At 47.1% G+C, this 57,671-nt stretch carries 50 protein-coding genes and 3 pseudogenes (2 of these 53 cut by a window edge); 34 read left to right on the top strand and 19 right to left on the bottom strand.

Annotated features, from left to right (window positions below; all coding sequences use genetic code 11):
• Positions 1–84, bottom strand: the 5' portion of a protein-coding gene (locus tag ABV298_RS24685; protein WP_353718799.1) for a hypothetical protein. It extends 954 nt beyond the left edge of the window; the window shows 84 of its 1,038 coding nt (coding positions 1–84); it begins with the start codon at positions 82–84; its stop codon lies beyond the left edge, outside the window.
• 963 nt (positions 85–1,047) lie between these two features.
• Here ABV298_RS24685 and istA point away from each other — a divergent pair.
• The 3 genes from istA (at position 1,048) to ABV298_RS24670 (ending at position 4,183) form a co-directional block, all read left to right on the top strand.
• Positions 1,048–2,577 carry an IS21 family transposase gene (gene istA / locus ABV298_RS24680; RefSeq protein ID WP_353718798.1) on the top strand — a complete coding sequence of 510 codons (1,530 nt, stop codon included), beginning with the start codon at positions 1,048–1,050 and terminating at the stop codon, positions 2,575–2,577.
• Positions 2,578–2,597: 20 nt separating this feature from the next.
• Complete coding sequence (istB, locus tag ABV298_RS24675) at positions 2,598–3,347, top strand: IS21-like element helper ATPase IstB (protein ID WP_353718797.1); 750 nt, start codon at positions 2,598–2,600, stop codon at positions 3,345–3,347.
• Between the two features lie 353 nt (positions 3,348–3,700).
• Positions 3,701–4,183, top strand: a complete 483-nt coding sequence (locus ABV298_RS24670) for a hypothetical protein (protein ID WP_353718796.1) — start codon at positions 3,701–3,703, stop codon at positions 4,181–4,183.
• A 12-nt stretch (positions 4,184–4,195) separates the two neighbouring features.
• Here ABV298_RS24670 and ABV298_RS24665 read toward each other — a convergent pair whose 3' ends face one another.
• Both ABV298_RS24665 and ABV298_RS24660 read right to left on the bottom strand, forming a co-directional pair.
• Positions 4,196–5,032 (bottom strand): IS3 family transposase, encoded by an 837-nt coding sequence (locus ABV298_RS24665; protein ID WP_353723250.1) that lies wholly within the window; start codon positions 5,030–5,032, stop codon positions 4,196–4,198.
• 5 nt (positions 5,033–5,037) lie between these two features.
• Positions 5,038–5,325 carry a transposase gene (locus ABV298_RS24660; protein ID WP_353718731.1) on the bottom strand — a complete coding sequence of 96 codons (288 nt, stop codon included), beginning with the start codon at positions 5,323–5,325 and terminating at the stop codon, positions 5,038–5,040.
• Positions 5,326–5,385: 60 nt separating this feature from the next.
• Here ABV298_RS24660 and ABV298_RS24655 point away from each other — a divergent pair, with 60 nt between their 5' ends.
• Positions 5,386–5,778 carry an Arm DNA-binding domain-containing protein gene (locus ABV298_RS24655; RefSeq protein WP_353723249.1) on the top strand — a complete coding sequence of 131 codons (393 nt, stop codon included), beginning with the start codon at positions 5,386–5,388 and terminating at the stop codon, positions 5,776–5,778.
• Between the two features lie 591 nt (positions 5,779–6,369).
• Here the strand turns inward: ABV298_RS24655 and ABV298_RS24650 are convergent.
• Entirely contained in the window at positions 6,370–8,736 is a 2,367-nt protein-coding gene (locus ABV298_RS24650) for an ABC transporter permease (RefSeq protein WP_353718795.1), read from the bottom strand.
• 17 nt (positions 8,737–8,753) lie between these two features.
• Positions 8,754–10,124 (bottom strand): RNA polymerase sigma factor, encoded by a 1,371-nt coding sequence (locus ABV298_RS24645; RefSeq protein ID WP_353718794.1) that lies wholly within the window; start codon positions 10,122–10,124, stop codon positions 8,754–8,756.
• 523 nt (positions 10,125–10,647) lie between these two features.
• On the opposite strand from ABV298_RS24645, the gene ABV298_RS24640 reads away from it, so the two are divergent.
• The 4 genes from ABV298_RS24640 to ABV298_RS24625 are packed head-to-tail and all read left to right on the top strand — an operon-like array spanning position 10,648 to position 13,637.
• Entirely contained in the window at positions 10,648–11,622 is a 975-nt protein-coding gene (locus tag ABV298_RS24640) for a helix-turn-helix domain-containing protein (RefSeq protein ID WP_353718793.1), read from the top strand.
• Positions 11,586–12,584 (top strand): PIG-L family deacetylase, encoded by a 999-nt coding sequence (locus tag ABV298_RS24635; RefSeq protein WP_353718792.1) that lies wholly within the window; start codon positions 11,586–11,588, stop codon positions 12,582–12,584. Before ABV298_RS24640 ends, ABV298_RS24635 begins: the two co-directional genes overlap by 37 nt.
• 20 nt (positions 12,585–12,604) lie before the next feature.
• Entirely contained in the window at positions 12,605–13,057 is a 453-nt protein-coding gene (locus tag ABV298_RS24630; RefSeq protein ID WP_353718791.1) for a serine hydrolase domain-containing protein, read from the top strand.
• The gene (locus tag ABV298_RS24625; protein ID WP_353723248.1) at positions 13,011–13,637 is read left to right on the top strand and encodes a serine hydrolase domain-containing protein; all 627 of its coding nucleotides are present in this window, start codon (positions 13,011–13,013) and stop codon (positions 13,635–13,637) included. Before ABV298_RS24630 ends, ABV298_RS24625 begins: the two co-directional genes overlap by 47 nt.
• A 291-nt stretch (positions 13,638–13,928) precedes the next feature.
• Here the strand turns inward: ABV298_RS24625 and ABV298_RS24620 are convergent, their stop codons facing one another.
• The 5 genes from ABV298_RS24620 to ABV298_RS24600 all read right to left on the bottom strand — a co-directional run bounded on the left by ABV298_RS24620 (position 13,929) and on the right by ABV298_RS24600 (position 18,114).
• Positions 13,929–15,455 (bottom strand): serine hydrolase, encoded by a 1,527-nt coding sequence (locus ABV298_RS24620; RefSeq protein WP_353718790.1) that lies wholly within the window; start codon positions 15,453–15,455, stop codon positions 13,929–13,931.
• Positions 15,456–15,753: 298 nt separating this feature from the next.
• On the bottom strand, positions 15,754–15,849 hold the full coding sequence (locus ABV298_RS24615) for a hypothetical protein (RefSeq protein ID WP_353723247.1): 96 nt from the start codon (positions 15,847–15,849) through the stop codon (positions 15,754–15,756).
• Positions 15,833–16,606: a DUF6882 domain-containing protein gene (locus tag ABV298_RS24610; RefSeq protein ID WP_353718789.1), complete on the bottom strand. Its 774-nt coding sequence runs from the start codon at positions 16,604–16,606 to the stop codon at positions 15,833–15,835. The genes ABV298_RS24615 and ABV298_RS24610 overlap by 17 nt, the downstream gene beginning before the upstream one ends.
• A 378-nt stretch (positions 16,607–16,984) precedes the next feature.
• Positions 16,985–17,821 carry an IS3 family transposase gene (locus ABV298_RS24605; RefSeq protein WP_353723174.1) on the bottom strand — a complete coding sequence of 279 codons (837 nt, stop codon included), beginning with the start codon at positions 17,819–17,821 and terminating at the stop codon, positions 16,985–16,987.
• 5 nt (positions 17,822–17,826) lie between these two features.
• Positions 17,827–18,114 (bottom strand): transposase, encoded by a 288-nt coding sequence (locus ABV298_RS24600; RefSeq protein WP_353718731.1) that lies wholly within the window; start codon positions 18,112–18,114, stop codon positions 17,827–17,829.
• Between the two features lie 829 nt (positions 18,115–18,943).
• Here ABV298_RS24600 and ABV298_RS24595 point away from each other — a divergent pair.
• The 14 genes and pseudogenes from ABV298_RS24595 (at position 18,944) to ABV298_RS24530 (ending at position 27,994) form a co-directional block, all read left to right on the top strand.
• Positions 18,944–20,145, top strand: a pseudogene (locus ABV298_RS24595) (IS3 family transposase).
• Entirely contained in the window at positions 20,094–20,663 is a 570-nt protein-coding gene (locus tag ABV298_RS24590) for a site-specific integrase (RefSeq protein ID WP_353718788.1), read from the top strand. The pseudogene ABV298_RS24595 and the gene ABV298_RS24590 overlap by 52 nt, the downstream one beginning before the upstream one ends.
• A gap of 28 nt (positions 20,664–20,691) precedes the next feature.
• Positions 20,692–21,090, top strand: coding sequence for a hypothetical protein (locus tag ABV298_RS24585; RefSeq protein ID WP_353718787.1), 399 nt, complete (start codon positions 20,692–20,694; stop codon positions 21,088–21,090).
• Positions 21,091–21,163: 73 nt separating this feature from the next.
• Positions 21,164–21,451: a hypothetical protein gene (locus ABV298_RS24580; protein ID WP_353718786.1), complete on the top strand. Its 288-nt coding sequence runs from the start codon at positions 21,164–21,166 to the stop codon at positions 21,449–21,451.
• A 594-nt stretch (positions 21,452–22,045) separates the two neighbouring features.
• Positions 22,046–22,267, top strand: a complete 222-nt coding sequence (locus ABV298_RS24575) for a PaaI family thioesterase (RefSeq protein ID WP_353723246.1) — start codon at positions 22,046–22,048, stop codon at positions 22,265–22,267.
• 726 nt (positions 22,268–22,993) lie between these two features.
• On the top strand, positions 22,994–23,284 hold the full coding sequence (locus tag ABV298_RS24570) for an aspartate/glutamate racemase family protein (protein WP_353723245.1): 291 nt from the start codon (positions 22,994–22,996) through the stop codon (positions 23,282–23,284).
• Positions 23,173–23,487: pseudogene (locus ABV298_RS24565) on the top strand (aspartate/glutamate racemase family protein); the annotation flags it as partial. The gene ABV298_RS24570 and the pseudogene ABV298_RS24565, both read left to right, overlap by 112 nt.
• A gap of 232 nt (positions 23,488–23,719) precedes the next feature.
• Positions 23,720–24,247, top strand: a complete 528-nt coding sequence (locus ABV298_RS24560; RefSeq protein ID WP_353718785.1) for a hypothetical protein — start codon at positions 23,720–23,722, stop codon at positions 24,245–24,247.
• A gap of 4 nt (positions 24,248–24,251) precedes the next feature.
• Positions 24,252–24,959, top strand: coding sequence for a hypothetical protein (locus ABV298_RS24555; protein WP_353718784.1), 708 nt, complete (start codon positions 24,252–24,254; stop codon positions 24,957–24,959).
• Positions 24,960–24,970: 11 nt separating this feature from the next.
• Entirely contained in the window at positions 24,971–25,600 is a 630-nt protein-coding gene (locus tag ABV298_RS24550) for a Crp/Fnr family transcriptional regulator (protein WP_353718783.1), read from the top strand.
• A gap of 65 nt (positions 25,601–25,665) precedes the next feature.
• The gene (locus ABV298_RS24545; protein WP_353718782.1) at positions 25,666–26,259 is read left to right on the top strand and encodes a sugar O-acetyltransferase; all 594 of its coding nucleotides are present in this window, start codon (positions 25,666–25,668) and stop codon (positions 26,257–26,259) included.
• A 128-nt stretch (positions 26,260–26,387) separates the two neighbouring features.
• Positions 26,388–27,101, top strand: coding sequence for a hypothetical protein (locus ABV298_RS24540; protein ID WP_353718781.1), 714 nt, complete (start codon positions 26,388–26,390; stop codon positions 27,099–27,101).
• Between the two features lie 385 nt (positions 27,102–27,486).
• Positions 27,487–27,699, top strand: coding sequence for a DUF1330 domain-containing protein (locus ABV298_RS24535; protein ID WP_353723244.1), 213 nt, complete (start codon positions 27,487–27,489; stop codon positions 27,697–27,699).
• A gap of 13 nt (positions 27,700–27,712) precedes the next feature.
• Positions 27,713–27,994: a hypothetical protein gene (locus ABV298_RS24530; RefSeq protein ID WP_353718780.1), complete on the top strand. Its 282-nt coding sequence runs from the start codon at positions 27,713–27,715 to the stop codon at positions 27,992–27,994.
• A gap of 59 nt (positions 27,995–28,053) precedes the next feature.
• On the opposite strand, the gene ABV298_RS24525 is transcribed toward ABV298_RS24530, so the two are convergent.
• Positions 28,054–28,260, bottom strand: coding sequence for a hypothetical protein (locus tag ABV298_RS24525; RefSeq protein ID WP_353718779.1), 207 nt, complete (start codon positions 28,258–28,260; stop codon positions 28,054–28,056).
• A 50-nt stretch (positions 28,261–28,310) separates the two neighbouring features.
• Here ABV298_RS24525 and ABV298_RS24520 point away from each other — a divergent pair, with 50 nt between their 5' ends.
• The 3 genes from ABV298_RS24520 (at position 28,311) to ABV298_RS24510 (ending at position 29,326) form a co-directional block, all read left to right on the top strand.
• Entirely contained in the window at positions 28,311–28,577 is a 267-nt protein-coding gene (locus tag ABV298_RS24520) for a hypothetical protein (protein WP_353718778.1), read from the top strand.
• A 234-nt stretch (positions 28,578–28,811) separates the two neighbouring features.
• Complete coding sequence (locus ABV298_RS24515) at positions 28,812–29,111, top strand: hypothetical protein (protein WP_353718777.1); 300 nt, start codon at positions 28,812–28,814, stop codon at positions 29,109–29,111.
• The gene (locus ABV298_RS24510; protein WP_353718776.1) at positions 29,108–29,326 is read left to right on the top strand and encodes a proline dehydrogenase family protein; all 219 of its coding nucleotides are present in this window, start codon (positions 29,108–29,110) and stop codon (positions 29,324–29,326) included. The genes ABV298_RS24515 and ABV298_RS24510 overlap by 4 nt, the downstream gene beginning before the upstream one ends.
• A 16-nt stretch (positions 29,327–29,342) precedes the next feature.
• Here ABV298_RS24510 and ABV298_RS24505 read toward each other — a convergent pair whose 3' ends face one another.
• Together ABV298_RS24505 and ABV298_RS24500 are read right to left on the bottom strand one after the other, a co-directional pair.
• Positions 29,343–29,879, bottom strand: a complete 537-nt coding sequence (locus ABV298_RS24505) for a DinB family protein (RefSeq protein WP_353718775.1) — start codon at positions 29,877–29,879, stop codon at positions 29,343–29,345.
• A gap of 233 nt (positions 29,880–30,112) precedes the next feature.
• Positions 30,113–30,807 (bottom strand): annotated as a pseudogene (locus tag ABV298_RS24500) (SDR family oxidoreductase).
• Between the two features lie 167 nt (positions 30,808–30,974).
• Between ABV298_RS24500 and ABV298_RS24495 the strand changes: the two are divergent.
• Positions 30,975–31,556 (top strand): TetR/AcrR family transcriptional regulator, encoded by a 582-nt coding sequence (locus tag ABV298_RS24495; RefSeq protein WP_353718774.1) that lies wholly within the window; start codon positions 30,975–30,977, stop codon positions 31,554–31,556.
• Between the two features lie 45 nt (positions 31,557–31,601).
• On the opposite strand, the gene ABV298_RS24490 is transcribed toward ABV298_RS24495, so the two are convergent.
• Positions 31,602–31,961 (bottom strand): helix-turn-helix domain-containing protein, encoded by a 360-nt coding sequence (locus tag ABV298_RS24490; protein ID WP_353718773.1) that lies wholly within the window; start codon positions 31,959–31,961, stop codon positions 31,602–31,604.
• A gap of 134 nt (positions 31,962–32,095) precedes the next feature.
• Between ABV298_RS24490 and ABV298_RS24485 the strand changes: the two genes are divergently transcribed.
• On the top strand, positions 32,096–33,040 hold the full coding sequence (locus ABV298_RS24485; protein WP_353718772.1) for an NADP-dependent oxidoreductase: 945 nt from the start codon (positions 32,096–32,098) through the stop codon (positions 33,038–33,040).
• Between the two features lie 219 nt (positions 33,041–33,259).
• Complete coding sequence (locus ABV298_RS24480) at positions 33,260–34,771, top strand: serine hydrolase (RefSeq protein ID WP_353718771.1); 1,512 nt, start codon at positions 33,260–33,262, stop codon at positions 34,769–34,771.
• 361 nt (positions 34,772–35,132) lie between these two features.
• Here the strand turns inward: ABV298_RS24480 and ABV298_RS24475 are convergent, their stop codons facing one another.
• Positions 35,133–37,325, bottom strand: a complete 2,193-nt coding sequence (locus tag ABV298_RS24475) for a T9SS type A sorting domain-containing protein (RefSeq protein WP_353718770.1) — start codon at positions 37,323–37,325, stop codon at positions 35,133–35,135.
• 1,737 nt (positions 37,326–39,062) lie between these two features.
• On the opposite strand from ABV298_RS24475, the gene ABV298_RS24470 reads away from it, so the two are divergent.
• Complete coding sequence (locus ABV298_RS24470) at positions 39,063–43,361, top strand: T9SS type A sorting domain-containing protein (RefSeq protein ID WP_353718769.1); 4,299 nt, start codon at positions 39,063–39,065, stop codon at positions 43,359–43,361.
• Between the two features lie 63 nt (positions 43,362–43,424).
• Here ABV298_RS24470 and ABV298_RS24465 read toward each other — a convergent pair whose 3' ends face one another.
• The 4 genes from ABV298_RS24465 to ABV298_RS24450 all read right to left on the bottom strand — a co-directional run bounded on the left by ABV298_RS24465 (position 43,425) and on the right by ABV298_RS24450 (position 47,215).
• Entirely contained in the window at positions 43,425–44,198 is a 774-nt protein-coding gene (locus ABV298_RS24465) for an AraC family transcriptional regulator (protein ID WP_353718768.1), read from the bottom strand.
• Between the two features lie 110 nt (positions 44,199–44,308).
• Positions 44,309–44,944 carry a response regulator transcription factor gene (locus ABV298_RS24460; protein WP_353718767.1) on the bottom strand — a complete coding sequence of 212 codons (636 nt, stop codon included), beginning with the start codon at positions 44,942–44,944 and terminating at the stop codon, positions 44,309–44,311.
• A gap of 204 nt (positions 44,945–45,148) precedes the next feature.
• Entirely contained in the window at positions 45,149–45,790 is a 642-nt protein-coding gene (locus ABV298_RS24455; RefSeq protein ID WP_353718766.1) for a LuxR C-terminal-related transcriptional regulator, read from the bottom strand.
• 633 nt (positions 45,791–46,423) lie between these two features.
• Entirely contained in the window at positions 46,424–47,215 is a 792-nt protein-coding gene (locus ABV298_RS24450; protein WP_353718765.1) for an AraC family transcriptional regulator, read from the bottom strand.
• 1,026 nt (positions 47,216–48,241) lie between these two features.
• Between ABV298_RS24450 and ABV298_RS24445 the strand changes: the two genes are divergently transcribed.
• The 5 genes from ABV298_RS24445 to ABV298_RS24425 form a co-directional block, all read left to right on the top strand.
• Complete coding sequence (locus ABV298_RS24445; protein ID WP_353718764.1) at positions 48,242–50,083, top strand: tail fiber domain-containing protein; 1,842 nt, start codon at positions 48,242–48,244, stop codon at positions 50,081–50,083.
• Between the two features lie 59 nt (positions 50,084–50,142).
• Positions 50,143–51,465: a T9SS type A sorting domain-containing protein gene (locus ABV298_RS24440; protein ID WP_353718763.1), complete on the top strand. Its 1,323-nt coding sequence runs from the start codon at positions 50,143–50,145 to the stop codon at positions 51,463–51,465.
• A gap of 60 nt (positions 51,466–51,525) precedes the next feature.
• Entirely contained in the window at positions 51,526–52,254 is a 729-nt protein-coding gene (locus ABV298_RS24435; RefSeq protein WP_353718762.1) for a hypothetical protein, read from the top strand.
• Positions 52,255–52,301: 47 nt separating this feature from the next.
• Positions 52,302–54,701, top strand: coding sequence for a T9SS type A sorting domain-containing protein (locus ABV298_RS24430; protein WP_353718761.1), 2,400 nt, complete (start codon positions 52,302–52,304; stop codon positions 54,699–54,701).
• A 647-nt stretch (positions 54,702–55,348) separates the two neighbouring features.
• Positions 55,349–57,671, top strand: the 5' portion of a protein-coding gene (locus ABV298_RS24425) for a hypothetical protein (RefSeq protein WP_353718760.1). The gene runs 41 nt beyond the window's last position; the window shows 2,323 of its 2,364 coding nt (coding positions 1–2,323); the start codon lies at positions 55,349–55,351; the stop codon falls past the right edge of the window.

Below are 57,671 nucleotides of genomic sequence, written 5' to 3'. Positions count from 1 at the left end.
TTGCGCCTGTGCTCCATGTGTTCCGGCAAAGAATAAGACTACTAATAGAAAGAACCCGATTTTATTTATAAAATTTCGTTTCATACCTTTTTGAGTTTAATAGTGTATGTATAGATAATGGTCACCAAGTGCCTGTTTTAACGGCGGATTTATGTTTCCTAATGATTGCAGACCATACGATAAGTTCATGCCTCTGCGTAGCGTTCTAGCCAAAATTGCCGCAACCGGAGCGGTCCTGCCAAGAATAGCGACGCCATCGGGCAGGTGGTCAGTCTCTCCTGCATGCTGGCAATTAACCATGCCAGCTTGTTCTAAAAATCGTCTCATTTTATTTTTAATTTATTGTTAAAGTGATGCGAAATTTTCAATTGAATACTAGGGACTCTGAATGAATCTAATCTCTGACAAGAGAATAACTACGGCATTTTTCGATCAAAAATTGATATCAGAGTTGTGAAAATGATGCCCAAATTCGATTCCTGTTTATAGCAAACCTCACGACACATACGAACCGGCGTTGATTCAATTAAATATACCCTCTGAACTTTAATTCAAGTATGTGATTGCTTATCTGATCTGCGTGATTTACTAGTCTTTGTCTGCGTCGGATATACGAACCTCGCTCTGATTTGCACGATGCGATGACCTGGAAATAGGCCGGGATATCCGACCTTAGTTTGCAATTGTGAATGCCTCCGAGCAATACCTTCCTGATAATGCCAGGTTGCTAATTGCACAGCGGGTACTTATACAATTAAATTTGCGAAAAGCATCTCTTTATGTTTCAGTTTTCTAACGTGTTTGTGTACGATCATCTCAAATTATGACTACAATATGTATTTGTGGAAAATTCGGTGAAATTGACCACCCCATTTCAGTTTAAACTGACCACCTGTTCCGGCTGAAATTGACCACCCCGTTTCGGAGCAAACTGACCACCTGTTTCGGAGGAAACTGACCACCCTGTCAAGCAGAAAAATGCTGTAGAATCACCCATATTTTTGGCGGATACCAACCGTGGAAAGTATGGCTAATTCGACTATCAGCATGAATAAGATAAGACAGATCCTAAGGATGTACAGTCAAGGGCGCAGCAAGCTTTTTATTGCTGAGCAAACGGGCGTTTCCCGCAATACGGCCAAGAAGTACATGGCTACTTTTGAAGCGAGCGGTCTGACTTTCGAGCAGATCAACGGCCTGAACGATAAAGAGCTGGACGAGTTTTTCGGTGCAGTTAGACAGATGCCGCCGCAGGATAGGCTGTTGAACTTACAGCGCTGTTTTCCCCGGATAGATAAAGAGCTCAAAAAAACCGGCGAGACACGTTATTCGCTCTGGGAGAGCTACAAAAAGGAATTCCCTGACGGTTTTGGCTATACCCAGTTCTGCTTCCACCTGGCTCAGTGGAAGGCCCGGGTAAATCCTGTTATGCACCAGGACCATAAAGCGGGCGATAAATTCTATATCGATTTTGCCGGTGTAAAGCTGAGCTTCGTAAACAGGGAGACTGGCGAAGTAATTGAGGTTGAAGTCTTTATTGCCATCCTGGGCGCCAGCCAGCTCACCTATGTGGAAGCGGTCATGAGCCAGCAAAAAGAAGATCTGATCCTGGCTTGTGAGAATGCTTTTCGTTACATCGGTGGCGTTCCGGCAGCCGTAGTCCCGGATAATCTCAAGGCGGCCGTCACCAAAAGCAACCGGTATGAACCTACCCTGAACGAGACTTTTGAGGACTTTGCCAACCATTACGGGACCACCATATTACCCACCAGGGCTTACCGGCCACGCGATAAGGCGTTGGTCGAAGGGGCTGTTAAAATCGTTTACAGCCGGATCTATGCGCCTTTAAGAAAGCAGGTTTTTAACTCACTATCCGAGCTAAACGCAGCCATATGGGCGGCCCTGGAAGTCCATAATAATCAGCTCCTACGCGGTCGCAATTACAGCCGCAGGCTTCAGTTCGAAGAGATCGAGCGAGGCGCACTCTCTCCGCTGCCGCTGCTCCGCTACGAGTTCAAAAAGCAGTCACATGCGACCGTGATGAAAAACGGGCACGTGAACCTGAGCATCGACAAGCACTATTACAGCGTCCCGTACCGGTTCATCGGCAAGAAGGTCAAATTGCTGTTCTCGGGCACGTTGGTCGAGATTTACTACCGTTATGAGCGCATAGCCCTGCATCAGCGTGTCAAAAGCCCCTACAATTACTCGACCGATAAAGAGCACCTGGCCAGCACGCACCGCTTTTTGACCGAATGGACCCCGGATAAGTTCGTCGAATGGGCTTCTTCGATCCACGATGACGTAAGGCTTTATATCCTTAAAATACTGGACCGTAAGCAGCATCCCGAGCAGGCCTACCGCTCTTGCATCGGCATCTTGTCCTTCGCAAAAAAGGCCGGCGAACAACGGCTGATCAGCGCATGCCAGCGCGCGTTGAGCTATGGTATTTATAACTACAAAATCATCCAGATGATATTGGAAAAGAAGATGGACCAGTACGAGGACAGCCTGTTCGCCGACGAGCTGCCGATGCCTAACCACGACAATATCAGGGGTGAAGAATATTATCAGTAACCTTTTAAACAATCTATACAATGAACAATGACACCTTGGAGAAGCTGCGCAAGCTTAAATTTTATGGCATGTTCCATGCCTTCAAAACCAGCCTGGAAAGCGGAAAAACCAATGATTATACGGCAGATGAGCTATTAGGGTACCTTGTGGACGCCGAGTGGGACGATCGCAACAACCGCCGCGTAGAGCGGCAGATCTACCAGGCCCGGTTCCGTTATAAGGCCGTCGTCGAAAATATCCATTACCATGCCGATCGCAGTCTGGACCGTAACCAGGTCATGCGCCTGGCTGATTGCTCTTTTATCACCCGCAATGAGAACCTGCTGATCACCGGCAGCACCGGGATCGGCAAAAGCTATGTGGCAACTGCCATCGGCCATCAAGCCTGCATCCAGGGGTACCGCGTACTTTACGCGAGTACCCCAAAACTGTTCGCCCGCTTGAAAATGGCCAAGGCTGACGGCTCTTATATCAAGGAAATCGCCAGGATCGAACGGCAGCACCTGTTGGTGCTCGATGACTTCGGTATCCAGCCCTTCGATGCACAGAGCAGGGCCGCCCTGATGGAGATCATCGAAGACCGGCACGGAAAAGCATCGTTGATTATTACTTCGCAGTTGCCCGTCAGCAAATGGCATGAAGTGATCGGAGAAAAAACCATTGCCGACGCTATCCTGGACCGCATTGTTCACGACGCGCACCGCATAGAACTGAGAGGGGAATCGATGAGAAGAAAGAAAAAAATAGAGCCCGAAAACAGCTACCAATAATACGACCTTAATTAACTAATTTTGAAACTGCTTCTGCAGCTTTTTTCTGCTACCGGCCGCCAGACAATTAGGTGGTCAATTTGCCACGGAATCAGGTGGTCAACTTCTCCGAAATACCCAATTTGAGCCCTTCAATCGCGAACAAATCACTTTGTCCTATCTGAATTTTTGATTGCATGCCAACTCTGCTATTGATAATCATTTGGCGGACCAACCACATGCACAATAGCTTATCCTAAACTGAGGATAAAACCCACTCGACATTAGAAATTCCGTGCTTGAATTTGTTAAACACCTCAACACACAAATTAGCGCAGTTTCATCCACAGTGATAGGGTGAAAACTTGTCAATTATGTATGTAAAACTTATCCAATTCCCGTTTTTGATAACATTTATGTCGTACAGCAGCATTACTAGTCTTCAGAATGGCTGGCTAAAAGGTCTACGGTCATACAAGGAAATGTGGACCGCCGGGGTGGTTACTGCTGAAATGCTCAAAACCGCATATGAAGCCAACTTTTGCGAATCCGACGAGGGCCTTAGTAAGAGAGAAAAACTACTGAGGTTAAAGGAACGGTTATTAAACGATTTTGAAACGTCGGTCCAGAGAAAGCCTATGCGAGCACAAGACAAAGTGTCCGCCTTTGAAAGAATGATCGCTGAGGTAAATGAAAAACTTGAATTGATGAAGACCATCGATGAGATAGACAAGGAAGTGTTCAACAATCGCGTGCTCGTTCGAAAAAGGCGAAATCGACCTTCTGAAATATTTAACCGTGTAGTCACGCATCGGATAACTGAAATACTCCCGGTTTGCTGGACAGCCGACGGATGAAATTAAGTTTAATTAGGATGCTTTTGCATTGATCTGGAAAAACAATTCATCGGGAATGTACCCGGTTCCTGTGTGTTTGCGTCGACGGTTGTAAAATTCCACATATGCTTTTACTCCCCGATACAAATCCATCCCGCCATTTGGAGGATTTAAGTATATGTACTCTTGTTTGAGCGACCTCCAAAATCTTTCGATGAAAACATTGTCTAGGGCCCGTCCTTTTCCGTCCATAGAAATTTGTATCCCTTTCTCTAAGAGCGGCTTAATAAAACCCTGACTTGTGAATTGGCTACCCTGGTCGGTATTGAATATTTCGGGCTTTCCCTGTGTACGGATCGTATCCAAAAGCGTTTCCCGGCACCATTCCATACTCATTGTATTGGAGATACTCCATCCCACAATTCGACGGCTGTAAACGTCAATAATGGCGAACATGTACATAAATCCTCTGAACATTGGAATATAAGATATATCGGCTTGCCAGACCTGATTGGGGCGCTCAATCTTCAACCCCTTCAGCAAATATGGATATTTGTAATCTGTTGGTTTGGATTTGCTTAGATTGCGCTTGGGATAAATTGTGCGCAAATTCATAAGTCTATAAAGTCTTCTCACCCGCTTCACACCAACAGGATATCCCAGTCCGATCAGGTAATCACGCATGCGTTCTACGCCATAAAACGGGCACTCTAGAAACTGGCGATCAATGGCCTTCATCAATCGCTGGTTTAACAGAGACTGACCTCTCGGCTTAAAGTAATAGCTACTACGCTGTAAACCAATCAATTTGCACTGTGCCGAGACGCTTAGCTCAGGGTACTCAGGGGAAACAAGTCCGCGTTTCTCCATAACACTCATTTCCCCAAGACCTTTTTTAAAAAATCGACTTGGACTTGAAGTTCACCGATTTTAGAATACAATTCCTTCTCTTTTGTGTTTTCGGATTCATTACCAGTGGTGGGTGCCTCTTTACTGAAAACTAATTCAGCCTTTTCCAGAAACTCTCGCTTCCAGGCAGCTATCTGTGTTGGATGAATCTCGTACTTGGAGGCCAATTCCTGCACGGTCTGAACCTCTTTAATCGCTTCAATAGCCACTTTGGCTTTGAAGCTCGCACTGAATTTTCTACGTTCCTTTTTCATAGTCAGCTACTAAGTTAGAAATTTAAGCAGCTGTCCAGATTTCTGGGAGTATTATAAACCATTCGCTTTCAAATAACCGAATCTCGTAAGAATAAGTCGGGCTATTGTTCGATTCAATGCCGGGTTAGCGTAAATGGGGTTCCCGCGACGGCTTTTTCTACCGGACCAAGGGCTAGGCCAGAAACATGGGATAACAAACTGCAGGTAGTTTTAGGCGATGAGCAGACGACCCAAAAATTAATCAGCATTCGGAACGGACTCGACTCTGTTTATCAAGAATTTCGTCGTCGAGGCCGTATTCCAGAACCCGAAGAAGTTATTGCCCATTACTTTGACCATGAGCTGGAGTATAACAAAAAATGGACAGTCGAGGCCCTTTGCGACTCTACGATATGGATAAAAATGGAGTTGCAGCATTTTTCGAAGACTATGGAGACTTGCACGGTAGTTTGAAGAAGTTGCTTAATCAACTCAAACCGTTCAGAGCCGAAATAGCCATCTGCAAGTCGCCGTGAATGTGAAAGCCACCAGAAAACACAAATGCACCAGCTATAAACCATACATTTGTGTGCAAAAAGAGTGCCATTTGTGCGCCCTACGGGACAAAAGTCGAACCATTTGCTGGAAGATTTGAGGAGGTTAGCAGCATTGTTTGATCGGAATTAATACGACTCAGCGTCTAAGGAACTAGCCCTAGATTAGAGGCAATCAAATTTCAGGTACCCGCCCGATGAACGGTGGTTGCGCCTATGTAGTCTCGTATAGTACTCTTCCGCAGTGTAAGTAATTGATCCATCAACCGACGCTATATGCTTACCCATTTCCGATAAATATTGCTTTTACTATCGCAAGGTTACAAACAATGCCCGAATAAATCATTCCCCCCCCGCTCCGTCCGAATTGCTCCGGAATGTTTTACAATTGCCACGGCACCCGCGGCGCGTCTTGTTCCTAGTAATGACGAATTTTATTTTTTGGGCACCACGAATGGCTACTTGCACATCCAAACAGAACACCTCTCCGATGCTTCCACCGAATGCAGTTTTATCTGTTTTGCAGGCTGTCGACAGGGTTTTGCAGGGCTGCCCTTACCGCCTGATGGCTGGTTGTCAGGAATGCCGCCACCAAGGTTATAAGCAGCCCCCAAATAAAAACACCAGGGCCAAGCTCGATCTTGAATTTGAAGCCGTTGAGCCATTTCTGCATTGCCCACCACACCACGGGAGCTGCTATAAGAAATGCTGCTACAATTAAGTGTACCAACTCTTTGCCGAAAATCCAGACGATTTGCCCGACTGTGCTTCCTAAAACTTTACGGATCCCTATCTCCTGTTTTTTTCGGGCAGTCATAAATGATATCAGGCCATAAAGACCCAAGCAACCGAGCACTGTAGCCAATGCGGCAAAGACCAGGACAAGTTTGAGCATAAGCATTTCCGTTTTGTAAAAGCCGGCCAAATCATCATCCAAAAACGCATACTCAAACAAGCTCTCCGGGTGGTTCGTACGCCAAATTCTTTCAAGTGAATTTAATATTCCTTCCAAATCCTGTGTCTTGGCTTTTATAGCATAAGCCATATACAGGTCTGGCGCAGCGAATATGGCGACAGGGTTAATGTCATTGTGAAAAGACAAGTCGTGGAAGTCCCGGATAACTCCTACGATTAACCCTTTGTTTTCATTGATGTCCAGTGTTTTTCCCAGCACTTTTTCAGGGGAGGCAAGATTTAATTTCTTTACGAATGCCTCATTGACAATAAATTCCTGTATTGAGTCGGACATCGACATGTTTCGACCTGCTAACAACATCAGCCCAAAAGTCTGGATAAAATCGGCGTCGGCAGCTTTAACGGATACCTGGAATGGTTCCCCGACAGGGTCGTTGTTATAGTAAGGAGTGGTGGTCCAATTATGATCATCGGAGGCGGGCGGGGCGTAGCATAGTGTTACATTTTCGACACCATTAATTTGTTCCATTTGAATTTTTACAGTCTTCGCTTTTTGATAGCCGGAGGCGATCGGTAGCGTTATAATGGCATCCCTATTAAAACCAAGGTCAGATTTTCGGATATACTGCATTTGGCGGGTGACGACCATCATTGACATAATAAGTACCTGCACTAGTAGAATCTGTGTAATGATCAGGACTCGCCGGATGTCTAAACCATGCATGTTTTGAGGGGATGTATTTCCTTTCAACGCGATGATAGGCTGGAACCCGCTGGTAATTATACCTGGGTACGAGCCTGCCATCAACGTTATCAGCACGACAAGCAATAAGGCAAAGCCCGCCAATTGGGGATTAACGATCATACTAAGGCTGAGAGGTATTTCAAACCAGTTCCTTACTTGCGGGAGAAGCATAACTGTCAACCCCGTAGCGACACCGAATGCGATGATCGTCATGAGTGCTGTTTCCGTAATGAATTGTCCGAATAACTGGCTACGCGATCCTCCCATAGCTTTTCTGATCCCCACTTCCTTTGTCCGCTTGACTGCCTGTGCAGTCGCCAGGTTTATAAAGTTTACACAGCCTGTGGCAATCAGAAATATGCCGATTAGGGTAAGTATCCATAGGTTCTTTTTCTCCATTTCCCCGCCATATCTTGCGTCGAAATGAAACTTCGAGAGGGGCTGAAGCTTGTAATGATGGACACTTTTGGAATCCTGCCTGAATTTGGATGCATAACTTTGCAAGGCTTGCTCAACTATACCCGGATCGACCTGCGGACGTAGCCGGACATAGCACTTCATCGCGTCGCTGATACCGTTCCAGGAGTCCTCACCGGCCAGCCAGTTGTTCTGTTGCCCTAATGTATTATAGGACACGAAAATTTCGGTTTTCTGGTGGCTGTTTAAGGGCAGGTCTTTCAGAATTCCAGTGATTTGGACGGAAATGTTACGGCCAAACCGAATTCTTTTGTTAATCGGATTATCATTCCCAAAATACTTTTCCGCAAGCCGCCGGGTAATCACCGCTGTATTAGGTTCGGAAAGTGCCAGTTCCGGGTTGCCGCTCTCGAAGGGGAAATTAAATATTGCAAAGTAGGTATGTTCTGCAAATGCAAACCCGCCCGGTTCTTTGTAAAGATTCTTTTGCGTGCCGTTTTCGACGGTGACTTGCGCGTCTTCAAATGTGGCCGTCCGGGCAACCAGTTCAGCAAAATCGTAATCCCGCCGGAAAGCTTTTCCAAGTGGCGCCGGCACACCAGGTTCATAGGTGATAATGTCACCGTGCCTCTCTGTGACGATCCGGTAAATATTTGCCGCATTGCTATGAAAATTGTCGAAGCTTAGGTGGTAGCTGACCACCATGTAAATAATCAGCGCACAAGTAATGCCCAGGGAAAGTCCGAAAACGTTCAGGGCCGCATACAACTTGTTTTGCAGCAGGGAGCGAACCGCTACCATTAGATAGTTTCGAACCATTACTCGGCCAAAGTAATTTCCAAGACCCCTGATTTCGCATGTTCTCCATATTTCCTGACTCCGTCAGGGCCGTCGAGCATGACCAGATTGTATTTCTTCTCTTGGAGTTTGATCATCTGGTTTTGCTCTACGGAGGCACCATCGACGATCAGATAATGCACTTGATCGAGAAGGGAAAATTTACCACTGCCTGTAAACTTATTGGTGCCTACATCCACGTTAACGTGATCTCCGAAAAAATACAGCTTCCCGTCGGCTGACCAAAGAAGTTTCGATGCGTAGAATGAGCCCGACACCGAAGCCGGAATTCGCTTTGCAACCGGCTCAACGTTCGCCGGTTTTGTTTTCATAACAGGGCTGATTATCGGGCGGTGGTTTTCAAATGTGTTCGGCAAATTTGTCGACAAGCCCGCGGAGTCAACAGCCAGGCTAGTTATCACTATTCCGGCCAAAGTGCTGAGATTTTTCATTGGTTCTGATTTTTTTGTTTTTTCAACTATGATGGAATTTTCCGAAATGGTTGCAGGAATCGGGCCGGAAAATTTGCTGTTAGTTGAATCAGATACCTGATATTTTAGAGAGGGAACGTCTTGTCTGCCTGTGTCGACAACTGTACCTGGGCCTCCCGTCAAAAACACCGCCGCAGCAACCGTGATAACGCCGGTTTTTACATAAGTTGCGTAAGTGATGCCAGAAGTCTTGAGTATCGGGACAACCGTGCCGGCGCCACTTGTACCAGGTTGTAATTTCTTTCGGGGGGGAATGGCAAGGCTATTTAGCTTTTCCGCAAACATAGAATCAACGGGGCGAATTCCGCAGGAAAGCATTAACCAACCCATTGCCTGTTTCCGCTTCGTGTCGTTTTTGAGTTTATCCGCGAGAAGTTCCCGGAGTTTTTTTCGGGCGCGCGCCAAATGCGATTTTGACGTTCCTTCGCTGATACCGAGACTTGCAGCAATTTGAGCATGCGTAAAATGGTCGATCACATACAGATTAAATACAAGTCTGTGATGTTCCGGCAGATTCGCTATGACCTCCAGTAGCTCGGCCTCTGAAAAACTGCCGTCATTGTTGCCGGGGTTTTCCTCCGGAATTTCATCTGCAACGCTGCCATAGGCATGAACCAGCTCCCATTTTTCTTGTCTCCTTTGCTCACGTAAGTGTTGTAAGGCCACATTGACCACGATTCGCCTCAGCCATGCCTCAAACGGCCCCTTGTTTTCGAAACTCGCCGCCTTGTCGATCGCAACCAGAAAGGCATCATGTGCCAGATCCTCGGCTATCTGCCGGTTTTGCGTATAACGACAGCAAACACCGATCATTTTAGCGATGTTCTGTCTGTAAGCAGCTTCCCAAAAACTATCCGACATTTTCTTACATGATTGAAACTGTGCTTTTCAATGATGCTTTTTTTCAAATGGTTGCAGTTAAGATAAGAAATTATGTTTCTCACGTCACCCGATGTACAATGAGGACATCCTGCATAGAGAATGATTCGTGAAATCCCGCCATCACATTGCATCTTGACAAGCAATACTTGTCGGGCCGATTCGTACTTGATTGAACAAAGGAAGTATCCCCATCGGATCAATCAGAATTCCCGGGGATATAACTAAATTACCTTAAATTATCGGCATTTTGGTAGTTGCCCCTCTTTTGGTTCTTTGTTCGGCCTTAGTTTAATGGCTTTGAAGCGCGGGGAGAATGCTGTATCGTCAACAAAATTTAAAGAAATTCGTCGTCGTGCAATTCTCTTTGTTTGATGTCATCGTATTAATTGGGATTCTTCAAGGTGTAATTGCAAGTATCCAACTCTTTCATAATAATCGGCGAAGCTCGGACAAGTTGCTGGCTTGGATTTTAGTTATCACAGTCTTACTAAACTGTAAGATATTGCTACATACACTGGGCCTCTGGAATACTCGTCTTTTTCGTTATTTCCCGTTGGCTATCGACCTGACTATCCAACCGCTGTTGTATTTGTACGTAGTTTCTGTTACCGGGTCCTTATCGAAACTCCGGCGACCAGCCATACTCCACCTTTTGCCTTCTTTCCTGCTAATGGGCCACGCTCTACTTGTCTACGTGCGCGTGCTGCCGCTTGACGACTTCTCGGAGAAAAGTAAGGTGGCTGCCGCTTTTGCCTATAACGCTGTCAAAGAAATTGAAGACTATTTGTCTGTTCTCTCCTTCGGGATTTATTTATTTCTCAGTATCAGTCGTTTGCGAATGTATCGATCCTGGCTGTATGATACGATATCTGATAGCTCATACCCGACTTATGGCTGGTTGAGAAATCTGCTGCTGCTAATAGGTGGATTAACTGTACTATTACTCGCCAACATCACGCTGGATTACGGGACCGACTACGGGCAAACCAATTTCTTCCATTGGCAGTTGTTTTACTTTCTGATGACTGTGATCATCTATTACATCGGTTTTCAGGCAAGCAAACAAACGAATCTGCCTATACAGGCAACCGTCACAGTCAATAAGGCAGACCAGATCGCACCGGTGTCGCCGGAAAAACTTCCGCAGATCCGCATGGGGATTGAAGCGTTATTGGAGAAAGAGAGGATATATCGAAATCCAACGCTTACGCTGACAGAGATGGCCCGGCGATTGGACGTTTCGCCCAATGCGCTGTCTTTCACTATCAGCACGTCTTACGAAAAGAGCTTTCGCGACCTGATCAATGAATACCGGGTAGAGGAAGTAAAAGAGAAGCTCGTTACCGGTCGTTTATCCCATCTGTCGATCCTCGGAATTGCGTTGGATTCGGGCTTCAATTCCGAAGCGAGTTTCTACCGGGTGTTTAAGAAACACACCAATTGCTCTCCGAAAGAGTTTCAGGAGCAACACCGCTGAGCTCTCACCTCACATTTTGCTGGAACAAAACGATTTCTGATGACCTCTCAAAATTCACTTTGAGAGGTTTCCTGGCACTTTGTTGCCTTGTTTTACAGAAATCCGGCGAGTGCGTGCTTGCCAGAGCAGCAAATCTTTTTACCGTCTTCGTTATGAACAAGCTATTTTACGTCTCGCTATTCAAACTACTAAGTGGCGGCCTTCACAATGAAGGCAGCCACACCGGAAAAGTCAGCAATAAGGAGGCCGGTCGTGTCATAATGGCCATTGTGGCGCACCCGGATGATGAGCTATTGATGGGGACCTTATTGAGCCACTATGCTACCCGGGGAGTGAAGGTGCACATTGTAATAGCAACAAATGGAGCTTTGGGACAAACAGATTTTTATAAAGTCCCCGAAGACAAAACACTAGTGGAGATCAGACGGGACGAAATGTCTTGTTCCTGCAATGCCCTGGGGCTTGAAAAACCAATACTGTTAGGTCTTCCGGATCAGCTATTGGCAAGCGAGGGTAAGTTACAGAGCCAAATTGACCTGCTACGATACAAAATTGACTCGCTATTTCAATTTTATCAGCCCGACGCCGTGCTCACATTTGGAGCCGCAGGTATGACCGGGCATCCAGACCATCGTTTAATAGGAAATATTGTAACCGAAGTATTTGAATCCAGGTCCTGGCCGTGGAAGCCGAAACTGTTCTATCCGGCCCTTCCAACAGGAAGCATCAACGAAAAGAGCTGGGCGACTTATTTAACCGTTGATTCATCACACCACACCGTGCATATCAGCCTGGATAGCATCGATTACGTGAGATTGGGACAAGCCTACCAATGTCATAAAAGCCAGTATAGGGAATCTGTAAGAATCAAGCTCCCCATTTTTATGAAAAGTGTTCAGAAAGGGCAGGTTATGCTCCGTCCGTTCTCGTCGACAGAGCCGTTGAAAAATTCGTTGTTTTAAACCTTTTATCCCAACCGGCCATGAAGAAGACTGCTTTTATTCTTGTATTTCTGTTCATCTTACAGGAAGCTTTTTCACAATATCAGAAAGTGAACATTCCGGCAGATTCCACACTCAGAAGGCTCATGCAAGAATATAAGGTCCCGGCATTGGCGATTGGAGTGATCGAGAATAGCCAGGTTTCCCAGACAAAAGTGTTAGGCGAACTGAAAAAGGGAACGCCGGCCCCTCCAAATGCTATTTTTCAGGTGGCCTCGCTGACCAAGCCTGTTACCGAAATGGCGACTTTACGACTGGTCAGCAAGGGGCTATGGGATCTGGATGAACCACTGTTCCATTATTGGACAGATCCTCAGGTAGCCGATGACCCACGTCATCAACGATTAACAACCAGGCACGTTATCTCACATCAAACGGGATTTGTGAATTGGCGATGGTTACACAAGAGCCGGCAAGCTGACCTTCGATTTTGAACCAGGAACGCAAACGCAATATTCCGGAGAAGGACTTGAATATTTGAAACATGCGTTGGTAAAAAAGTTCAAGTTGCCGTTCGAGGAAATCGTCGGGAAATATCTTCTCAAACCCGACAAGATGATCGACACCCGATTTTACTGGGATAAAAACATGGACGAGGGCCGGTTTGCGGTAGCACACGACCGTAATGGAGAACCGCTCCCGATTAAAAAGTATACGCAATCGTCTGCCGCAGATTTGCTAATGACCACTATCGCCGACTATACCCGATTTGGAGCCAACGTATTGAATAAAAATGGATTAAGTGATCATGTGTATCGCGAAATGGTCACGTTTCAAGATCAAAAGCAGACATACGGATTGGGATGGCAGCTCTTTAAAGAGCTGAAAAACGATGAATTTGCGATAATGCATTCCGGGGCCGATCCCGGCGTGCGGACCATTATCATACTATTGCCAAAGTCGCAGAGAGGGATCGTAATATTCACCAACAGCGATACCGGCATGTCTTTGATTAAAAATATTCTGAGCCGGTCACTTGATCTGGGTGATGAAATAATTGAGCGTGCGAAATAACTGTCTTTATCTTTTTGGCTTTGTAGTAAAGCCGGTACCTACAATTCAATCGCATCGGTTTCTATACTTAGAATCCGAATGGGAACACTCTTGCCCTTTTAGTACGATTGTCGCTATTTCGCTGGTAGGAAAATGTCCTTCAATATATGCCATGACCCAGAAACTGACATGGAACGCAGCCACGCTTAACATCGGAAAGCGGGCCGCGAACCTCCTGGACGCAATGGTGTAAAGTGAAGCTTTTTAACATCCATTTTTACCGTACCGTAATTATCTCGAAGTCCTCAAAAATCAGTTCTCATTGCGGATGGCCTCAAGCGCTTTTATCCCACCTTTGTTATCGGGATTGAGCTTGATTGACTTTTCGTACATCATAGCTGCTTCTTGCTTGTTACCCTTCACCAGGAGTGCTTCGCCGTAGCTGTCGTAGGCGTTCCAACTTGTTGGAAATAAGTCAATGTTGAGTTTAAATGTTGCCAAAGCCTCACCGTACTTATGTGATTCGGGCAAATGATAAGGATTGCTATTTCCTAAAAAAGCATATCCTAACTCATTCACCTCCTGTTCGCTCAGATAATAATTTAGTGTGTCTTTTTTCAGCCTGGTTAGTTCATTTCGGGCTTCGGTCGAACCTTGTTTCAAGAGAGTTTGCCCATAAAGGTGCGCAAGGCTTTTTTTAGGCAATTCAACGTGCTGACCATTCAATATCTTCAATAATTTGGTGCCAACTTCGTGGGCATTGAAATGAGTATTGTCGAAGAGAATGACCGTTTGGCGCCTGGTTAGGTTACGCATCATAACACAGCTTAGGCTGATAGCCGCTCCACTATGGTAAACAACCTGACCCATACTGGTATCGGACTCTACTTCCCAACCAAGACCAAAAAGGTCTGGATGCGGCTTCCCGTCGGTCAAAAGTACCGGTTGGTGGGCTTCCCGTAAGGTATTCGCCTTGAGCAACCGGTTTTCATCCAGGGCTTTGTCATATAGCAGAATATCCTCAATCGTGCTGATGTAATCGCCGAATCCGGTCAGGGCAAATGCTTTCCAATAATTTCTGATATAGGGAACTGTATTGGAACGCGTCGGCATGTCATCGTAGGCCCGCAGATAAATATGTGGGTAGGCGAAGTTAGCTATGGTATCTGTGTTGAATTGTTGAGCTAGTGGCATAAACCGTGTGTGTTTCATACCGGCAGGTTCTAGCACGTAACGCTGAATGTAATCAGCATAAGGGAGTCCTGATAGGCGTTCGAGGAGTAAGGCTAAAACAATGTAGTTAACGTTGTCGTAGTTGCCTTTTTCGCCCGGTGAATAGATCAATGGGTTCTTGCCCGAAGCCACGACGGGCAGAAAATCGGCATTGGTGAATACCTTGCTAGAATCTTTTGCCCGGAGCGGGTTCAGGTATGCATTATAAGGGGGTAATCCTGATGTGTGCGACAGCAGGTGCCGAACGGTGATTTGCGCGTATGGAAAACTGGGCAAATAGGTCGCAACGGGAAGATTGATGTCCAACTTACCCTGTTCCATCAGTTGCAGAATACCGATTGCGGTCATGGTTTTGGAAAGGGAGGCAATCGGAAAGGAGATGGCCTGCGTGTTTGGAACTCTCTTTGAAAAAACAGCATATCCAGCCGACTTCCGGTACACTGTTTTTCCTTCTTCCGCTACGAGAATAGAACCACTGAACTGTTTGTTTTCGATCAGTTTGGTGACGAACCGGTCAAGCCGCTGAGCCGTGGTTTGCGCGGAAGCGGGTGCCATTACCAGTGCGATGAAGAATGCAACTACAAAGACTCTTGAAATGCGTAACATTTCTTCTAAGTAAAAATGTGAGAGAACCATATCCCCTTAAAGACAGGGTAGAAAGCTATTTGTTGCATCGATCATAAGGAAATTGCTATTCTGTTGTTGTTTTTGTTTATCGTATGGATATCTTTTGTGCAATATCTGTTTGAGTTATAGATCAATGAAACTTGGTGAAATTAAAGTCGTCGTCAATTTTCACAGGCTCATTTATTGATTCGGCGGGATTCCCAAAGTGAAGAAACCTGAGGTGGTTCCGTTTGGGTTTACATTTTTGCGGGTTAGTAAATATTTAAAGTCTCAATTCTCATCCAGTTTGCCGATAATATTCAGCCTCAAAGGAAGCCGGATTCAGATAGTTTAAAGAGGAATGGAGTCGCCTAGTATTATAGTATCCATCGATGTATTCGAATAGGGCGGTTGAGGTTCAGCGCCTTCATTTTGAAATAGCATCCTTCACAAACTACTCTGATTTTTGCAAATTCCATTGCATTATCGTTCCAGCCGTCTTCTGCAACTCTAACAACCTCACATTCGTTGCACCATGCCTGAAAGTCGTCTTCATCCGATAGCTCCATTCCTTCATAAGTTTCAAAGGATTCTTCGAAACCAACTCTGGTAGTGAAATTCAGATGCTGGCACACAAACGCCACTCTTCTGTATTCGTGATCGCCACATTCTATGTACTTGTCTTTGATGCTTTTAGCAGTTTCGTTGTCAACAAATTCTGTCATTACCAGAAAGACCTTCAATCCTTCTTCGTTGACAGGCCTGTAAGCACCAATTGCATTTGTTAGTTTGGCTGCAATAGCGGTGAACTCCCAGGCCTCAAATTCATCGCTTGAGAAACGGCCCTCCGTTAATTTGGCAAAATTATGCTCGGTCCCAAAATCCTTAACTTGCATAGTGGTTTCTTTGGCATTTCTTAACGTGTTTTCGTTGTGCCATGACCACATCCAGGTACCTGACTTGTGAGAGAAGCTTCCAACCTGAAAAAATTTGAAATTGAGCTCTGTTTCGCCGGTGGAAAAGGTCAGCAATCCCGTAGCTTGATTGTAAAACCAGTTTGCATACCCGTTAAGATCAAATTCGTCACTAAGTTGTTTCTGCAAAGCCGTTAACTTAACGATACATTCTTTTGCAAATGAGTCATAATCCATTGTCACTAAAATTCTGGCTTCCTAAAACGTGAACTGACCGGTGTACAAATCTTAAATAAGCTGACGATTCCGCGTAAACGGTAACGCATGGCTAGAAACAAATATAGGCATAGGCATCTCTAATACTCGTTTGTCGCAGGAATATTTATAGAATTCTCTTATCTATGACTTTAGGGCGTTTGCACGGCCAGATGAGATTGCTTTAACAGGGGATCAACGTTTTGGAATATCTATTGAACCGAAGTTGGGAAAGTTTTACTAACAAATAAGACAAAACAAAGGTTTACAGAAGTTTTTCATCAGTTTGGACATTTTGAGTTTGAGATGGATGAAATACTCCCGGTTTGCTGGACAGCCGACGGATGAAATTAAGTTTAATTAGGATGCTTTTGCATTGATCTGGAAAAACAATTCATCGGGAATGTACCCGGTTCCTGTGTGTTTGCGTCGACGGTTGTAAAATTCCACATATGCTTTTACTCCCCGATACAAATCCATCCCGCCATTTGGAGGATTTAAGTATATGTACTCTTGTTTGAGCGACCTCCAAAATCTTTCGATGAAAACATTGTCTAGGGCCCGTCCTTTTCCGTCCATAGAAATTTGTATCCCTTTCTCTAAGAGCGGCTTAATAAAACCCTGACTTGTGAATTGGCTACCCTGGTCGGTATTGAATATTTCGGGCTTTCCCTGTGTACGGATCGTATCCAAAAGCGTTTCCCGGCACCATTCCATACTCATTGTATTGGAGATACTCCATCCCACAATTCGACGGCTGTAAACGTCAATAATGGCGAACATGTACATAAATCCTCTGAACATTGGAATATAAGATATATCGGCTTGCCAGACCTGATTGGGGCGCTCAATCTTCAACCCCTTCAGCAAATATGGATATTTGTAATCTGTTGGTTTGGATTTGCTTAGATTGCGCTTGGGATAAATTGTGCGCAAATTCATAAGTCTATAAAGTCTTCTCACCCGCTTCACACCAACAGGATATCCCAGTCCGATCAGGTAATCACGCATGCGTTCTACGCCATAAAACGGGCACTCTAGAAACTGGCGATCAATGGCCTTCATCAATCGCTGGTTTAACAGAGACTGACCTCTCGGCCTAAAGTAATAGCTACTACGCTGTAAACCAATCAATTTGCACTGTGCCGAGACGCTTAGCTCAGGGTACTCAGGGGAAACAAGTCCGCGTTTCTCCATAACACTCATTTCCCCAAGACCTTTTTTAAAAAATCGACTTGGACTTGAAGTTCACCGATTTTAGAATACAATTCCTTCTCTTTTGTGTTTTCGGATTCATTACCAGTGGTGGGTGCCTCTTTACTGAAAACTAATTCAGCCTTTTCCAGAAACTCTCGCTTCCAGGCAGCTATCTGTGTTGGATGAATCTCGTACTTGGAGGCCAATTCCTGCACGGTCTGAACCTCTTTAATCGCTTCAATAGCCACTTTGGCTTTGAAGCTCGCACTGAATTTTCTACGTTCCTTTTTCATAGTCAGCTACTAAGTTAGAAATTTAAGCAGCTGTCCAGATTTCTGGGAGTATTATAGGATGTAATTTTAGTGCGCAGGGAAGGCGTAGAGAATAGGGCCGGGCAAACGATACCGCTGGCATCCTGTTTTTCAAAGTTGAAATATATTGTGTCGCTTAACTGTACGGTCTCGTTACGAAATTGAAAGCTTCCTCCAACTGAAAGGGAATCAAGCCCTTCAATCGTTGCGATTATTACATTCTTTAATTCCGTGTTGCGGTCCATGAATGTGGAACCTACATCCCTATTCGTGACCTGAATGATCAGACTAGCCTTACCATTACAAGGAGTTGGGGATAACACCACACCCGTATACTGTCGGCACGCCGTGTCGTCGTCTTTACAGCGCCAGGCAATTATAATAGTACCAATTAGAACAATTAGAAAGAGTAGAAACTTTGGCTTTTTCATGGTTACAGTTGTTGAATTTGCGAGATATGAATGCTCATTGGATGGAAAACACCCGGAATCGTCCATGTTCTCCTTGGATCTCAATGAAGTACTACGTGTGATCACACCAGATGGTCATAAATTGCAAACACTTGAAAAATTTCTTGAAACGCCTATCTTGATTCAAATAGTCTGAACATCTTCTGCTTCGGATTCCGAGATTGTACCCAATTCTGTCTAATAAATATTTACTACACCAGCAGCATCATGGGGTACTCCAACTTCCATCGTACGTCTTATATCGTTCTTAGCAATATCGCTATCTGGCTGCACGGACGATTGTAAGTGTCCCGAAACGACAGACAGTTTGAAATTAGAGATTAAACCTTAATTTTAAACTGATGAAAAAGACGAGATTTACAGAGACGCAGCGGGGTGGCCCGTGCCATCGTTTCGATCCTCAAACAGCAGGAAGCTGGCATCCCGACCAAGGAGATTTGCCGGCAGCATGGCATTTCCGAGGCCACATTTTATAATTGGAAAAGCCGTTACGGTGGCATGGAAGCGTCTGACGTCAAGCGGTTGAAGGATTTGGAGGAGGAGAATTCGCGATTGAAAAAGCGGCCGCCGCTGCGGATGTTCGCCGACCTGAGCCTTGATAACCAGATTTTGAAGGAGATCTTCGCAAAAAAGGGCTGGGCTCTGCCGCAAAAAGGGAATTGACAGAGGAGATTGTTCGCGAGCACGACATCGCTGTGAGCAGAGCCTGTAAAATCGTTAGCCTTGTTCGCTCTCAATATTATTACAGCAGTAAGAAAGATGATTCTGAGGTAATTGAGTCGTTGCAGGACTTGGCATTCAAACACCCTTCATACGGGTTTAGAAAGCTGTTTGCCTACCTGCGAAGATCAGGTAAGCCATGGAGCGGTGCGCCGCTGCGCTCATAAACGAGTTCACCGCATTTATCAAGTTTTGAAGCTGAATAAGAGGCGAAAGGGAAAGCGGCGATTACCCGATCGGGTTAGGCAACCGTTAGCACAGCCTGCACAGGTAAATGAAGTATGGAGTGTCGATTTTATGCGGACGCCGCGCGGAGCGATAGTATGATTGGCAACCGCAAGTTTCGCACCGCACCGGCGGCCCGGATTTAATGTTATCGACGACTGCTCGCGGGAGGCTCTGGCCATAGATGTGGATACTTCACTCTCTTCAAAGCGAATTATCAGAACTTTAAATAGGCTCGGCGAAAGCAGAGGGTTCCCAAAGGTGATCCGATCGGATAATGGGCCAGAATTCACCCGCTGCGGCGGGCCGCTCCAAAGATTTCGCAATCTGGTGTGAGGAGAAAGGGATAGAAACCAGATTTATACAGCCAGGCAAGCCAACGCAAAACGGCTATATCGAACGATTTAATCGACTGTGCCGAGAAGCAGTATTAGACGCTTATTTGTTCTTCGACCTGGATCAGGTCCGGCAATTAACAACGGAATGGATTGAAGAATATAACCAGCGACGACCACACGAAGGACTGGGCAATTTGACACCATTTGAATGGAAGGAATCGCTGGCGAAAAAGAAAATTCACCAACAAATGACTGTCTGAGAAACGGGGTACTTACATGCCTGAGTGATGATGAACTCAAAGCACTCAAAACGACGGAATGGAGCCCCAGATTGCAACGCGTTGTGGATGGCTTCCTTTTCATGTGCTACACTGGGTTGCACATTGCAGATTATCAAAAACTTAACAACAATAACGTCCGAAACTATCAAGGGCAAAAATTCATTGAATATCGACGTCAAAAAAATGACCAGCCTGCAATAGTCCCCATTGGTAAAGAGGCCCAGGCACTTATAGATAAATATGGATCGGTTGACGACTTGCCTCGGATCAGCTCGCAAAAGCAGAACGATTACTTAAAGGTTATCGCCGAGCGAATTGGAACCGACAAACACCTGACAAATAAAGTCGCACGTAAAACATTCACGGATATGTCGATCAATCAGAGAGGGATGTCGTTCGAGGCAGTCGCAAGCATGCTTGGACACGCATCTACCGACTTTGTTAAAGTGTACGGTCGGGTACGAGAGAATCGAATTTTTGCCGAATGGAGAGGATAAACAGTACTCACTTGAAACTAAACAAACAATGGTCAGAATAGAATCAACCGATACAGTTTTAGCTAGTGTTATTGACTACGTTAATGGTACAGATAGAGAAATTAACGTCACCGTGGCCCTAAGCGGAATGTTAGTTTCCGGCCGAATGGTGAGCGGACACAGGTTCATGAAGCATGTGATGGATAAAATAGTAATAGATCAGCCTTACAGCTCGGAAATCAAAGACGAAGAGAACAAGAATCTCGAAATCTACTTCGGCGCGCTCAAAAGGAAGTACATGGACGCTACGAAGTATTTTGGAGAGGCTGGCTTTATTCATCTGCTGGATGCCAAGTTCCATAATGGATCAGGAAAGGATCTCGGTCGACGTCCAGCGCATTTTTGGCGCGGTGACCTCGAACAGGTTGTAGGTTTTTATTTCGATTGATACGTCACGGGTGGTCGTCAAGAGGCGGCCACTCCTATCCTAACGCATTAATCCACTACTAACCCAACGATCGATGAATACAAACCTCAAATCAGCGCAAGCGCCACCAAGTGCGCCTATGGGCCCGATTCCCGGTGAAATACGAGATGCAATTGACGATTTCTTTATCTCCCATCCAGACCCGGCAGAAGTTGACATGCTGCTCTGGCGAATGTTCTACCATGCAACCATGTACGACCAAAATAAAAACGGCGCTGTGGGATTCCTTGAAGATTACGGAGACTTGCACGGCAGTTTGAAGAAGCTGCTTAGCCGACTGAGGCCCCTCGGCGCACAAGTAGTCGCCTCCAATCCGCCCTGAATTGCTTACTGCCGGAAACCACAAAAGCACCGGCATAGACCAGTGCTTTTGTGTGCAAAAAAGAGTGTAAATTTCGTAATGAGCTGATTATCAGCATTGTTTGTGCACCCGAAGGGTGCAACGCATTATGTATAACACCCTGCAAAACAACATATTACCTGCAACTTTGCTCAACCGCTCTCGATTTGCTCTCTTGAATTTTTCCGTCGTCCAAACCTAGCAATGAAGATATCTCTATTTCGGCAGAAATCCAGAATAAATTTCATTCTGCAAACATAAATATGCGGTATCAGGGAATGTGTCGAATCACACCGAGCTTGATTAGTAATTAAAACAAAGATGACGCATTCAATTCAGCAATTAATGTCCTATCTTCAATATAGGACATTAATACCTGAGACTCAATAGTTTATGACAGCATACGAGAGAATAAAACAGAGCTTCGAAAAAGCAAGGCTCAATGCAAACATTAAATGCTCAATTAACCGACGTCCAACAAGGCCAGGTAACCATTACTTGTCAATTTTCTTCTGCTCTTACGCAACAGTATGGCTATTTTCATGCCGAAGTCTCGACGAGTATTGTCGATAGCGCCTGCGGCTACGCAACACTCACCATGATGCGGAAAATGCCGAAGTTTTGGCAGTTGAATTTAACGTAAATTTTTTAAGGCCTGCCAACACGGATAAGCTCCTTGCAATAGGGAAAGTACTGAAATCCGGGAAAACTCTGACCGTCGGTGAAGGATATGTCTACGATTCGGATCAAAATATACTGATTGCAAAAATGACTGCCACAATGATTTCAGTATATTAAACTTATATTCCCATCTGTCAACCTAATAGCTACTACGACCAAAAGCTATTTATAGCGTCTATGATAATTGTGGGAACGGCCAAGTTTGCACTTCGGACGGCAATTCTACAATAAAATGATCGTCCTTAAACTTATGTATAAATCTCCAAAAATCTGTATTGCGTTGTTGTATATCACAAGCGCTGAACTTTAAAATTAGATTTACAGTAGATCAATGTAGAATTAAAGTGCGTGGCATAGGTTCATTCGGCTCCATTATACCTCTGATGAGCGGGAATGATTCTGGGGCTGACCAAAAGATATTGCCATCGGGCGTCTTTTGGGTTCCTTTGGACATATTTTCAGTGCAGACAGTCCTCAGCACATGAAATTCCCTTTTTCGTAGCCTTATCAGATACTAGGGTTCACAATTTTTAGCGATATGGTATTTCCGCCTGCGCGGGTAATCCGCACCACGTAAACACCTGCCCGCAACCCTTTCACGTCGATATCTTTTCAGAGATCTGCATTGCCTGGTTTCTTCCGATCGAATATTGTTTTACCCGTTAAATCATCGATTTATGTACGTTCAACTGCGCTGATGTCGTCAACATCCAGCGTGAGTTTGTCAGCCACCGGGTTCGGATAAATGATTGTCTTCACCGGTATATCGAAGTGAACGTTCTGAACGCGGCTATAACCGAAAGTCAAATCCCGGTCAATCAAGAAGAGGGAGCTGATTTTATTATGATCGCCTGCAATACAGTGCACAAGGTTGCTGACTACATCCAATCCCAAATCAGCATCCCACTGCTTCATATTGCAGATCTGTGCGCCGGTTCGATAACCGGCCTCGGCATCCAGACCGTTGGTCTTTTGGGTACCCGACATACGACCGAAGGTAATTTTTCAAAGGTCGGCTTAAAGAGCATTTTGCCATCGAGACCATCGTCCCTGATGAAAAGGAACGTGAATATCTCCATGCTGTCATTGCGGACGAATTTTGTAAAGGGATATTTCTTCCAGAAACAAATGTGAAGATCCTTGCAATCATTGACTCACTGGCCCGCCAAGGCGCCGAAGGGATCATCCTGCGCTGCACCGAATTGCCAATCTTACTCAAACCGGAGGATTGCAACCTTCCCCTATTTGACACCGCTTTCTTGCATGCCAGGGCCGTCCCCGATTGGGCACTAGGCTCCGAATCGCTTCGATCACAATTCAGCATGGATATCCGATGACTGAAATGCCCTTTTTTACGATCCATGGTACAGCTTGTTTTCTGCATCCAGATAGTTACCGAAATTTGCGATCAGATTCTTCTCAAACCACGCATATCTCTTTCCGTTCAGTCAAAGGCGGTCGCTATTGCGATCGATACTGATTCCTTTGTCTGAAAGCAATGAGCCAGACGCGGCGTTCCAACCTTTGATGCATAAGACGCATCTCCAAACATCAGTTTCCCATAGAAAAATGAAACAATACCTTGCGCTACTGACGCTGGCCCTGCTTTGCAGGGCTTGTGACGAAAGAACAAGCTTGCCTCGTGAAGGTAATGACCCTGTATTCGGCAGATTGCAATCCAGCCGGTTCTATTTCGTCGATAAGTCCCACTTTCAAATCGACTATTACTTTAACAAAGCTGGATTACTTGAAAGGGAAGTTCAAATAGGAGATGACGGGTCCGCCCTATTCGAAACGGTTTATCAATATGACAATGGAAATTTAATCGCACAAATGATGCGGACTGCGCCTCGGGTCGCAGCGTTTACATACAACCATCCCAATCCACACTACCAATTAACTGGAAGAAATGACTTCTCTCGCTTCCTGTCAAAAAATAACATCACAGCAATTAAATCCGTGATCGAACATGGGCAACCGTCAAACGAGCTAACGAAGTATTCTTATGAATACTCGGCTACCGGCCTGCCAATCAGAAAATACCATGTGTGGGGCGCTGGAAAAAAAAATCTTGATCAGGAGTTCATATATGACTAGTGCAATGCTGTCGATAACAATCAAAACTTCACCAGGCTGGCACGGCATCTTTATTGGCATAAGTTTGCTACTGGCTGCGTCTCCCGCATACAGTTTACTTGCAAAGCCTAAGCCTGTCAGGTATGAAAAAGTTGCCCTCACCAGATACCAGGACAGTTGCGTGCTAAGGGCAAGCCGGTTAAAGATTGTCATTACCGAAGCATCCGAAGAGCTGTTTATTACTATTAGCGAGAACGGCCAAGCTCCTAAGCGTTTTGTTGAGCGCTATTCGATGTTGCGATTTTCTCCTGACTCCGCACTCCTGGCGGACATCAATGGCGATGACCGGCAGGATATAAAATTAATGTTTCGCGTTGAAGGGGCTTCACCACTGGCAGCTATGGTGAGAAGAAAATTGTATTTGATTTCGGTGGGCAGTACGGGTTATAGTAAAATTTCTTTTATGGATTTTTCTCATGAGCCCGAATACGACTTCAATGACGACGGAAATTTTGAAATAGTTGGCAAGGAATTAGTTACCTATCAGGATCACAGTTATTGGAAATACGAGTTATATTCTCTTTCGCAAGGAAAGCTGGTCAATTGCAGCCTCAGGTACGGATATCCGAGATTGGTGCGTTTCCTTAAAAATGGGAAAGGTGGGCCTGCTCATGTACCTGCGCTAATAAGGAAAATTTCAAGGGAGCCGCGAGAGTTTAATCAACAGTTCTGAAACCAGCGAATATGTCCGACATTTTGTCTCATTCCTCGCATGGGCCAACCAACACAGATCCGGTGGACAAGCGCAATGTTGCCAATATCATCAGCGGTATCCGGCGATACTATCCAGTATCAGACCGCTCCATCGACGAGCTGATTCCCCACCTCGCCCCCAGGTATCTGCCCAAGCACCATATCCTGACGTCGCCCGGCGTGCGGGACAATTTTGTGTATTTCATCGAGCAGGGCTGCGCACGCACATACATGCTCATTAACGGCAAGGAGGTAACCAACTGGTTCAGTAAAGAAGGCGACATCACCTTTTCCTCCCATTCGCTCTACCACCGGATGCCTGGGCTTGAATACGTTCAGCTGATGGAAGACTCGCTGATCTACCTCATGCGCATTGAGCAATTGAACAAACTCTACCAAACAAACATCGAAATTGCGAACTGGTCCAGGGTGATCCACCAAGAGGTACTGCTGCAAATGCAGACGCTGCGCCTGGACCGGTTGTCGCTGACCGCCAAGGAACGGTATGAGAAATTTCTCGCGCAAAACCGAGGACTGATCCACCGCGTCAACCTGGGCTTCATTGCCTCCTATCTCGGTATGACGCAGCAGCATTTGAGTGTTTTGCGAGCGGAAGGATGAATTTAAGATAGATGAAAAGTTATGGACAATGCGGGCTGTAATTTGCAGCCCAAACCACCACACATATGAAAACCGAACTGGAAAAATGCCTGGATGGCGATCTATTCAATACCGCCAATCCAGAAATCCTGGCCTGCATTCATCACGCACGCAAGCTATGCGGAGAATATAACCTGCTGCCTGCCGACGACAAAACGGCCCGGCAACAGGTCCTGACCAGACTACTGGGCAAAACAGGCGCCAACGTCAATATTGACATCCCCTTTTATTGCGACTATGGAAGGCACATTTCGGTGGGAGACAATGTGATTATCAACATGAACTGCACCCTGGTGGATTGCAACCGAATCACCATCGGGAACAATGTGTTGATCGCCTCCAATGTCCAGATTTACACGGCTACCCACCCTGTCGCCCCTGACCAGCGGCTGGTAGAGAACTGGGATAAAAATGCATCCATTCCATTTTTTCGAACCTATGCATTGCAAGTTATCATCGAAGACAATGTGTGGATCGGCGGCGGGGCCATCATCCTGCCGGGCGTTACGATCGGCCGCAATTCAGTCATTGGCGCCGGCAGCGTCGTGACCAGGTCGATACCCGCCAACTCGGTCGCGGTCGGCAATCCCTGCCGCGTTATCCGCGAAGTTCAAGTTTAATTTCCCGATTCTTTATGTCGGAATGAGTTCAACTGCCTCTAAAAGGCGTACGGGAAAGCTATTTCCCGTACGCCCGACTAATGCGCGGTCCCGGAAACATCCAACGGTCGGCGCAAACACGCAAAGCGATGAAAATTGTATATGAAAAGAAAATTCCCCGCCGAAACATCAGGCGGGTGTTGCTGGGTTGCATCACCTTGGCGCTACTGTTCGCAGGTGGCCTTTGGCTGACGCCAGCTCCCGAGCGTGCCCGGTATTTATCAGCGCCGTTTCGCCGATCCGAAGACAGCGCACGGGTTTCATGCGGGGGGCTAACTTTGGTGCTGTCCGAAAGTAAAGATCGCTGCCTGAACATCCAAATCGCACGAAACGGAAAGTATGTCTCCCGGTTCCGGGACAGTACGATCCGGTTGGCACATTGCCCTGATTCGGTGCAAATAGCCGACATCAATGGCGACAAGCAGCCGGACGCCAAGCTGACTTTCGGTCAAGCTGACGATCACCCTGGTGTTGTTGCCATGAAACAAGTTTACCTGATCAGCGGCCAGTCATACTCCATATACTCATGGGTTGATTTTTCCAATTACCTGGAGACAGATTTTAACGGCGATCATGCTTTTGAGCTGATTTGCACCGACTCGACGATTTTTAACAACCAGCCGTATTACAAAACGGAAATTTACGCCTTTTCGGGCGATAAGCTCACTAATGTAAGCCTGGTATACGGCTACCCCAAACTCACCCGCATCGACAAATCGCCAGCGCTCATCCATCCCATACTAACTGAAAGCGACCGGAGACGCCTTCTCTCCGACCGGCCTCGGCAATTTAAGTTTCGCTGATCGGCAGAGACGCGAACCTTTTTTAATATCGACTCTTTTACCCGGCCGTATTGGGCCTGATAACTAACCCCTACCTAGCTGCCAAAATCACCTCCGTTTTTGCCTGCACTATGATGAAGTAAAATACATGTAGTCATCCTGGTATCCCGCACCACCTCCAAAAGTCACAGAGATCCTCTAGCGGGTTCAGCCAATTTCTGAAAAGCCGTTTTTGGGGCGAAGCATCAAATCGTCGGGGATGCGCATTTATATAAAAAGAAATACGCCGATTTGAACCAGTTCAAGTGCCGTCAGAAATGCAGTCGCGAAATTTGGAGCATGTTTAACCATTAACCATGAAAAACCATGTCAGCTTTTGCATTATTTGACAATTTAGTCGTGACGAATCCTTGCGGAACTTCGGCGGAAATACCGGGCGGTGGGCGGAAGAATACGCCATACAGCGGGCAAATGGACGCCCACCTATCTGGTAATGATCGAATTCGTGGATTTCGATAGGGCTAACGAATGGTACGATTCGGCCGAATATGCCGCACTCAAAGCAAGGCGGCCTGTCGCGGTACAGACTGACGCTATTATATTTGAAGGGTTATCATGACATAACAACCCCTATGAGCAACGATCTTTTGATCGATTCCATTCGCCGGCACGCCGCGTTTACGCCGACGGAAGCAACACTGATCGGACAAGCGTGCAAGCTGCGGAGCTACTCGAAAGACAGCTGGCTGGTCATCCCCGGCGAAGTGTGCGCCCATGCGATTTTCATTCTCGATGGCTGTGTGAAGACCTATTTTGCCGATCTGAACGGGCAGGAACACATTATCCAGCCAGGCAACAGCGGGTGGTGGGGCCGGGACCTGCGGAGTTTCTGTCACCAGGTGTCAGGCCGCTGACCTGTGAAGCGATCGAGGATGTAAAGGCTTTGCTGCTTCCGCACAACCGGTTGCAGCAGCTATACCAAACGGTTCCGGCCATGAAGCGGTATTTCCGAATCGTCACTCAGAATGCGTTCGCCAACTTCCAGGAACGGATGTTTCAAAACTTGTCGATGAATGCGCAGGCGCGCTATGTCGCGTTCCGGGATGCGTACCCGTTTCTCGAATCGCGGCTGCCGCAAAAGGAAGTGGCAGCTTACCTGGCATGTCGGCAGAGTTTTCAAGTAAAATCAAAAAGTATTTGCGGACTGATTAGTGCGTTAATATCAAAAGTATGAAAAAGCTGTACTGGACAGCCTTCGCGCAGATGAACGTTTACTCAAACCTTCTTGCCATTACCGGCATCATCGACCGGTTCGGTTGCATTACCCTGGCCAACTGCTTTTCGGACGTCACCATCATTATGGTAATCGAGATCGAACCGTCCCAGGTGGGGCCACTGTACCAAGCACTTTCCGAACAGGTCTTAGTGACCGGCCACGATTTTAAGCGTCCGCCGGGCGAGAAAGAGGTTACTTTGCTGCTCCATATCACGGTTTAACGAAGGGACCGGTGATCTCAAAACTCCGGCCCCCGAAGTTCCGGAATAGCAAAAGTGTTTTCCTGGCTGCTATCTTCATTCACATTCACTGAAAATACCTTGAAAGACACGGATAAACTATTGGCTATGGCCTCGGCAGCATTGCGGAAGGCGGCCGTCAATGACCAGTCCAAGCAGTACATCCTTGGCCATGATCCGCTTTACTAGGTTTTTGCCGAATCTGCCGGCCGGTATGTGGCCGAGGAAACCCTGGAAACCGCCGCAGCACGGGCAGCACATTGTAACCAGTTGGGGCTGGCCGCATCTATCCAGTTCATGGGCGAGAATGTCCGCGACGAGCAGGAAGCCGCCACCGCGACTGCCGCTTTCCTGTCCATTTGCGATCAAATCGCGGTGCGTGGGCTTCGATCGAGTGTGTCGCTCGATTTGTCGCACATCGGCCTGGCGTTGTCGGCCGACCTTTGCGCCGAGCATTTGGCACAAATTTGCGAGAAGGCGCTATCCACGACCCGTATATCCGGCAGGAAGCGGTGAAACTGCTTTCGCAGCACCGGATGCCTGCACAACAATATGAATTCGAATGCCTGCTGGGCATCGCGTCCGACCAACTTATCGAGCTGATGCATGCCGGCCATCCGGCCAAAATCTACATAGTTTACGGCCAAGAGTGGCATCTTTACCTGTGCAACCGCATCGCCGAAAACCCGATGAACCTCTTCCTGGCACTGGAAGATATCATCCCAAACTGAATCGGATGCGCAAACGCTACGTTATCTGCTGCGCCGCGTGGAGCTTACGCAGCATGCTGATCTGTCCGCGGTGGTAGATCTCATCTTCGGCCATGTGGTAAAGCGCCCACGCCAGATTACAGCCCGTCTGCTCATCATAATAGCCGTCGATTTTCTGCGTCAGCTCTTCGAAGCTCAAATCCCGGATACTGTCGATCAGCATCTGGCGGGAGGTGGTCAGGTTCCCGATGTAATCCTCGATCGCTTTACCGGTCATGAGCTTGGGAATGTGCTCGCCCATGTCAAGGGCGGGCGTCCAAAAGTCGTTTTCCTCCGCTGTGAGCTTTCTTCCGAGGACAAATTCGATACGGAAAAAGTGCTCGATCGCCTCTATATGCGACAGCAGCGCGCCGATCGTATTCCAGCCGGGCGCAAATTGCCAGTCGATCTGAGCTGTTGTCAGCTTTCGAATTGTTTGAATTGTCGTCAGGCGCGTATCCTGTAATATACCGATAAGGTAATCTACCGAATGGTCTTTCGTGTGCCCGAATGTAATGTGAAACTGTCTTTTCATTAACTGAATCGATTCCCCTAAATGCTTGCGATTGGCTATTGAAATGACAATTTTAACGAGAATTTGAAAAAATTTAATTGATTCGACAATGCAAAAAGGAATTCCGAATCTTTAATATCATTCTGCGAGAAAAATATGACTAATTGGGACAGCCATCGAAGCAACACCTTGTTTGGGCGGAGTTGGCTGGAGCGTTTACTTTCACTGGTGGTTTTGTTCAAATATCCGGCTTGTTAAGCATTAATCCCGCCGTCCACCGCAAAACTGCTTCCAGTAATGTAGCCTGCTTCCGGCCCGGACAGGAAGTTCACCATAGCGGCAATTTCCTGTGGTTTCCCTAGCCTTTTAAGTGGAATTGCATTAGTGAATGCCTCACGGACTACTGGGTCGGCGGGCATCATGTCCGTATCGATCGCTCCGGGTTCGACCGTATTCACTGTGATATTGCGGGAGCCAGGTCCCAGGGCAGTCCGCGCGTGTAGCCGCCGATGGCGGCTTTAGTCGCGGCATAATCTGACATGAAGGGGCCTCCGATCCTTCTTCCGCCTACTGAGCCGATATTGATAATCCTGCCACCGTCCGGAATATGTTTCACTGCGGCACGCACTGCTTCGGAAACTGCTCGGATGTTCACGTCTAGCTGACGGTCATAGTCCCCCGACTTTTCGGTAGCTTGGTCCAGTGGTCCCGCGACTGCGATGGCGGCATTATTGACTAGGATATCGATTTTTCCGAAGTTCTCGACGGTCCGGTTTATGGCCTTGGTCAACGCTCCACGCTGCGCTGCGTCTGCTTTGATCCCCAGAGCACTGCCCCCGATTTCGCTGATTTCGTCAGTCAACTTCTTGGCCTTCTGCTCTGAGCTGACATATGTGAATGCGACACTTGCGCCCTCCGAGGCAAGTCTTCTGACAATCGCTTCGCCCATCCCACGCGTTCCGCCGGTTACAAATGCCACTTTTCCTGTTAGTGTTTTCATTATAAAAGTCGTTTATATTGGAACTATAATTCCAATATAAAAATACTGGAATTATAGTTCCAATATTTTCGTATTTTATCAGGACCGTATCAATTTAGCGCTAATTCACAATGTAAATGGCTAGAAACCGGAACTTCGAGGAGCATGAAATTTTAGATAAGGCAATCGAGCTATTCAAGGTTCGCGGATACCGCGGTACTACACCGGATGATCTGGTGAACACGTTAGGCATCAGCAGGTCGAGCCTGTACAACACTTTTGGGGACAAGCATTCATTGCTGCTCAAAGCACTTCTCAGGTATCACCAGAAGACAGTCGTTTCTTTGCAAGAAATTATTGCGAACACCCGGGAGCCGTTGGCGGGCATCAGACTGATTTTTAAATTATCGATCGAGGGCACGTATCCGGGGGGTATACCTGAGGGCTGTTTTTTAATCAACTCGATTATAGAGTTTGGTCCCGACGAGCCGGCAGCAGTTGAAATCGTCAAGAAAAGTATGGATGCTACCAGGAGGGCGTTATTGCACTTTGTGGCCGATGGCAAAAAAACGGGGCAGTTTTTTGACAGCCTTGATGCTGAGACTATGGCGGACTATTTACAGAACTGTATTAATGGGATCGTTGTCTCGGCCAAAGCCGGAATGAGCCAGGCCGCTTGTGAACGAATGGTTGAAAGCACACTGCTATTCCTGCATTAATAAATAGGCTTTTGGATCATATATTAGCTTACGTTCTAACAGCGATCAGCGCTTTGTGCCTTTACCAGTGATCACCTTATGATGGTTTTCTCCCCACCGGATCATATCTAATATCAGCTTCCCATATTCAAGAGCGTATTGGGTGAACTCGTATTCGATAGTCGCCGTAAAATCGGGATCGACATTCCTGACGATCAATTTATTGTCTTCCAATTCTTTCAAACTTCTGGACAACATCCGTTTGGTGATGCCAGGTATACTGTGTTGAATATCGGTAAACCGTTTGTTCCCTTTACAAATGGAATGGATGATCGGCAGTTTCCATTTACCGCCGATCACGTAGATCGTATCCTGCAACGCCCTGATCTGGGACTGAATTTGGGCTGCGTTTTCCTTTGGGCACATAACCGGAAAGGTATCAACGGTGATACCTGCGGCAAAGTTAAGCAGAAGTTGCTATAATTTTGCTAGCAGATCCCGGATGGCCAACAAAAGGAAGCCGTAAGCAATCGCAGCCGGGTTGCATCACAAATTGACTTATGAAAGCAATGACAATTAATGGTCACGGAGGAGTTGAGAACTTCGCTATGGCACTGGTGCCTATTCCGCAGATCAAAGACGACGAGGTTCTGGTGCGGACTAAGGCAATCAGCATCAATCCGGCCGACACCATCGTCCGTAGCAACAAGGAAGTAAGCTGGGTGTTCGGCAGCGACCAGCCATTGATTCCCGGATGGGACATCTCTGGCGAGGTCGTTGGGGTCGGTGCCCGGGTTACTGATTTCAAAATGGGCGACCAGGTCTTCGGCGCTTTGCGGCACCCGTACATTGGACGGACTTATGCCGAATATGTAGCTGCCCCCGCGTCAGAGCTGGCACACAAACCCGCCGACATCGGCCATCAGCAGGCTGCCGCTTCCACTCTGGCTGCGCTGACCGCCCTGCAACCGATTCAGAAGATTGGCATCCAAGCGGGTGACCGGGTCCTGGTCACTGCCGCTGGCGGAGGTGTTGGACATTTTGCCGTCCAGTTCGCCAAATATTTTGGCGCGCATGTAATTGCCCTTGCATCGAAGTCAAAAAAGGACTTTGTAACCTCATTGGGTGCCGATGAATTTGTCGACTACCAGCAAGGCCGATTCGAGCACCGTATTGCTGATGTCGATCTTGTCGTAGAGGCGGTCAAACAGGATGGGCATATCCATAGAACCATGCAGGTCGTCAAGCCGGGTGGTTCATTGATCAGCCTTTGGTCGCATGTTAGCAAAGAAGAAAAAGCGGAGGCTGACCGCCTGAATGTGAAAGCATTCTATAATATGGTATTATCAAATGGACAGGACATGAAGCTCATTGCGAAACTGTTATCCGAAGCAAAACTCGTGCCGCATGTGGCAGCGACCTATCCGCTTGAAGCAATGGCCGATGCGCATCGGGAAATCGAAAAGGGGCACACCCAAGGAAAAATTGTAGTCTCTTTTGAGTAAGCGTCCAATGCATTCAGGCTATGAAAGTAACCATGTGTGAGTCAAACAAGGCCGGGGACGATTTGCTGGCGCCCAAAGGGTCAATCGTTCAAAAACGAGCTCCACTTGTCCGAATCCGGACGAATTCCAAGCTGCTATTGCCGGCCAAGCCCGATTTTCAGCCATGGTACAAGTATTGAAGTAAATAATACTTAATACTTCGTATTATTTAGCCATCCAATGAAAACACTGATTGTCTTTTTGACCCATATTTATTTTAGTTTTGCCAATCTGCTCTATGCCCAGCCCCGTCTTCAACAGATTGACAGTCTGATAGAAGGGAAATTTGACAATGGAGAACTGGCAGGTAATATTCTAATCGCTCAAAAGGGAGCCCTCATCTACCAGAAATCACTCGGGATGGCGGATGTTGCAAATCGGGTGCCGCTCGATGAACAATCAACCTTTTCATTAGCCTCCGTCTCTAAAATATTTACCTCCGTGGCTATCCTCCAATTGAAACAGAAGGGGAAACTCAAGCTGGATGATCCCGTAAAAAAACACCTCCCCGCTTTCCGCTATTCGCAGATAACCATCCGGCATTTGCTCTCTCATACTTCAGGATTAGCTGACTATCAGATGTTGGAAAAACCATACACGGCCGATACCGGTAAAATATTCACAATCGCCGATTTAGTGCCAGCCATCAATCAGTCCGACCAAGCGATTCTTTTTAATCCCGGGGAAAAGTGGAGCTATTCCAACAGCGGCTACGGTTTACTAGCTTTGATTGTTGAAAAGGTCAGTGGGCTTCCCTTTCCATCCTACCTGGCCAGGCACATTTTTCAGCCGGCCGGTATGAATCATACCTACATCAGCACCCCGCTTCTGAACGTCGCGGACATGCATCGGGTGAAAGGCTACGATACTCCTAACTATGCTCCCTGGCTCAGACAGCGAGTCGATTCACTGCCACGAAACCGCATCGAGCTGCATAATCTGGGCGGATTGATTGGGCAAGGAAATGTGATTAGTACGACCGGTGATCTACTCTTATTTGATCGGGCACTATATGGATCTAAACTTCTCAAGCCCTCGACCTTACAAGAAGCCTTCAAGCCAGCCCGGCTCGCTAGTCAGAAGTTCGCTACCACCGGATGGGGAAACACGTCCGCGTATTACGGGCTGGGCTGGATGATATTAAAAGATACGACTTATGGTAAAGTGGTTTTCCACAGCGGTGGAATGCCCGGAGCTGTTACGTTGTTTTTGCGTAACGTCACGAAAGACCAAACCGTGATCCTGCTCAATAATGTAACGCACCGGGGCACCCACGCCATAGGGGTTAGTTTGTTTCAAGTGTTGAATGGAGGGTCCCCTGTGGCGGATAAACAATCTTTGGCGAACCTCTACGCACGAACCCTGATCAAAACCAATGCCGCCTCGGCATTGGAAAAACTCAGCTCCTGTAAAACGGATACAGCTCATTACTATCTGAGCGAGCAAGAGATGAACCGGTTGGGGCTGCAAATGTTCTATGATGGGTATCAACCGGCGGGTTTGGAGGTCTTGCGGCTAAATACGGTTTTGTCTCCTGCCAGTTGGAACGTTTACGACAGTTATGCAGAGGCGTTAAAAGCAGTCGGGCACCGAGAAGAAGCCATTCTCATGTATCGTAAATCATTGGAGCTAAATCCGAAAAACAAAGGTGCTGAACGAGCGTTGGCAGAGTTGATAGCGAATAACGAGTAAAGCCGTGCTTGCCGAGCTTGGTTGCCTCAAACGTTTGGGCGGGAGCGTCGGCAATGTTAATTAGGTGCCTCCAAAAAGCAGGGCGCATCTGCAAAGACGAATTCATATTCCGGCTATTTTTTTGCGCTGTCTCCACACAGGTCAGTGGTGTCAAATCATTGGGACTACCTGATGTGCCTTTTTGAAATATCACCAAGCCAATCCGTACAACCGCATTCCTGACTTGCCTAAATCTACCTACGCTAATAGTTATACGTTTTAAATCGACATTGTCGGCTTAACTGGTCACCACTGACGCCTTTCGGTTCGGATCAGTCTCCGGGAGCTTTCCGGAGACTGACTAACCGCGATCCGGTTCACGTTATCGGCTTATTATTACTTTTTGTGTGCTTAATGTGCCGTTAGTTTGCTCGATCCGGACCATGTATATGCCACTACCGAGCTTGCTGACGTCAATCCCGTCCACTGCCTGACGCTTGAATTTTAGGACTTGAGTACCGGCAGCAGACCAGATAGAAACCTCTTTAATCGTTTGCGGTTCGACATCTTTAATGAACAGCCTGTCGCGGACTGGGTTAGGATAGATTCCGCCAACAGCCGTTTTTTCAAACTCGCCGTGAAGAACGCTGCTGTAAGCAAAGGTTTCGTCCAGATCGACCATCCGCAGGCGGTAGTAGTTACTTCCCGCAAGCGGGCGATCATCCACAAAACTGTACCTACGCAGTTCGCGGCTTTCCTTGTGGGATGGTATTTGCCCTATCTTCGACCAGTTCTTGCCATCGGCGCTTCTTTCGATTTCAAAACGATCACTACCCGTTTCCTCGGTTGTGGCCCATTCCAGCTTGCTAACGTTGCCCTCGCGCTGCAATGCGAAGGTGATTAAAGTTACCGGCATCGCACACGGATTGACGGTTATCTCTGGACTTGCCGGGCTGGTGCACGTTGCATTCACATAGAACGCATAGTATTTGCCTGCCGGCGCTGCCGTTGGATCCGCCACCAGCGTCGCTGGCGTAGGCACGCTATCTGTATAGAACTGCAGAACTGATCCAGCGGGGGCCGTGCCAGTTACCAATGATTCCAAATTAAAAGTTGTGTCCGGGCATGTTGGCGTCGTTTGGGTTGCGTTCAACTGAACTGCCACAGGCTTAGCTTCAATGGTCACGGCAAATGTAGCACTACAGCCATTTTGATCGGTGTAAGTAATCGTTGCGCTGCCGGGAGCCATACCGGTGACTACGCCAAGATCTGAAACGGTGGCGATCCCGCTGTCTGAAGACGTCCAAGGGGTGCTCGCAGCAGGTGTGCCTGATCCGGTCAAGGTAAGGCTTCCATCCACACAAGCCGTCGATTGTCCGGAAATTGTAGGCAGCGGATTTACCGTAACAGTGACAAACGCCGTCGGGGAAGAGGTACACTGTACGCTATTGAGTGTCGACACACTTAAACGTCGGTAACGCGTCGTAGCTGTCAATCCTGCTGGCGGGGTATAATTCGCTCCGGTTGCGCCGGCTATGGGGGTCCAGTCGGTAAACGGTGCCACCGAGCTTTCCCATTGGTAGCTAATCGTGCCACTTCCGGTACCCGATGTACCACTCGTGATCTCCGCGGGTGCGGCGCCGGTACATACCGTCTGATCACCGACAATATCGCCAGACGTTGGGGTTGATTGAACGGTAACCGTAACAACAGCAGTGGGGGCCGACTCGTCACAGACAGCTCCACCATTATTGGCGACTGTGATCCTGCGGTATTGCGTCGTCTCTGTTAAACCAGACGTTGGGGTATAGCTTGCGTCTGTCGCCCCGGCAATATCTGTCCATGTTGTAAATGGACTGACTGACTGCTGCCAGCGATAAGTTATCTGGGCACCTGTTCCCTCCGTTACATTTGTGAGCGCAGCGGGAGTGCCGCCATTACAAATTGTCTGGTCACCGGTGATACTTCCGGCCGTAGTGGTTCTGGTTATGCTAAAATCATCCAGCGATATATCATCGCTTACCACTCCATTGCTATTAGACATAGACATCACCAAGTCACCGGATTCAGGGATGCCAGATGGCAAATTAATGGTAACGGTAGTCCAAACGTCCTCTGGCGTGGATAACGGACTGACCATTGCGCCATTGGCCCCCGAAAAAGTTGCCGGACCGGAAGCCCCTTGCGGATCAGTTACCGCTGAGAAATAGGTTGTTCCTGCATAGCTAATCGTTAAATTCGATTGAGCGTAACGCGTAACTCCGTCGCCTCCATTGTCGAAATAAAATCTAAACGTCAATACAGCGCCCGATGTAGGAACATTAGTAAGGTTCTGCGAAAAGTCAGCGACTCCGCCATCGTGAATCGACCGCACATTAATACCGTCTGCGTTATGCCATCCTGTTAGCGTTATATTCCCAGGATCGACGCCGGTCCAACCAGCGGTACCAGTGAAACTACCATTCTGAATCAGCTCACACTGAGCCCAAGCTGTGCTGAAAGAAAATAACAAAACGTTAAATAGAAGAACAGCGGCCAGCAACCAATACCTGGCTGTCAAGTAATAATTTTTCATAGTAGATGTGTTAAATGTGAAACAGAAAGCAATTAGTTACGTAAAAAAGCAATATCAAACCATCAGCCCAAAGGGCGGCTATTGACAAATGCAGTATCATTCCGATCTATACGCAGATAGTCAGAACTACATTTTTCGAAACACAAAACAGACGAACAGATTTTAAGGTGGAGAACAAATAGGTCGCATATTGATGAAGAGGTTAATGATATTTACATTCAACTAAATCGAAGCCTCAAAAAAGCGATCAAAAAAGACCTTTTCGAGCAGTACCTTGAAGAACATACCAGCAAATTACAGCCGAGTGCTTGTGAGCCTACTGCCTGATTTCAAAACAACAGCATCCCAGTTTCGTATAAAATGTGGACGCTACGCGGTGATCAGTAGCCATCATTACGGTTTACCCGTTAAGCCAAATGAAGCGCATATGTGCGTCATAACAAATTCGTTCTGATATTTGGACAACAGTACTACTTCAAGCCATTCGTTCGAATAATTTCGATAAGACAAAGTTAAAGCACGTGCTTGATCAAAAATAGAACATATCGGCTAAATTGATTCCCTCTCATCGTCTGTATCACTATCTAAGTAAATTCAAGGATAGGGTAGCCATTTTTTTAAAAGAACGCTCAATTAAAATGAGGTTAATCTTAAAACCTTAACGATATACAGCCTCACTTAATAGCCAACGGTTGATCAAGAAGGTGGCCACCGTTTTCCAGAGGTTCACCATATTCCTAATATTGAGAGGCGCCCGGTGCTGACCAAGCTTATCATCAATATATTGCAGCGAGAATGCGATAGGGTAATCAAATGAGGCGATTACCCCTGAGCTCGTTCCCCCAACCAACATATTAGAAAATTTGTAAATTGAATTGCCGAGGTTCATAGGGAATAACCGGCTGATAATTAACGAAAAAAGTGTAGGTGATTGATGTTGGCACAACTTGCAGTGCTTTTCCGTCATGGAAAATTTTGAGCAAGCTTGATTGGAAAACCAGTGCAAAATATCCTCGTATTCTAGGCTCCCACTAGTTAAAATATGCATTATTATTTGTGATTAATTGAATTTATTGGATTTGGCTACTACCCAATAATCATTTATAGGTATGCGGAGGTTTGTTTACCATTTGTGACAGAAGACTCTGGAAAGTACCTTCATTCATAAAGTACCTGTTGAATCAATATGTATGCTCATTGATGTAGGACTGAAGGCAGCTCACTGAATGGTGAATTCCACGAATCCAATCCGCATTGATGCGAATCAATAACATAGCCAATCAAAGCAGAAGATGTGAATAAGGTTTTACAACCCCGGACGCATTTGAAATATGTAACAACCGGGCACATTAATTGGCAGAATTTCGACATTTGACACCAAACGTGTACTTACTTACTGCATTCACACATTAAATCGCACGCGTCTCATATACAATTACGATTAGCCGATATATTCAAGACTTTCTTAGGGCGAGTTCTTACATTTGATAAGACCGAATTAATTCAATTCTAATACAATTAGTGCTAGGGCAAAACGTGATGTATTCTCGCGGTAGTCGATTGCCAATGTCAGGCGTTTTATGCACCGGATGTGGTGACCGCCCTAAGTTTCAAACCTCATGTTAGCAAAAAATCCCCTTTATGATCGCAATCAACTAACCGTTCGAATAAATGAGAAAAAGAACTCTACTTCCTACCTTTTGGATGCTCTGTTGCTTGTTCTGGTGTGCGTCAAGTATGGCACTGGATATTTCAGGCACAGTTTGGTTTGATGCAAACAGTAACCAGGTATTAGATTCCGGAGAAGCCGGAACGAATTTCGGAGGCCCGTTATTTGTAAACCTGGTCGATAATTCAGGTCAGGTGGTCGCGTCGACTATTGTTGGGGCCAGCGGCAGTTACTTGCTATCCGGCGTCACAAGCAATTTGACTGCTCATAAACTAGTTCTGACCAATACCGCCGCGAGCATCTACGGAAACAGGCTTCCCGGAACTTACCATTGTTACGCAGAGGTTATCGGCGGCACTAACACGGCAGACCAGACCGGTAGCAGACTGGGAGAAATTAATATTCAGACGGCGGTTGATGACGTTACCGCCCAGAACTTCGTGTTAACACGACAAACACCTTTAGGCTGCCACGACGGCATCGCGTATCAGGTTGCTCAAGGCGCTGGTGACGCCACATCATCACTTTACAGCTATAATGTCAGCTCAGGCGTCCGCACGTTGATTGCGACAACTCCTTTCCTAGTCAATAGTCTGATTTATAGCACTTCCAGCGACAACATGCTTTGGGGGACGATTAACAATACCAGCTCAATCGTCCGGTTCGGGGCTTTCGGCGGTTCGGTGGAATTTCCAATAGCAAATCTGCCGACGACAAACTATAATTTAGGCGCCGAGCTACCTAATGGTTATATGGTGGTTTATTCAGGTAGCGCAGCGACCTACTATGTAATTGACGTGGATCCGTCCCGACCAACTTATCTCGAACTGGTGGATCCCACAAATGGCTTTACCTTGAAGTCCGGCCCCAGTTATGGCACCGACGTCAGCACCCCCTTCGCTGCCTTGGATCTCACGTTTTTGCCATCAACCCAATTGTGCTATGGCTTGACCGCTAATGGCGCGATTACGACGCTTGATCCGTTTTCGGGCACCGTCGCCACATTTCCTGCGTCCGTAATGGGCCTGCCAGCAGGGGCATATGGCGCCCTGTTCAGTGATCAAGCGGGAAAATTGTATGCGTTTAATAATACAACCGGGGCGTTTTATAAAATTGATCCTGTCGCCAACAGTGCAACGTTTTTAGCAGGGAGCGTGCCATCAGGAAACAATGATGGCGCCAGTTGTCCGACCGCGGTGGTAGAATGTGACCAGGATATTTCTATTGTGCCATCACAGGCTTCATCATGCCCGGGGACCGCCGTCGTTTTAACCGTAACTCCGAACGGTAATGGCCCATTTACCTATACATGGCAGGTTAGCGCCGATGGCGGCTCATCATGGACAAGCCTGCAAAATACAGCCTCCGATGTTAACGGCTCTTATGCAGGAGGCAATACGGATTCGTTAACTTTGACGCCTTCAAATACTGGATGGAATAATTTTCAATTCCGGTGCCTGGTCGGAAGCAACTTGTGCCAGACGCCTTCATCGGCAGCGACATTGACAGTTTTAGCAATTCCGGACGCACCGGTACTGATCTCGAATGCCGATGCGCCTATATGTCCGGCCAATACGGTCAACTTAACAACACTGGTTAACTCAGATACGCCCGCCGGAAGTGTGCTTCGTTTTTATACGTCCTCTACACCTTCTGCTGAAACATTAGTCGCCGACCCCGCTAACGCTCAACCAGGTACTTATTATGCACGGTATGAGAACCCTGGCTGCCACGGCCCTGTCAGCCAGCCGATTGCTATCGGGGCCTGTCAAACGCCGTTTACATGTGAGAACGGAATCGCTTATCAAGTGTCGGCCGCTGCTGGCGAATCAGTTTCGTCATTGTACGCCTTCAATGTTGGCACTGGGACACGCACGCTCGTCGCTCCGCTGCCGATCACCGTAAACTCGCTGATCTACAGCCAAACCGACAACATGCTTTGGGCCACTAAGAACGAAACGAATACAATCGTACGTATCAGTGCCACCGGAAGTGTGACAGAATATGTAATCCCCGGACTGCCGGTTACTAACTACAATGTTGGCGCCGAGATTCCCGGTGGCTACATGTTGGTCTATACCAGTAATTCCACCACCTACTATATCATTGATATTAATTCGTCTCGCGACACCTATCTGCAACTAGTCAACCCTGCGACCGGAACTATTGTCACAGCCGGCCACACGATCAGCCAGCCGATGGCTATAACGGATTTAGTGTACCTGCCAACCACAGGCTTGGTTTATGGGATCGAAGGTGTGACAGCCCGTTTAATTAGCCTTGATTACAACTCCGGCAGCGTTACTGCGGGTTCAGCCGTTACTGGCCTTCCCTTAGGAACTAATTTCGGCGCGATGTTTGCTGACCCGTCAGGCAGAATTTACGCGTTCGCGAACAATCCGGGCACTTTTCATCGCATTAATCCAATTACGGGCAATTCCGAGTTCATTTCCAACAGCATCCCTTCGAATTCTAATGATGGTGCCAACTGTCCGGATGCGATTCTTGAAAGCTTTCCATTCGATTGTGCAGACGGAATTATCTACCAGGTATCACAGGCCGCGGGGGAAGTAAGTTCGTCGTTATACACCTTCAACGTTGATTCGGGCGAAAGATCGCTCGTCGCTCCACTGCCTTTGGTGGTAAATTCCTTAGTATACAATTCAAGAGATAATATGCTATGGGCGACCAAAAATGTGTCGAACTCGATAGTCCGTATCGATGCACAGGGGGGAGCTATCGAATATCCTGTTCTCAATTTACCCAGTTCAAATTACAATGTCGGTGTAGAAATTCCCAATGGTTATATGCTCATCTATTTATCCTCCGCTCCCGCATACTATGTAGTAGACATCGATCAAAACAGACCGACGTTCTTGCAACTGGTTGATCCGCGTAACGGTTTCGCCGTACAAACAGGTCCGGATTTTGGCATTCCTGTGAGCCAGCCCATGGACGTAGCTGATATCTCGTTCCTGTCATCGACAAATTTATGTTATGGAATTACCTCTTTAGACGGGAGGTTAGCCACCCTGGATCCGTACACGGGCACTGTAACTATCGGCTCACAGGTTCGTGGGCTGACACCCAGCACATTCGGAGGGATGTTCGCAGATGCGAACGGAAGCTTGTATGGATTCCATAATGCCAGTGGTGCTTTTTATAAAATCGACCCGACCACCAGCGATGCATCGCTCATTTCAACATCGGTCCCTTCAGGCAGTAACGATGGAGCAAATTGCGTAACAGCCTTACTCTGTGATATAGAACTAACCCAGCCGGAGCCGGAAAACCAGACCGCTTGCATTGGTTCGAATGTCTCGTTTTCGGTGACTGCGACGGGAGCAGGCACACTTACATTCCAATGGCAGTTAAGTACTGATGGGGGGAATTCGTGGACGAACCTTTCGCCAGGCGGCTTCACCGATTCAAATGGCAGTTATTCCGGCGCAGCAACTTCTGTCTTGACATTGACGCCTACTAGCGCCGCGTGGAATGGATACGAATACCGGGTGATCGTTGACAGTGAAAGTGACCTGTGTACTTTAACTTCCGCATCTGGGCTGCTTGCGGTCGTAGAAACCCCATCAGCGCCTGTTTTGGATAGGGCCGTAACCCGTCCATTGTGCCCAGCGACGACGGCCGACCTAACTAACCTGGTGATAAGTACGATGCCGCAGGGAAGTACTTTGCGATTCTATACATCAAGCATACCATCGTCTGCTACGTTGGTAGCTGACCCAACTCAGGTTGTTGCCGGAACATATTTTGCCTTCTATCAAAATTCGGGTTGCAGCAGTCCCGCTAGTGCCGCGATAACCGTTGAAGCCGATTGCGGTCCGATGCCGGTAACTTTAGTTTCCTTCGAAATCGAAAAAGAAAAACAAACTGCTATCCTGAAATGGGCCACTACCGAGGAAGTGAATAGTGAACGATTCGAAATCGAACGTAGCACAGATGCAGCTAATTGGACAACCATTGCACAACAACTCTCGCGCGGTGAAAGTAAGGTAAAGGTCAGTTATCAATTTACAGACATTGCACCCGCCCGAGGCATCAATTACTACCGGCTAAAAATGGTGGATAAAGATGGGACGTTTACATATAGCCGGATTCAAAACGTTGATTTTGCCGGCAGCGCGATTGATGCCTATCCAAACCCGACGAGTGAGCGCTTAACATTTAAGGAGTACGGTGAAATAAAGCATTTGGCACTTTATAACAGTTCAGGCCTCATCGTTTTGAGCCGCCGCACACCAGGGCACGAAGGTGTTGACGTATCAAAAGTTTTGGCCGGCGTTTATGTCCTGCGGATTACCTTATACGACGGTACAATAAGCACCCAGAAAATTGTAATCGCGCGGTAACCATTAATAGATTAACCGCAACGGGTAAAAGGGCTGCAATCAATCCGGATACGCAGCCCTTTTTTAAATAATCAAACGGCATTCGAGTAAAAAAGTGGATGGATTCACTCCAAAAACCTGCTTAAATCTTCGGTTGAAATGTGACGGATCTGCAAAACCGTATTTTTTGCTGACATCCGTAAGGGATCCGTTGCCAGCTACCAAGTCTTTTAGACTTCGTCTTAGCTTTTGCCACAAAATATACCTTGACATGGGAATTCCCATCTCCTGGGCGAACAAATGCCGGCAGCGTTCGAATGAAAGAAAGGTCAGTTCCTGAATTTGCTTACGCGGGATCGTCACATACAGGTTTTCATCCAATAGTTGCAGAACGCGCTGTACCCGCACGTCAATTTGCACTAGATGATCCTGATCGTTCCCTGTGACCAGACTCATCAGACGTTGAATATGCCATTTCAATGCATCGTTGGACAATGAGGTATAGTTGGCTGGCAGGACAGACTTTAAATTGCCGACGTCAAAGGCTTGTTCGAACGTCATGAAATCCTGGCCACCCAGCAGTTCCTTAAGTTTTCTTCCCCAGGCGCTTTCCGGCTCAACCAGATTATTCAGCACCGGGCCTTCGGGTGATGCGCATGAATGCAACTTTTTCTGGTTGACAATGAAACCCCGGATTCCAATATAAGGTGATTGGCTGATCCAGCAGTTGACGGTGTGATTTAAGCTGACGGCGACTTTAAAGCAATAATGACGATGGTCTTTGATATCGGCATTCCTGGTTATATAAGACAAGCTTGTATTCCACAGGGATACCACGCTCGGTAAAGGCTCTTCCATATCCTGTATGTTAGTATTTATCGGGTAAACGCCTGTACCCAAAACAATCATACCGGCCGGTTTCGGGTGACTTTCTATTGTTTCCGGATGGCACTCCTACAGACACCACTTCAATGGGATATCAAAAACTGTGCACGGCAATAAAGTTCCAAAGGATTGCTCGCGGATGTTTTCTTGTAAATGCGCTGCTTGACGCTGCTTACCGTGTTGGATTTGATGCCCAGAATGTAAGCGATTTGCTTCGTCGATTTTCCATCCAGCAGCAGGCGCATAACCGACGCCTCCCTACCGGACAGATTTTCGCTACGGTTGTGGCTGGTATTTTTCGTCAAGCTTTCGGTATTAGCCGACAGTTTAAGTTGAAGATCGACGTCCAGATATTTTCCGCCGTGTAGTACAGTGTGGATGGCAGTCACAATGTCATCTTTACCAGAGCTCTTGGAGAGAAAGCCGTCTGCACCGTTCTTCATCAGAGGTATGGCAAACAGTTCACCATTAAGTTTTGAGTAAATCAGTACACGACAAGCAGCCGCCCTTGATTTTGCGACTCGAATCAGGTGCCGGCAATCACTAACGTCAATATTAATTTCGGTCACGATCAAATCGTACTCCTTGCTTTCTAGCAACGGGATCGCCGACCAGATCGTCTTAGATTCGTCGATTTGAGCAGATGGAAAATTTTGTAGGATTAGACTTGAAAGTCCTGTTCTCAAAGGAAAGTGGCTGTCGATGACTAAAAAGTTCATATGGCATAGGTGTTACAGTGTTACAGAGCATTGAGCAGAGAACGATATAGCTCGTTCCTTATTTACGGCACAGTCGAAGGCCGGATTAAAGCTTTTTTTCACGATCTGGCAAACGCTTTTAATGGTTTCTACGCAAGGATAAAAAGCGCATCATAGGGCGTTTTAGGCAGTTTCCGACCGAGAAACCTCATCTGCGAAAAGTTCCTATTTTTCTATATTGCGCCGATAACCATAGAAGAGCTCTTTAAGCCTGAGCGTATTGTCAACCGAGAGCTTTTTGAATATGCTTCTTTTAATTGTACTGATAGTCGACATTTTAGTTCCCACTTCAAGTGCGATCTGAGACGTTTTTAGACCTTGCATTAGAAGTTGGGCGATTTGATTTTCTCTTTTTGAGAGAAGCTTACTTAAATCAGACACCTGGCTGGCCGGGGGACCGCTCCTTAATATGGCGTCGAGTAATTCCGGGGAAATGTACCGGCGATTTTCGATCACCGTTGTAAGGCATTCCCTCATCTCTTCTTCGCCCGCATGTATAGATACGTAACCATGGCATCCCGTCCATAAGTAGCCCACCATATCTGCCAGGCCTGGATCAATCCCCAACGCGATTACCTTTTCAGATGACGCGTAGGTAGTTACGTATACAAGCTTGTTTGAAATAGACTCCGGCGTGTCAGTACTTACGTCTATATAAATAAGGTCATACCTCTCATCCGCAGGTTTTAATGCGAATTCCACGGCGCTTTCAAAAACCGTCAGAGTTACATCACTTACTGTTTGCCTTGCGAACGCAGCCACCCCGAACTGAATTAAGCCGTGTGTAGCTATTAGTGCAATTTTCATTATTTACCGCATGAGGGTTTAGTAAATGTTGCCCGTCCCGACCAAACCATTATCGATGAATATTTCTAGAACGCATGTATATATACGTTTTTTGTCACTATTTAGAACCGAGCACTATTTGCTAATAACCACACCAATTGTAGAAACCATTTGGATTCGATCTTAGGTAAGATTCAGATCTATAATTAAAATTCCGTTAGGCACTTTAATTACAGTTAATAATTAACCCTATCCATTTAGTTCTTACATTTGAGAAAATATGCGTGGTACGATAAAATATTGAGTTATCACCGGCGACTGATAACTATAATTATAATTAGGAAATAGCATCCAGTAAGTACACTAGTTAGATTTATTTGTATAGGGGTCAACCCCTTTCCCCTGGCTCTTATTGAATGTATCAAATGTACTTCGCTTAAAGCAAATAATAAGAGAACAACAAACTAAGCAATGAAAATTGTCACGGCAATGCACATTAAAAGAACATTTACAAATTCACCCGCTGCAACATAGGGCAAATTAGATTTGTTCTGCGGCATGCTATCCTATTCTTATTAAATTTGTCCAAAGTTATGACCCATAAATGATAATGTATTGTACGTAGCGGCTATTTTACACTTTGACCTGTCATAATTATAGAATTACTTTACTTTTGTCGAGAAACGTCTTAGGCGGCACCCCGAAAATACTCTTAAAGGTGCGTGTAAAATGAGCCTGGTCCGCAAATCCAAACATGCCCACAGCCTCTGAAAACCTCATTTTTTCGGAAGTCAACGCATTTACTGTCTTGCGGAGACGGCACCACAAAATGTATTGTGAAAACGGCAAGCCTACTTCCGTCACAAATAAGTGCCGGGCCCGCTCCGTGGACAAATTCAACAAGGCAGCTATATGGCTGAGTTCAAGCGGTTTATCCACACTCTCTTCGATCAATCGAAGGGCAGGCAAAATACGCTTGTTACCGGTCAACCAGGCCTGGATATTCATTTGCTGCTTCGGCATGAGAGCAAGGATATTGTATACGTAATCACTTAATACACAGTAGTTTGTCTCAAACGGACCTGCCAGTAGCTCGATATCGCTTTGAGCCTGCGAGAGTATTTCATCCAATATAAAAAAGGGCTTTGCGCCCAGGAGCGGAGCGACTATTTGCCCCCAGTAACTTTTGGGCTCGAAGTATGCGACAAATACGACCGTTCCTGGGTCTAAAAAAATGTGATTTACATTCCGGTTTACTATAAACCCAAATGTCTTTATCTGTTCATTCGCAGCAAGAATGCAATTGAATGGCCGCATCATCGTAATCGCCAAAGTGTATCCATACCTATTTGATGCGTTTTGATTAGCTGTCGTTTCAGCAACAAATGCTAGTCCTGATTTCGACAATGCTTCTATACCTATCCGTTCGTTTGTGGTGCTTTTCATCAATGTGTTTCAGATTTTTTAGCCAATGGACATGAGAATACCATAGTGCCTTTTTAGCAGCTAAAATGAAATCAAATCGTAGGCCGAGGTATTTTGAGTGCGCTAATTTGACGTGTCGCGTATTAAAATCAAAGTTTTTATAGAACGAATTCTAGCAGCACGATCAAACTTAGCCGGAACGTTCAAGAAAAGCAGCAAAGGTCTATCCTTCAAGCTACTTCTACCGGGGAGGCGACGGCGATGTAAACATTTTTATCAAAAAAATTCGAACATTAGCCGATACATTCAATACTTTTTGTTTTGAGCCCGTTTATATTTGGATGTTACTAGCATACACTAAAAAACCATCGTTAATGAGAACGCCTATGAAAAATCGTTTCCTCCTATCTCCTATAACAGCTCGTTAGTTTGATTGCTTTGTCCTTAATGTCTCTATGTGCCAAGCGCACTTAAATCCGGCACACGCTGGCACATCCCTGGTTTGCTTTTTTCAGCTGCTTTCAGTTGCACGAGTGGACGGCCCGGGATGATGTAGGGACGGCCGATGAGCGGCCGATCGGAATCGGTCGTTGGGATATGCACATTGCCTTAATTACCTGACTCTAAGTAACGATGACTTGTATGAAAGAAGAGTTTTGTTATCAGTGTGCCTCGTTGATGGTTTCCACATCATTATTAACCATTACCCGTTGTTGTTTGCACCTTCCGGAAGAACATAGATGCATCACCATGCATCAACTTTTTTCCGGCTAGGGAAGACTAACAGCGGCCCGGGCTGCCGCCGGTTAACGAAGGCACCACACGGGCCAAATGCCGTGCACATTAGCATTACTAGCTTTTATCACTTTAAATGCCAACAACGTTTAGGCATAACCGGTAGACTATACCCTTTCCATGGCCTGCAACAACCGCTTTTCTGGAGTGTATTGCCATTGATAACTGCCTTACAAATCAATGATGCCGGTTTCATGTTTTTTTAACTCTATTAATCAAATTTTTTTACTCTATTAATCAGACGAACAGCTTATGATGACACTTTTAAAATTCAGGGGCCCTCTGGGGCACCTGCAAATTCTTGGCATGGCGGCTGCCTGTCTGGCTGCAACAGAAACTGCCTACGCGCAAGTGAAGATCGGCGACAACCCCACTACCATCAATCCGGGTTCTGCGCTGGAAATTGAAAGCAGCAATAAGGGACTGCTGATACCACGTATATCGCTTTCAAATACGACAACCTGGGGACTTGCCGGTACGCCGGCTGCCGGTATGAGCGTGTACAATACAAACACAGGTATCACTAGTTCAAATGCTTCGTATCCAAGTGCCGGTGCTGGCGAATATTATTTCGATGGTAACGGATGGGTAAGCAAAAAGGCGGGAGCAGCCGCAGCAAGCCAGGAACCATGGAATGTACAGGGAACCACCACCCCTGCCACTGACAATACCCAGAATATTTACCAGACGGGTAATGTAACTGTAGGCTCGCAAAGTCCTGGCTTAGGCCGCCTTGCTGTTGTAAGCAACGGTGGTGGACTTGGACCAGCTGATGATATTCAGATTCACTCCTATGGTACAGAAACGGCCCCTGGTGTGGTGATGTTCTCGGCAACAGGTACAGAAGCTGCTCCCGGAAACGTTGCCAATGGTACTTATATCGGTTCAATGAATTTTGTTCCACGCATCAATGGTTCCAATGCAAATTCCGCCGCCATCAACAGCCAATACCGCGGCGACGGCACTACCAACTTAAGTGACCTGCAGTTCATTGCCAGCGGCGCAAACCGGATGTATATTCACCAAAACGGTAACATCGGTATCAATACTGTTTCACCTGCCGCCAGATTGCATGTACAGGAAACAGAGGTACCCGTGTTTGGCTCAACTATTGCCCGGCTCTCCCGACCCGACAACAGGTTTTTATTCTTCGAAACGACAGCGACGGCCGGCGCATATAATAATCTAGTGAAGGACGGTGATGCGCATATGATTTTTTCGACAGATGGAGATGTAGCGGGTGAGCCAAACAACGGACTTGTAATCGCCCCTTGGAGCTCAAATACAATTGGTACCGGTCTGAAAATTATGGAAAACGGCAATGTAGGCATAGGGACTGCTGATCCGGGAACTAGTCGCTTATTTGTGTCGTCCCCAAATTTGGCCAGCGGCATTTTTTACCAAAATACAGCTACAAACATGGCAGCAAATTTGTGGACTAATGCTAATGCCCTACACCATGAGTTTTACAATGGTGTGCAGGGAACGTTCTTGAGGCTATGGGCCAACTCGGGTGCCGCTACTTCCAATGACTTCGGATTGGTGCATAATGGGACCGGCGATATTGTACTAACCAATACACAGTCAACGCCGAATGTGAAAGTAGGTATTAATACCAATGCACCCCAGGAACCATTGCATGTAATAGGCAATATCCTTGCCTCCGGAACCATCACGCCGTCCGACATCCGTATTAAAAAAGATATCACCGAAAATACCTACGGCCTTAAGGAAGTAATGAAGCTTCGCACCATTGGATACCGCTATAAGGATCAAGCTTTGAGCCATAATCATAAAATAGGATTTGTGGCGCAGCAAATAAAATTGGCTATGCCTGAGCTCGTTACTATCGCCTCTGACTCCATGAAAACATTGGGTGTCAACTATGCGGAAATGACTGTAGTACTTACCAAAGCCATTCAGGAGCAACAGGCGCAGATCGAGGCGTTAAAGGCCGAAAACAAAAAGTTAGCCGCCATTGCCGCCAAGGCAGAGTCCACGGAGAAGGCAATTGCATCACTGGTTGATCAAATGAAATCCCTTCAAAAATCGGTGGGCGAGCAAACCATTCACGCAGATGCCGTCAGCAAGTAATGGCCACCGGAGCACCCGGTGCAACGCACTTTTCCGTACCAACTTAAACGTCAAGGAATATGAAATTAAGTTTTACTTACCTTGCAGGGCTAGTAACCGGCAGGCGGGCGTATGTCGTGATATTGTCTTCACTATTGGCCCATTCGACTTTCGCCCAGCAAGGGAGCACTGGTAACACGTACATTTTCGGCGGCGCGCAAATGACCTTTTTTGGAAATCATGATTTCGCCAACGGTGGCGCCGGCGCCCTACCCGGTATCATTGGTACCGAGCGGACCGGTACGCCTGGCATCCTGAACTTTGCGCCGTCAGCTTCACACAATGGAGGGGCCGATGCCGCGCATGTGGATGGTTTCGTAAGAAAATATGGGACGACGCTCTTTGTCTTTCCGGTGGGCGACAACGGGTTCTACGGCCCTTTTGCTGCCCAAGGCGACGGAACCACTGGCGCCTACTATCACGCTGACGCCAGTACCGCCATCACCAGTAACCTGGCGGGAGGTGACTACCCCATCCTTCCCGCCGGAGGGCCCTACCCTACCAGCTCGTTCGAGGAAGCATTGACCTCTGTCAGTCCGGTCGAGTATTGGGATATCGACGGGGACAACGCGACCCCGATCACATTGACCTGGGATGCGGCAAGTGATGTCACGACGCTCACGACAGGACAGCTCGATAAACTGACGATTGCCGGCTGGAATGGCACCCAATGGCTGGCAATACCGTCGGTGGTAGATGCCACATCCATCCTGGGTGGTGCCAGTGACCTTACAGCCGGATCAATTACCACACAAAGCCCTGTTATCCCAAGTACATACACTATTTATACGCTGGCTTATAGGGACGTGCCTTTGCCTGTTACTTTGGCCAGTTTTGACGCATTGCGCGAGGGCAATGCTGTTGCATTAAAATGGGCAACGACCGAAGAGATGAATGCGGCGAGGTTCGAGGTCGAGCGGAGCCTGAATGGCAAATCCTGGGATAAAATTGGAGACGTCGCGGCGCGGGGCGAAAGCACCGTTCGGGTCGAATATAGTTTCGTTGACATTCAACCCGCCGAAGGAGAAAACCTCTATCGATTGAAGATGATCGATCTGGACGGGACGTTTGCATATAGCCGCGTCCGTAATGTGCGTGTTGATGGCTCGACGCCTGAGCTCTCCGTATATCCTAACCCGGTAACGGATAAGCTGCATGTAAAAGAAAGCCGGACTGTCAAAGAGGTCACCATGTTCAACACAAAGGGGCTGAAAGTGTACCATTCGAAAGGCCTTGGCGGTGGCGCTATCGATGTCACATCCTTGCCAACCGGCATTTACGCTGTTCATATAACCAGGAACGGTGGGATCACGTCGGTGCAAAAAATTTTGGTAAACAGGTAGCAACAGTAGCGTTACGGCACGTAGCAAAAAACTTCTTTTACGATTTAACAATTGAGTCAAATGAAAACATCAGCTGTGTTTCAAAAACTGCTCTTCAGCGCTGTCTTTGGCATTGTATGCAGTTCAAGCTTCGCGCAAGTTAAAATCGGCAGTAATCCGACGGTGATCGAGCCCAATTCTAACCTGGAAGTGGAGGCCTCTACGCCCAGCCGTAAAATGAAGGTCGACAAAACAACCGGACAAGTTACGATCCAGGATGGAACCGAAGGCTCGGGCAAAGTCTTTACCTCCGATGCCGTCGGCGGTGGAAGCTGGCAAAATATCACGTTTCCCGCCACGTCACTAGCGCCATTTTCGACGTTGATGACCACCGTGTTTCAAACAATGCCTTCCAGTAATGGGCCAGCGACTTATACTACTGTCATTTTCCAAGGTGAGAATTCAGATGCGGCCAACGCATTTAACCCCGCGTCCGGAGAATTCACAGCTCCTTCTTCGGGCTATTACATTATGTTCGGATCCACTCAGTTCGATAATACCAGCTTACCAGGCACTCCTGGGTTTGTAGCTTCTTGCTTACGCCTCTACAAAGGAACAACGCCATTTGCGCAGGGATGCTCCCTTAACTCGGTTGCAAACGCCGAACCCGTACTGTCTGCCAGTGTATCAAATGTAATTCACTTGAATGCCGGCGACGTGGTTACCCTGAAAGCTGCCGGAACGTCTACAACCGGTCCGAGCTTTGGCGTGGTTGTCTCGTCCTTCTACGGCTATAAAATTGCTGACTGATTTATAACTGTTTCATTGAATCAATCACACTTCATTTTTTAACATCTATGCAAAGATTTATCCTCTCTACTTTACTGTCGGTCTCATTATTGATGCTGGCAGCAATCCAGAGTTTTGCTCAAAACTGTACGGTCAATGCCGGAGCAGACAAAAGCATTTGTACGACCACCGTCAGCCTAAGCGACGCGAATAGAAACGGCGTATTCAGCGAAGACCCGACGTGGACCGTTGTTTCGGCGCCTGCTGGCGGCACCGCCGCTTTTAGCAATGCCAATTCCTTGACACCAACTGTTAATATGAACGGTAACGGTACTTTTGTGTTTCGGATAACCCAGGCTTGTGGAAATGGGGTCGTCAGCGATGATGTGGCGGTTACGACTTATTTTGCCCCATTTTTCCCCAGTATTCAGCCGGTATCTGCGTGCGGCAGCTCATCAACGTTGAACGTCACAGGCCCACTGCCTTCGGGTTTCACCGGACAATGGTCGGGCCCAAGCGAAGTAATCATAACGCCAACTGGTCCAAATACGGCGAATGTTACTTTAGCTGATCCGACTGCCTACAGATGTGGTCGTCAAACGAGTCTTACCTGGACAGTTACCTCTCCGAACGGCTGCACGAGGACGGCGTTCGCAAATGTCAGTTGGCTGCCTAGTGCTGCCGATATAGAGTTGCAGACCACGCTTTCAGTGCCAGACTGTCAATCAGTTGCGTTTATACCGTACGTCGACGGCAGTTGCTTTTATGGGAGCGGAACTACTGAAACCATTTCTAACGTCGTCTATCCCGCAGGGTACAGTGGTCCTGGGTTGCGGGCAGGGTTTAACGGCGGCAAACTTATTGCAGGTTTTACTACGGCAGGCACATATACTTTCCGCTTTACCATTGACGTGGGAAGCTGCGGTTCCAAAAGTTTTGACATGACTGTAACTAAAACGGGCGGAACGGCTCCTGTGGGTGGCGTAACGGTCTCGGGCGGGGAGCCTATTATCTGTTTAAATTCAGACCCCGCGACCATAACAAGTGCATTCACTTTAAGTGACCCCACTTTATTGATGAACAGTAATTGGAGCAACTGGATAATGCTTCCAAGTGGAAGCGGAACGCCGACCATTTCCATTTCAGGAGCCGGCACCTCCACGCGCCCGATCACAATCAACCGTCCTGCTGGTGGCTGGAAGGCAGGGCAATACTTGGTGCGTCTTGGATATGCGAACGCGGATGATGTCAACGGAACGTGTAAGGGGGAGGTGGATTTCCGTTTTTTTATGATGCCCGCCACCTGGACCAACTTCGACGTGCCGGATGTAACAATATGCACACAGCCGGGCTCTCCAATAGCTTCCTATGCTTATCCCATAAACACCGTTCCTAACGTACTGGCAGGACTCGGTCCTTTGACCATGTCGCCAGGTAATTGGAACATCAGAGGCATTGGCGCAGACTCTGGAATTTTTAGAAACCCCTCAGCTGATCTCCCTTTAATTAATTTCAGCAATTTAAGTGTGGGCGTCCACACATTTAGAATTGTTCCTGCATCAATTACTAATAGTCTCTTATACAGGATGTATCAGTGTGCCGGCAGCAATTTTTCGGACACTTTTTCTATAACGGTTGTCGCCAACTCAGGTGCCACGGCAGGTACCGATAACACCGTCTCCTGCATAGACAATCAGTCGCTTGCAGGAAACGTCTATGCCGCTCCGATGGTGGGGACCTGGTCTGTTGTGTCTTCTCCTCCCGGAAATTACACCCTGGGTTTCAGCGATATCCATGATCCGAGTGCTGTCGTGACAGGCACAGGTGGTGCGCCGGCGGGTAGTTACACATTCCGTTGGACAGTGCAGGGACCAGCCGGTAGCGAATGTGGTGTATATACAGATGATGTGACAATTACCGCGACCGGAGGCTGCGTGTTTCCGGTGACACTTGCCAGTTTCTCAGCTGTCAGGGAAGGCAATACGGCGCAGTTGAGCTGGGTGACAACCGAGGAAGTGAATGCAGGGTATTTCGAAGTCCAGCGTAGCCCGGATGGCAAAGCCTGGTCAGAAATCGGCAAGGTGAAAGCCGATGGAAATAGCACAGTGCTGCATAAATACGAATATATCGATCCCGCGCCATTGAAAGGAACCAATTACTATCGCCTGAAAATGGTCGACCTGGATCAAACCTTCGCATACAGCAGCATTCAATCGGTCGCATTCGAGGGCAGAACATTGTCTGTATATCCAAATCCGGTATCCGATGTGCTGACATTGACAGACCTTGATCCTGGCAGTTTTTCGGCGGTTTTATTGCTGGATATAAACGGCAACATCGTCTATGAATCTTCAAGCGTACCAGTGGCGGGCATTGACGTGAAAAAATATCTGCCGGGCACTTATGTGGTCCAGATCCGCAACACGGACGGAACAGGCAGCAGCGCTAAGGTCGTCATTGCCCCATAGTAAGCAAAATGGATAGAATTTAGAATAAGGAATATGAATCAGGCATGGGCTTTGGCTTCCGGAGTCCGTGCTTTTTAATTTTCTTGTTGCGAGCCTGAGATTTTAACCTTAGCCGATCCGTTCAATATTTATTGTCTTCAACCCTTTTAAATTTGGATGCTGGTAAGGTTATGTACATCAATGCTAAAAAAAAGCCTATGAATAAATAACTACCCATGAATCGGTTTGCAGTTCCAGACTGGCCAGCTGCCCGCAAACCTTTGATTCGATGCCTTCAGGGCGATTAACCGGCAGGTATTGGCCGATAACTTGTTCGCGCGAACGGTGACCTGAGCCAAGTCTGCAAAAGTGCGACAGCGCGTGCCGCCAGATATGTTCCACCAGCCTTCTCCGGCGGCAAGCGAATTCCAGCCAGTATATAATGAAATGGCATTGAAATGTTTTCACAGTGCCGTGCTACGATTTGCAACGTTTCTTAGATACCGTTATCAATTTGCTAAACGTTTAATCCGCTTTGCGTGACTTGCCAGTCATTGTAACCAGTGGCCGACCTAAGCGCGAAGCAATTATTAGATGGCGTATAGCCGATACCGGTAAATCTCATTGAATTCTATTACCTACTCATCACACTGCATTTTAAAACCAATATGACAAAATCTATCTTTTTCAAAGTGTTGCTAGTGACGATATTGTCAGTAGCAACCCCTCGAATCTTTGCTCAAAACTGTACGATCAATGCCGGTACAGACAAAAGCGTTTGTACAGCGAATGTTAGTTTGAATGATGCCAACCGAAACGGATCATTCACAGCCAATCCGGTCTGGACCGTTGTTTCGCAGCCAGCTGGCGCCAACGCGACTTTTAGCGATGCTAACGCGCTAACGCCAGACGTTACAGGAATGAATGTGGGTGGAACCTACGTCTTTCGAATAACCCAAGCCTGCGGCACCGGCGTGGCGACCGATGAAGTTACGGTGACTGCATATCCGCCACCGAACCAACGACTGCCAACTTTTTCGGCTTGTGGAAGTACTTCAACTATAACTATTACTGGCTTCCTTCCGGCGGGTTATACGGGTGAGTGGACAACTTCGAGTAGTGAGGTTACTATCACTCCTACAAGTGCCAGTGCCGCTACCATAACATTAAATAACCCAGAGCAATTTAAATGTGGCCATCAAGTTAGTCTCACCTGGACAATTAAGTCGCCGAATGGCTGCACCTATGATTATTTCTCAGCCGCGTTTTGGCAACAAAGTGCTGCGGATATTGAACTAGAAACTAATTATACAATCAACGGCTGTGGATCATCTTTTACCATGACTCCCCTTCCCACTGGGTGCAACTACTCTAACACAGGACTTATATCACTTTCGAATATTGTTTATCCTGCCGGATACAGTGGGCCAGGCCTAACCTACACGGGCCTTATCAGCAGAAGCGTAGCTGGTTTTACAACCGCCGGCACATACACTTTCCGCTTCACCATAAATTTAGGCGCTTGCGGCACGAAATCCTTTGATGTGACCGTTACCAAAATTGGCGGGACAATACCACCGGGTGGGGCAGTCACCGGCCCAGCGTCACAAATGTTTTGTTTGAGTGAAAATCCGGCTACTGTTAATGCCACCTTTGATTTTACGGATCCAACGTTAATCACAAATGACAGCTGGGTCGGCTGGCTGGAGACACCCTCGGGTAGTGGAACACCTGTAACTTCCATTGCTGGCAGTGGAACAAATACGCGGACCGTAACTTTTGCCAGACCAGCCAGTGGTTGGCAAGCCGGACGTTACAGAATGTATTTCGAATATGCCAGTGGGGGGGATGTAAATGGCGTTTGCAAGAACTCGCAGGTTTATGAATTTTATTTTGTAGGCGGTACATGGATCAACTTTGACGTGCCCGATGTTACAGTTTGCACGGCCCCTGGCTCGCCGACGGCTTCATACACTTATGAGAATGTACTTCCTCTGGAGCTCGGGACACTCACTGGCGGCGTAACTGGTGGCCTGTATATAGGGCAATGGGACATCGAGCGGATCTCATCTCAGGGACCTCTTACTCCTTTCGCCCATGCTTATTATACTGGATTTAACGTAAACGGCCTATCGGTAGGCATGCATACATTCCGAATTGCCCCAGCGCAAGATGAAAATAGTCTCTTATACAAGCTGTATCAATGTGCCGGCAGCAATTTTTCAGATACCTTCACTGTCACTGTGGTAGCCAACACGGGGGCCAATGCCGGTACTGACCAAACCGTTCCATGTATCAATAACTTTGCCCTGGCGGGAAATAATTACGGGGCACCCATGGTTGGTACCTGGTCCATTGTTTCCCAGCCGCCGGGTAGCTACAGTTTGGGTTTCACCGACGTCAACGACCCCAGTGCAAGAATTACAGGCACAGGCGATGCGCCGGCAGGTACTTACACTTTCCGCTGGACAATGGCCGGTCCGCCCGAGAGCGTATCATGTACCGGGCAGTTTGACGAGGTTACCATCACAGCCGCAGCTGGTTGCCCACTTCCAGTGACCCTAAAAGGTTTTAGAGCCATAAGAGAAGGGAATACCGCGTTGTTGACATGGCAAACAACCGAAGAAGTCAATGCAGGGCATTTTGAAATACAGCGTAGTACGGATGCAAAGTCTTGGTCTTCCATCGGTATGGTAAGGGCCGAAGGTAGCAGTAGAGTCATAAGGTCCTATGACTATGTTGATGCCAAGCCTTCGAATGGGACCAATTACTACCGTTTGAAAATGGTTGATCTAGATGAGACCTTCGCATTCAGCAATATTCAGGTAGTTAATGTAAAAGCGGCAGCATTATCAGCCTATCCAAATCCGGCTTCAAACATCTTAATGCTCAGCGATATCGATCCATCTTCTTTTTCGGAGGTAGCCCTGGTGGATGCAAATGGCAAAGTCGTTTACAAGTCGACAAGCTTCCCATTCGGGGGGAATCGAC

The organism is Dyadobacter sp. 676 (assembly GCF_040448675.1).
In the GTDB taxonomy this organism is placed as follows: Bacteria; Bacteroidota; Bacteroidia; order Cytophagales; family Spirosomataceae; genus Dyadobacter.
Note: the sequence above shows the minus strand (reverse complement) of the source record. Positions and strands in the feature narration are given on the sequence as shown.

Bases quoted from the DNA above. Each gene is read 5' to 3' on its own strand.
- ABV298_RS24430 (WP_353718761.1), top strand. From the start codon at position 52,302: ATGCAAAGATTTATCCTCTCTACTTTACTGTCGGTCTCATTATTGATG.
- ABV298_RS24475 (WP_353718770.1), bottom strand. From the start codon at position 37,325: ATGAAAAATTATTACTTGACAGCCAGGTATTGGTTGCTGGCCGCTGTT.
- ABV298_RS24435 (WP_353718762.1), top strand. From the start codon at position 51,526: ATGAAAACATCAGCTGTGTTTCAAAAACTGCTCTTCAGCGCTGTCTTT.
- istA (WP_353718798.1), top strand. From the start codon at position 1,048: ATGAATAAGATAAGACAGATCCTAAGGATGTACAGTCAAGGGCGCAGC.
- ABV298_RS24450 (WP_353718765.1), bottom strand. From the start codon at position 47,215: ATGAAAAGCACCACAAACGAACGGATAGGTATAGAAGCATTGTCGAAA.
- ABV298_RS24540 (WP_353718781.1), top strand. From the start codon at position 26,388: ATGAAAATTGTATATGAAAAGAAAATTCCCCGCCGAAACATCAGGCGG.
- ABV298_RS24455 (WP_353718766.1), bottom strand. From the start codon at position 45,790: ATGAAAATTGCACTAATAGCTACACACGGCTTAATTCAGTTCGGGGTG.
- ABV298_RS24445 (WP_353718764.1), top strand. From the start codon at position 48,242: ATGATGACACTTTTAAAATTCAGGGGCCCTCTGGGGCACCTGCAAATT.
- ABV298_RS24480 (WP_353718771.1), top strand. From the start codon at position 33,260: ATGAAAACACTGATTGTCTTTTTGACCCATATTTATTTTAGTTTTGCC.
- ABV298_RS24610 (WP_353718789.1), bottom strand. From the start codon at position 16,606: ATGGATTATGACTCATTTGCAAAAGAATGTATCGTTAAGTTAACGGCT.
- ABV298_RS24670 (WP_353718796.1), top strand. From the start codon at position 3,701: ATGTATGTAAAACTTATCCAATTCCCGTTTTTGATAACATTTATGTCG.
- ABV298_RS24665 (WP_353723250.1), bottom strand. From the start codon at position 5,032: ATGGAGAAACGCGGACTTGTTTCCCCTGAGTACCCTGAGCTAAGCGTC.
- istB (WP_353718797.1), top strand. From the start codon at position 2,598: ATGAACAATGACACCTTGGAGAAGCTGCGCAAGCTTAAATTTTATGGC.
- ABV298_RS24555 (WP_353718784.1), top strand. From the start codon at position 24,252: ATGCTGTCGATAACAATCAAAACTTCACCAGGCTGGCACGGCATCTTT.
- ABV298_RS24650 (WP_353718795.1), bottom strand. From the start codon at position 8,736: ATGGTAGCGGTTCGCTCCCTGCTGCAAAACAAGTTGTATGCGGCCCTG.
- ABV298_RS24645 (WP_353718794.1), bottom strand. From the start codon at position 10,124: ATGTCGGATAGTTTTTGGGAAGCTGCTTACAGACAGAACATCGCTAAA.
- ABV298_RS24465 (WP_353718768.1), bottom strand. From the start codon at position 44,198: ATGGAAGAGCCTTTACCGAGCGTGGTATCCCTGTGGAATACAAGCTTG.
- ABV298_RS24560 (WP_353718785.1), top strand. From the start codon at position 23,720: ATGAAACAATACCTTGCGCTACTGACGCTGGCCCTGCTTTGCAGGGCT.
- ABV298_RS24470 (WP_353718769.1), top strand. From the start codon at position 39,063: ATGGCACTGGATATTTCAGGCACAGTTTGGTTTGATGCAAACAGTAAC.
- ABV298_RS24550 (WP_353718783.1), top strand. From the start codon at position 24,971: ATGTCCGACATTTTGTCTCATTCCTCGCATGGGCCAACCAACACAGAT.
- ABV298_RS24580 (WP_353718786.1), top strand. From the start codon at position 21,164: ATGAATACAAACCTCAAATCAGCGCAAGCGCCACCAAGTGCGCCTATG.
- ABV298_RS24460 (WP_353718767.1), bottom strand. From the start codon at position 44,944: ATGAACTTTTTAGTCATCGACAGCCACTTTCCTTTGAGAACAGGACTT.
- ABV298_RS24545 (WP_353718782.1), top strand. From the start codon at position 25,666: ATGAAAACCGAACTGGAAAAATGCCTGGATGGCGATCTATTCAATACC.
- ABV298_RS24660 (WP_353718731.1), bottom strand. From the start codon at position 5,325: ATGAAAAAGGAACGTAGAAAATTCAGTGCGAGCTTCAAAGCCAAAGTG.
- ABV298_RS24505 (WP_353718775.1), bottom strand. From the start codon at position 29,879: ATGAAAAGACAGTTTCACATTACATTCGGGCACACGAAAGACCATTCG.
- ABV298_RS24600 (WP_353718731.1), bottom strand. From the start codon at position 18,114: ATGAAAAAGGAACGTAGAAAATTCAGTGCGAGCTTCAAAGCCAAAGTG.
- ABV298_RS24485 (WP_353718772.1), top strand. From the start codon at position 32,096: ATGAAAGCAATGACAATTAATGGTCACGGAGGAGTTGAGAACTTCGCT.
- ABV298_RS24585 (WP_353718787.1), top strand. From the start codon at position 20,692: ATGGTCAGAATAGAATCAACCGATACAGTTTTAGCTAGTGTTATTGAC.
- ABV298_RS24590 (WP_353718788.1), top strand. From the start codon at position 20,094: ATGGAAGGAATCGCTGGCGAAAAAGAAAATTCACCAACAAATGACTGT.
- ABV298_RS24495 (WP_353718774.1), top strand. From the start codon at position 30,975: ATGGCTAGAAACCGGAACTTCGAGGAGCATGAAATTTTAGATAAGGCA.
- ABV298_RS24530 (WP_353718780.1), top strand. From the start codon at position 27,713: ATGAGCAACGATCTTTTGATCGATTCCATTCGCCGGCACGCCGCGTTT.
- ABV298_RS24520 (WP_353718778.1), top strand. From the start codon at position 28,311: ATGAAAAAGCTGTACTGGACAGCCTTCGCGCAGATGAACGTTTACTCA.
- ABV298_RS24630 (WP_353718791.1), top strand. From the start codon at position 12,605: ATGAAGAAGACTGCTTTTATTCTTGTATTTCTGTTCATCTTACAGGAA.
- ABV298_RS24605 (WP_353723174.1), bottom strand. From the start codon at position 17,821: ATGGAGAAACGCGGACTTGTTTCCCCTGAGTACCCTGAGCTAAGCGTC.
- ABV298_RS24490 (WP_353718773.1), bottom strand. From the start codon at position 31,961: ATGTGCCCAAAGGAAAACGCAGCCCAAATTCAGTCCCAGATCAGGGCG.
- ABV298_RS24570 (WP_353723245.1), top strand. From the start codon at position 22,994: ATGATCGCCTGCAATACAGTGCACAAGGTTGCTGACTACATCCAATCC.
- ABV298_RS24440 (WP_353718763.1), top strand. From the start codon at position 50,143: ATGAAATTAAGTTTTACTTACCTTGCAGGGCTAGTAACCGGCAGGCGG.
- ABV298_RS24620 (WP_353718790.1), bottom strand. From the start codon at position 15,455: ATGTTACGCATTTCAAGAGTCTTTGTAGTTGCATTCTTCATCGCACTG.